This is a genomic window from Streptomyces mayteni (assembly GCF_054783955.1).
Genome location: NZ_BAAGPR010000003.1, coordinates 115,343 through 172,148, shown reverse-complemented (window position 1 = coordinate 172,148; position 56,806 = coordinate 115,343). Strand labels below are relative to the sequence as shown.

At 71.1% G+C, this 56,806-nt stretch carries 51 protein-coding genes, 1 tRNA gene and 4 pseudogenes (1 of these 56 only partly in view); 27 read left to right on the top strand and 29 right to left on the bottom strand.

Features of this window, described 5'->3' with window-relative positions:
* Nucleotides 1–1,472 carry the 3' portion of a hypothetical protein gene (locus ACYVPE_RS02770; RefSeq protein ID WP_461031724.1) on the top strand. It extends 898 nt beyond the left edge of the window, so only the last 1,472 of its 2,370 coding nucleotides appear in the window; its start codon lies off the left edge, out of view; the stop codon is at nt 1,470–1,472.
* Nucleotides 1,473–1,553: 81 nt separating this feature from the next.
* Nucleotides 1,554–2,462 (top strand): LysR substrate-binding domain-containing protein, encoded by a 909-nt coding sequence (locus tag ACYVPE_RS02765; RefSeq protein ID WP_461031723.1) that lies wholly within the window; start codon nt 1,554–1,556, stop codon nt 2,460–2,462.
* Here the strand turns inward: ACYVPE_RS02765 and solA are convergent.
* The 4 genes from solA to ACYVPE_RS02745 all read right to left on the bottom strand — a co-directional run bounded on the left by solA (nt 2,434) and on the right by ACYVPE_RS02745 (nt 6,656).
* Nucleotides 2,434–3,612, bottom strand: coding sequence for an N-methyl-L-tryptophan oxidase (gene solA / locus ACYVPE_RS02760; RefSeq protein ID WP_461031722.1), 1,179 nt, complete (start codon nt 3,610–3,612; stop codon nt 2,434–2,436). The genes ACYVPE_RS02765 and solA overlap by 29 nt on opposite strands.
* A 63-nt stretch (nt 3,613–3,675) precedes the next feature.
* Nucleotides 3,676–5,040, bottom strand: a complete 1,365-nt coding sequence (locus ACYVPE_RS02755) for a sodium/glutamate symporter (RefSeq protein WP_461031721.1) — start codon at nt 5,038–5,040, stop codon at nt 3,676–3,678.
* A 250-nt stretch (nt 5,041–5,290) separates the two neighbouring features.
* Nucleotides 5,291–6,274, bottom strand: coding sequence for a M56 family metallopeptidase (locus tag ACYVPE_RS02750; RefSeq protein WP_461031720.1), 984 nt, complete (start codon nt 6,272–6,274; stop codon nt 5,291–5,293).
* Nucleotide 6,275: 1 nt separating this feature from the next.
* Nucleotides 6,276–6,656, bottom strand: a complete 381-nt coding sequence (locus ACYVPE_RS02745; RefSeq protein WP_461031719.1) for a BlaI/MecI/CopY family transcriptional regulator — start codon at nt 6,654–6,656, stop codon at nt 6,276–6,278.
* Between the two features lie 146 nt (nt 6,657–6,802).
* Here ACYVPE_RS02745 and ACYVPE_RS02740 point away from each other — a divergent pair, with 146 nt between their 5' ends.
* From ACYVPE_RS02740 to ACYVPE_RS02725, 4 genes are all read left to right on the top strand, one after another.
* Nucleotides 6,803–7,621, top strand: coding sequence for a GNAT family N-acetyltransferase (locus ACYVPE_RS02740; protein ID WP_461031718.1), 819 nt, complete (start codon nt 6,803–6,805; stop codon nt 7,619–7,621).
* Nucleotides 7,606–8,412, top strand: a complete 807-nt coding sequence (locus ACYVPE_RS02735) for a M15 family metallopeptidase (protein ID WP_461031717.1) — start codon at nt 7,606–7,608, stop codon at nt 8,410–8,412. Before ACYVPE_RS02740 ends, ACYVPE_RS02735 begins: the two co-directional genes overlap by 16 nt.
* A gap of 73 nt (nt 8,413–8,485) precedes the next feature.
* Nucleotides 8,486–8,842, top strand: coding sequence for an ArsR/SmtB family transcription factor (locus ACYVPE_RS02730; RefSeq protein ID WP_461031716.1), 357 nt, complete (start codon nt 8,486–8,488; stop codon nt 8,840–8,842).
* Between the two features lie 106 nt (nt 8,843–8,948).
* Nucleotides 8,949–10,319, top strand: coding sequence for an MFS transporter (locus tag ACYVPE_RS02725; protein ID WP_461031715.1), 1,371 nt, complete (start codon nt 8,949–8,951; stop codon nt 10,317–10,319).
* Between the two features lie 122 nt (nt 10,320–10,441).
* Here ACYVPE_RS02725 and ACYVPE_RS02720 read toward each other — a convergent pair whose 3' ends face one another.
* The 4 genes from ACYVPE_RS02720 to ACYVPE_RS02705 form a co-directional block, all read right to left on the bottom strand.
* Nucleotides 10,442–10,681, bottom strand: coding sequence for an alpha/beta hydrolase (locus ACYVPE_RS02720; protein WP_461031714.1), 240 nt, complete (start codon nt 10,679–10,681; stop codon nt 10,442–10,444).
* A 74-nt stretch (nt 10,682–10,755) separates the two neighbouring features.
* Nucleotides 10,756–11,508, bottom strand: coding sequence for a sortase domain-containing protein (locus ACYVPE_RS02715; protein ID WP_461031713.1), 753 nt, complete (start codon nt 11,506–11,508; stop codon nt 10,756–10,758).
* A 59-nt stretch (nt 11,509–11,567) separates the two neighbouring features.
* Nucleotides 11,568–12,635, bottom strand: coding sequence for an alpha/beta hydrolase family protein (locus ACYVPE_RS02710; RefSeq protein WP_461031712.1), 1,068 nt, complete (start codon nt 12,633–12,635; stop codon nt 11,568–11,570).
* Between the two features lie 561 nt (nt 12,636–13,196).
* Nucleotides 13,197–13,382, bottom strand: coding sequence for a hypothetical protein (locus tag ACYVPE_RS02705; RefSeq protein WP_461031711.1), 186 nt, complete (start codon nt 13,380–13,382; stop codon nt 13,197–13,199).
* A gap of 174 nt (nt 13,383–13,556) precedes the next feature.
* On the opposite strand from ACYVPE_RS02705, the gene ACYVPE_RS02700 reads away from it, so the two are divergent.
* Nucleotides 13,557–15,548 (top strand): serine/threonine-protein kinase, encoded by a 1,992-nt coding sequence (locus ACYVPE_RS02700; RefSeq protein ID WP_461031710.1) that lies wholly within the window; start codon nt 13,557–13,559, stop codon nt 15,546–15,548.
* Between the two features lie 565 nt (nt 15,549–16,113).
* Here ACYVPE_RS02700 and ACYVPE_RS02695 read toward each other — a convergent pair.
* The 3 genes from ACYVPE_RS02695 to ACYVPE_RS02685 all read right to left on the bottom strand — a co-directional run bounded on the left by ACYVPE_RS02695 (nt 16,114) and on the right by ACYVPE_RS02685 (nt 19,830).
* The gene (locus ACYVPE_RS02695; protein ID WP_461031709.1) at nt 16,114–17,889 is read right to left on the bottom strand and encodes a VanW family protein; all 1,776 of its coding nucleotides are present in this window, start codon (nt 17,887–17,889) and stop codon (nt 16,114–16,116) included.
* A gap of 672 nt (nt 17,890–18,561) precedes the next feature.
* Nucleotides 18,562–18,918, bottom strand: coding sequence for a hypothetical protein (locus tag ACYVPE_RS02690; RefSeq protein WP_461031708.1), 357 nt, complete (start codon nt 18,916–18,918; stop codon nt 18,562–18,564).
* 117 nt (nt 18,919–19,035) lie between these two features.
* On the bottom strand, nt 19,036–19,830 hold the full coding sequence (locus ACYVPE_RS02685; RefSeq protein WP_461031707.1) for a GNAT family N-acetyltransferase: 795 nt from the start codon (nt 19,828–19,830) through the stop codon (nt 19,036–19,038).
* A gap of 298 nt (nt 19,831–20,128) precedes the next feature.
* Between ACYVPE_RS02685 and ACYVPE_RS02680 the strand changes: the two genes are divergently transcribed.
* Entirely contained in the window at nt 20,129–20,527 is a 399-nt protein-coding gene (locus ACYVPE_RS02680; protein WP_461031706.1) for a DUF6153 family protein, read from the top strand.
* 90 nt (nt 20,528–20,617) lie between these two features.
* Nucleotides 20,618–21,277: a DUF305 domain-containing protein gene (locus ACYVPE_RS02675; protein WP_461031705.1), complete on the top strand. Its 660-nt coding sequence runs from the start codon at nt 20,618–20,620 to the stop codon at nt 21,275–21,277.
* Nucleotides 21,278–21,458: 181 nt separating this feature from the next.
* Here the strand turns inward: ACYVPE_RS02675 and ACYVPE_RS02670 are convergent, their stop codons facing one another.
* Nucleotides 21,459–23,849 carry a heavy metal translocating P-type ATPase gene (locus tag ACYVPE_RS02670; protein WP_461031704.1) on the bottom strand — a complete coding sequence of 797 codons (2,391 nt, stop codon included), beginning with the start codon at nt 23,847–23,849 and terminating at the stop codon, nt 21,459–21,461.
* An 82-nt stretch (nt 23,850–23,931) separates the two neighbouring features.
* Nucleotides 23,932–24,285, bottom strand: a complete 354-nt coding sequence (locus ACYVPE_RS02665; RefSeq protein ID WP_461031703.1) for a hypothetical protein — start codon at nt 24,283–24,285, stop codon at nt 23,932–23,934.
* A gap of 161 nt (nt 24,286–24,446) precedes the next feature.
* Here ACYVPE_RS02665 and ACYVPE_RS02660 point away from each other — a divergent pair, with 161 nt between their 5' ends.
* The 5 genes from ACYVPE_RS02660 to ACYVPE_RS02640 all read left to right on the top strand — a co-directional run bounded on the left by ACYVPE_RS02660 (nt 24,447) and on the right by ACYVPE_RS02640 (nt 28,759).
* Nucleotides 24,447–24,824 carry a hypothetical protein gene (locus ACYVPE_RS02660; protein ID WP_461031702.1) on the top strand — a complete coding sequence of 126 codons (378 nt, stop codon included), beginning with the start codon at nt 24,447–24,449 and terminating at the stop codon, nt 24,822–24,824.
* 94 nt (nt 24,825–24,918) lie between these two features.
* A complete protein-coding gene (locus tag ACYVPE_RS02655; RefSeq protein WP_461031701.1) occupies nt 24,919–26,451 on the top strand; it encodes a multicopper oxidase family protein in 1,533 nt (510 codons plus the stop codon).
* Nucleotides 26,452–26,539: 88 nt separating this feature from the next.
* Nucleotides 26,540–27,352, top strand: a complete 813-nt coding sequence (locus tag ACYVPE_RS02650; RefSeq protein WP_461031735.1) for a TVP38/TMEM64 family protein — start codon at nt 26,540–26,542, stop codon at nt 27,350–27,352.
* A 115-nt stretch (nt 27,353–27,467) separates the two neighbouring features.
* Nucleotides 27,468–27,839 carry a BlaI/MecI/CopY family transcriptional regulator gene (locus ACYVPE_RS02645; protein ID WP_461031700.1) on the top strand — a complete coding sequence of 124 codons (372 nt, stop codon included), beginning with the start codon at nt 27,468–27,470 and terminating at the stop codon, nt 27,837–27,839.
* A complete protein-coding gene (locus ACYVPE_RS02640) occupies nt 27,836–28,759 on the top strand; it encodes a M56 family metallopeptidase (protein ID WP_461031699.1) in 924 nt (307 codons plus the stop codon). Before ACYVPE_RS02645 ends, ACYVPE_RS02640 begins: the two co-directional genes overlap by 4 nt.
* A 59-nt stretch (nt 28,760–28,818) precedes the next feature.
* On the opposite strand, the pseudogene ACYVPE_RS02635 reads toward ACYVPE_RS02640, so the two are convergent.
* Nucleotides 28,819–29,867 (bottom strand): annotated as a pseudogene (locus ACYVPE_RS02635) (MFS transporter); the annotation flags it as partial.
* Between ACYVPE_RS02635 and ACYVPE_RS02630 the strand changes: the two are divergent.
* Nucleotides 29,763–30,023 (top strand): annotated as a pseudogene (locus ACYVPE_RS02630) (SCO family protein); the annotation flags it as partial. The pseudogenes ACYVPE_RS02635 and ACYVPE_RS02630 sit on opposite strands and share 105 nt — an antisense overlap.
* 3 nt (nt 30,024–30,026) lie before the next feature.
* Nucleotides 30,027–30,194, top strand: a complete 168-nt coding sequence (locus ACYVPE_RS02625) for a hypothetical protein (protein ID WP_461031736.1) — start codon at nt 30,027–30,029, stop codon at nt 30,192–30,194.
* A gap of 9 nt (nt 30,195–30,203) precedes the next feature.
* On the opposite strand, the gene ACYVPE_RS02620 is transcribed toward ACYVPE_RS02625, so the two are convergent.
* From ACYVPE_RS02620 to ACYVPE_RS02610, 3 genes are all read right to left on the bottom strand, one after another.
* The gene (locus ACYVPE_RS02620) at nt 30,204–30,842 is read right to left on the bottom strand and encodes a class I SAM-dependent methyltransferase (protein WP_461031698.1); all 639 of its coding nucleotides are present in this window, start codon (nt 30,840–30,842) and stop codon (nt 30,204–30,206) included.
* Between the two features lie 145 nt (nt 30,843–30,987).
* A complete protein-coding gene (locus tag ACYVPE_RS02615; RefSeq protein WP_461031697.1) occupies nt 30,988–31,197 on the bottom strand; it encodes a hypothetical protein in 210 nt (69 codons plus the stop codon).
* On the bottom strand, nt 31,194–31,427 hold the full coding sequence (locus ACYVPE_RS02610) for a coiled-coil domain-containing protein (protein ID WP_461031696.1): 234 nt from the start codon (nt 31,425–31,427) through the stop codon (nt 31,194–31,196). The genes ACYVPE_RS02615 and ACYVPE_RS02610 overlap by 4 nt, the downstream gene beginning before the upstream one ends.
* A gap of 181 nt (nt 31,428–31,608) precedes the next feature.
* On the opposite strand from ACYVPE_RS02610, the gene ACYVPE_RS02605 reads away from it, so the two are divergent.
* Nucleotides 31,609–32,385, top strand: a complete 777-nt coding sequence (locus ACYVPE_RS02605) for a cytochrome c biogenesis CcdA family protein (protein WP_461031695.1) — start codon at nt 31,609–31,611, stop codon at nt 32,383–32,385.
* 124 nt (nt 32,386–32,509) lie between these two features.
* Nucleotides 32,510–33,388, top strand: a complete 879-nt coding sequence (locus ACYVPE_RS02600) for a F510_1955 family glycosylhydrolase (protein ID WP_461031694.1) — start codon at nt 32,510–32,512, stop codon at nt 33,386–33,388.
* Nucleotides 33,389–33,404: 16 nt separating this feature from the next.
* Here the strand turns inward: ACYVPE_RS02600 and ACYVPE_RS02595 are convergent, their stop codons facing one another.
* The gene (locus ACYVPE_RS02595) at nt 33,405–33,857 is read right to left on the bottom strand and encodes a hypothetical protein (protein WP_461031693.1); all 453 of its coding nucleotides are present in this window, start codon (nt 33,855–33,857) and stop codon (nt 33,405–33,407) included.
* A 166-nt stretch (nt 33,858–34,023) separates the two neighbouring features.
* Here ACYVPE_RS02595 and ACYVPE_RS02590 point away from each other — a divergent pair.
* The 3 genes and pseudogenes from ACYVPE_RS02590 to ACYVPE_RS02580 form a co-directional block, all read left to right on the top strand.
* Nucleotides 34,024–34,236 (top strand): annotated as a pseudogene (locus tag ACYVPE_RS02590) (NADH-quinone oxidoreductase subunit H); the annotation flags it as partial.
* Nucleotides 34,237–34,471: 235 nt separating this feature from the next.
* Complete coding sequence (locus ACYVPE_RS02585) at nt 34,472–34,942, top strand: barstar family protein (protein ID WP_461031692.1); 471 nt, start codon at nt 34,472–34,474, stop codon at nt 34,940–34,942.
* 137 nt (nt 34,943–35,079) lie between these two features.
* Nucleotides 35,080–35,208 (top strand): hypothetical protein, encoded by a 129-nt coding sequence (locus tag ACYVPE_RS02580; protein ID WP_461031691.1) that lies wholly within the window; start codon nt 35,080–35,082, stop codon nt 35,206–35,208.
* A 174-nt stretch (nt 35,209–35,382) separates the two neighbouring features.
* Here the strand turns inward: ACYVPE_RS02580 and ACYVPE_RS02575 are convergent.
* Nucleotides 35,383–35,461, bottom strand: a tRNA-OTHER gene (locus ACYVPE_RS02575).
* Between the two features lie 301 nt (nt 35,462–35,762).
* On the opposite strand from ACYVPE_RS02575, the gene ACYVPE_RS02570 reads away from it, so the two are divergent.
* The 3 genes from ACYVPE_RS02570 to ACYVPE_RS02560 all read left to right on the top strand — a co-directional run bounded on the left by ACYVPE_RS02570 (nt 35,763) and on the right by ACYVPE_RS02560 (nt 41,853).
* Nucleotides 35,763–38,249: a UvrD-helicase domain-containing protein gene (locus ACYVPE_RS02570; RefSeq protein WP_461031690.1), complete on the top strand. Its 2,487-nt coding sequence runs from the start codon at nt 35,763–35,765 to the stop codon at nt 38,247–38,249.
* A 198-nt stretch (nt 38,250–38,447) separates the two neighbouring features.
* Nucleotides 38,448–40,568 (top strand): McrB family protein, encoded by a 2,121-nt coding sequence (locus ACYVPE_RS02565; protein ID WP_461031689.1) that lies wholly within the window; start codon nt 38,448–38,450, stop codon nt 40,566–40,568.
* The gene (locus ACYVPE_RS02560) at nt 40,561–41,853 is read left to right on the top strand and encodes an McrC family protein (protein ID WP_461031688.1); all 1,293 of its coding nucleotides are present in this window, start codon (nt 40,561–40,563) and stop codon (nt 41,851–41,853) included. Before ACYVPE_RS02565 ends, ACYVPE_RS02560 begins: the two co-directional genes overlap by 8 nt.
* 42 nt (nt 41,854–41,895) lie before the next feature.
* On the opposite strand, the gene ACYVPE_RS02555 is transcribed toward ACYVPE_RS02560, so the two are convergent.
* Nucleotides 41,896–42,489, bottom strand: a complete 594-nt coding sequence (locus ACYVPE_RS02555; protein WP_461031687.1) for a hypothetical protein — start codon at nt 42,487–42,489, stop codon at nt 41,896–41,898.
* A 95-nt stretch (nt 42,490–42,584) separates the two neighbouring features.
* On the opposite strand from ACYVPE_RS02555, the pseudogene ACYVPE_RS02550 reads away from it, so the two are divergent.
* Nucleotides 42,585–42,878, top strand: a pseudogene (locus tag ACYVPE_RS02550) (site-specific integrase); the annotation flags it as partial.
* Between the two features lie 555 nt (nt 42,879–43,433).
* Here ACYVPE_RS02550 and ACYVPE_RS02545 read toward each other — a convergent pair.
* The 9 genes from ACYVPE_RS02545 to ACYVPE_RS02505 form a co-directional block, all read right to left on the bottom strand.
* Nucleotides 43,434–44,207, bottom strand: a complete 774-nt coding sequence (locus ACYVPE_RS02545; protein WP_461031686.1) for an SDR family NAD(P)-dependent oxidoreductase — start codon at nt 44,205–44,207, stop codon at nt 43,434–43,436.
* Between the two features lie 8 nt (nt 44,208–44,215).
* On the bottom strand, nt 44,216–45,163 hold the full coding sequence (locus ACYVPE_RS02540) for a C-terminal binding protein (protein WP_461031685.1): 948 nt from the start codon (nt 45,161–45,163) through the stop codon (nt 44,216–44,218).
* A gap of 145 nt (nt 45,164–45,308) precedes the next feature.
* Complete coding sequence (locus ACYVPE_RS02535; protein ID WP_461031684.1) at nt 45,309–46,787, bottom strand: APC family permease; 1,479 nt, start codon at nt 46,785–46,787, stop codon at nt 45,309–45,311.
* Nucleotides 46,788–46,949: 162 nt separating this feature from the next.
* Nucleotides 46,950–48,794 carry a sigma-54-dependent Fis family transcriptional regulator gene (locus ACYVPE_RS02530; protein WP_461031683.1) on the bottom strand — a complete coding sequence of 615 codons (1,845 nt, stop codon included), beginning with the start codon at nt 48,792–48,794 and terminating at the stop codon, nt 46,950–46,952.
* Between the two features lie 45 nt (nt 48,795–48,839).
* Nucleotides 48,840–50,372: an aldehyde dehydrogenase family protein gene (locus tag ACYVPE_RS02525; RefSeq protein ID WP_461031682.1), complete on the bottom strand. Its 1,533-nt coding sequence runs from the start codon at nt 50,370–50,372 to the stop codon at nt 48,840–48,842.
* Between the two features lie 213 nt (nt 50,373–50,585).
* Nucleotides 50,586–51,707: an LLM class flavin-dependent oxidoreductase gene (locus tag ACYVPE_RS02520; RefSeq protein WP_461031681.1), complete on the bottom strand. Its 1,122-nt coding sequence runs from the start codon at nt 51,705–51,707 to the stop codon at nt 50,586–50,588.
* 69 nt (nt 51,708–51,776) lie between these two features.
* A complete protein-coding gene (locus tag ACYVPE_RS02515) occupies nt 51,777–52,661 on the bottom strand; it encodes a fumarylacetoacetate hydrolase family protein (RefSeq protein ID WP_461031680.1) in 885 nt (294 codons plus the stop codon).
* Nucleotides 52,662–52,696: 35 nt separating this feature from the next.
* On the bottom strand, nt 52,697–53,161 hold the full coding sequence (locus ACYVPE_RS02510) for a flavin reductase family protein (protein WP_461031679.1): 465 nt from the start codon (nt 53,159–53,161) through the stop codon (nt 52,697–52,699).
* 144 nt (nt 53,162–53,305) lie between these two features.
* Nucleotides 53,306–54,574 (bottom strand): aspartate aminotransferase family protein, encoded by a 1,269-nt coding sequence (locus tag ACYVPE_RS02505; protein ID WP_461031678.1) that lies wholly within the window; start codon nt 54,572–54,574, stop codon nt 53,306–53,308.
* A 219-nt stretch (nt 54,575–54,793) separates the two neighbouring features.
* Between ACYVPE_RS02505 and ACYVPE_RS02500 the strand changes: the two genes are divergently transcribed.
* Both ACYVPE_RS02500 and ACYVPE_RS02495 read left to right on the top strand, forming a co-directional pair.
* The gene (locus tag ACYVPE_RS02500; RefSeq protein WP_461031677.1) at nt 54,794–55,543 is read left to right on the top strand and encodes a glucose 1-dehydrogenase; all 750 of its coding nucleotides are present in this window, start codon (nt 54,794–54,796) and stop codon (nt 55,541–55,543) included.
* A gap of 5 nt (nt 55,544–55,548) precedes the next feature.
* Nucleotides 55,549–56,796, top strand: coding sequence for an MFS transporter (locus ACYVPE_RS02495; RefSeq protein ID WP_461031676.1), 1,248 nt, complete (start codon nt 55,549–55,551; stop codon nt 56,794–56,796).
* Nucleotides 56,797–56,806 lie beyond the last annotated feature (10 nt).

The window sequence follows — 56,806 nt, the reverse complement described above, 5'->3', positions numbered from 1 at the left end:
CCGCCACCACGGTGACCGGCAACGTTCCGGCGGCGGGCACCTGGCAGCACACCTTCACCGTGCCCGCGCCGGCCGCCGGCATCGTGTTCGCCGAGGTCGTCGTGCGGTCCGCGGACGACGAGGCGTTCGCCAGGACCAACCTCGCGACCCTGCCGCCCTTCACCTACCGGGCCGGCACGGACAGCATGTTCGGGATCGCCAACTACCCGTGGCTGCTGCGGCCGAATGCCGACGCCCTGCTCGACCTCTGGCAGTTGGCCGGCGTCTCGCTCGTCCGCATCGCCTACGAGGGCGGCCCTGGCCTGCCGCCCTCGGCCTTCGACGCGCGGGGCATGCGCCACAACATCGAACTGCAACCGCGTCTCGACGTGACCGACACCGTGGCCGAGGCCTGGGCGGCCGACAACCTGGCCGTGGCGCAGGGGGCCGGCGCCGAGTACTTCGAGGTCGGCAACGAACTGAACCGGCCGTTCAACACCGGAGACGCCGCCCGGGCCTACCTGAACCTGGCGATGCGCCCGGTCTTCGACCGGCGGGCCGCGACCGGCGCCGCCATCAAGCTGATGAACAACGGACTCGCCGGGATGGACAAGCCCTGGGTGGAGAACTTCGTCGCCGCCGGCGGCTGGGACCTGATCGACGCGTTTGCCTACCACCCAGGTCGCGGCAACTTCACCCCCGACTACATACCGCCGGGCGACGACTGGGGCACAGGCCCCGAGGGCACCTACTGGAACTTCTACGGCGGGCTGAAGCAGCTGAAGACGCTGATGGCGCTCCACGGTGAGAAGGAGATCTGGCTGACCGAGGCCTACGCGCCGACCAGGCCGAACAGTTGGTGGCACGACACCTACCGGCACGCCGCCGAGAACGTCCTGCTCACCCTCGCGCTGGCGAAGGCCGAGGGCGTCACCTGCGTGTGCTGGTACCAGTTCCACGACAGCGTGCTCGGCATGCCGGGGATCGCCGACCCGGAGAACGTCGAGTACCACTACGGGCTGATGAACCGCGACCTCAGCCCCAAGCCGTCGCTCCTGGCCTACGCGAACGCGGCTCGGGTGCTCGACCTGGCCACCTTCCGGGGCTGGCTGACCCTCCCCGACCCGGAGACCTTCGGCCTGTGGTTCGACACCCCGGAAGGACCGGCGGTCGTCCTGTGGAACCGGGCCGACGGCTACCTGCTGAACACCGCGGGCACGCGCACCGACTGGCACTTCCCCGCCCCCGAGGTCTGGGTCGACCCCTGGCCGACCAAGACCCGGCTCACGGTCACCGCGGGCGACGAGGTGCGCGAGCTGGACGCCATCGGCCGCGGCCGGCGGCTGTCACCGGCCCAGGGCCGGGTGACCCTCACGCTCGACGGCGCGCCACGCGTCTTCTACGGCCTGAAGCCACAGGCCAGGTCGGGCACCAACACGCTGGCCGGCAGCCGCGTGCGCACGCCGGGCGACCGGTCGTCGCGGCCGTCCTGACCGTCCCGTCCGTCCCGTCCGTCCGTCCGTCCGGGGATCGTTCCGCGGCGTAGCGGCGCCCCTGCTGAGAGGGTGTACCGCATGGCCGATGTGGTGGAGATCAGACAGCTGCGGTACTTCCTCGCGGTGGCGGAGGAGCTGAGCGTGACGGCGGCGGCCAAGCGCTCCCACATGGCCCAGCCGGCGCTCAGCCAGGCCATCACCAAGCTGGAGCGGCAGCTCGGCGTGGCCCTCTTCGACCGGGCGGGGGGCCGGCTTCGGCTGACCGCGGCCGGCCGGCTGCTGGTTCCCGAGGCCAGGACCCTGGTCGACCGGGCGCGCGAGGTGAGCGAGTTGGTGCCCCGCGCCCAGGGCCCCGAGCCGACGGTGCTGCGCGTCGGCGCCATCACCTCCGCGGTCTCGGGGCTGCTGCCCCGGGTGTTGCCGGCGTTCCTCGCCGCGCATCCCTGGGTGGTGCCCCGGGTGTCCGAGCTGGGGCAGCGGGCGCAGCTCGCGGCGCTGCGGGCTGGCGACATCGACCTGGGCGTCTGCCGGCTGGCCGGCGCCGAGCCCGACCCGGGCGCCGAGGTGCTGCCGCTGGTCGACGAGCCGCTGCGCTGCGCCGTGCCGGCGGATCATCCGCTGGCCGGCGGCGCGTCGCTGTCGCTGGCCGAGCTGGCCGGGCGTGATCTGGTCGGCTTCCCGCGCTCGTTGGCGCCGGTGGCCTACGACACGATCGTCGCGGTGTGCATGCGGGCCGGGTTCTCGCCGCGGTTCGGCCACGAGGTGCACAACGACCAGGCCATCCTCGGCCTGGTCGCGTGCGGCCTCGGGCTCGCCCTGGTTCCCGAGTTGACGACCCGGATGACGATGCCGGGCGTGGTCTACCTGCCGTTCGTGGAGGAGTACGCCGTGACCCCGCTGTCGGTCGTGGTCGGCGCCGCGGGCCCGCCCGAGGCGGCGCTGCTGCTGCGGTCCGCGCTCAGCCGGGCGTTCCCGCCGGGCGGGTGACGTCCGGCCGGGGGACGACCGGGCTCTCGGCGAACCTGGACGCCGCCATGGTGGCGACGTCGAAGCCGGTGCCGCGCTCCAGGGTGAGTTCGGCGGCGATCCGGCCGAACGCCGGGGCCAGCTTGAAGCCGTGGCCCGAGAAGCCGGCCAGCACCACGGCCCGGTCGGTGCCGGGGAGTCGGTCCACGACGGCGGTGCGGTCCCGCGTGTAGGCGTCGAGGTAGACGGCGTACCTGACGGGGTCGGGGTGCAGTCCTGGCAGCAGGCGGCGGACCGCCTCGCCCACCGGGCGCAGCCTGGCCTCGTCGAAGTCCCGGGTGAACGCCTCGGGTCCCGGCAGGTCGCCCCACGCGTCGGCGAAGCCGGTCTTGACCGACATGCCGTCCAGCATCGGCACGCCGAACAGGTGGGTGCCTTCGGTGTCGCGGATGAACGCGGGGAACCGCTCGGGGGCGTAGGGGGCCGGGTCGGTGGGGGCGAACCAGGTCAGGACGATCGGCCGGACGGTGAGGTGCCCGGCCAGGGCGGGGGCGAGCCGCTCGGTCCAGGGTCCCGCGGTGAGGACGACCCGGCCGACGGTGTACTCGGTGCCGCCCGCGGTGATCAGGACCCGGTCGTCCTCGGGGCGCACGCTCTCGACCGGGGTGTGGTCGAGCAGCCGGGCGCCGTGCCGGCGTGCCTGGCCGCAGGCGGCCAGCACGGCGAGTTCGGGGCGGAGCACCCCGCCCATCGTGTCCATGACGCCTATCTCCCCTTCGCGGGGGAGGTGTTGCGGGTACCGGGCGGCGAGCTGCTCGTGGTCGAGGATCTCGTGGTCGAGGCCGTGCTCGTCGACCGACCGCCTGACGTTGCGCATGGGCGGCAGCTCGGGCAGGCCGATGGAGAGGCAGCCGGTGGGCTGGAACAGCGGCAGGCCGCTCGCCTTCGCCAACTCCGTCCACAGTTCCCTGGCGCTCCTGAGCATCGGCACGTAGCCGGCGCCCTCGTGGTAGGCCATGCGGAAGAGCCGGGACTCGCCGGCCGAGGCGCCCCGGTCGTGGGCGAGTCCGTACTGCTCGAAGCCGAGGACCGAGGCTCCCGCGCGGGCGAGCCGCCAGGCCGTCATGGATCCCATGGCTCCCAGGCCGATGACCGCTACGTCGGCGTCCACAGCAGGTTCCCTCCAGTTCGATCGGGGTTGTCGGGTGGTGCGGGATGTCCCGGGCCGCGCGGGTCAGGAGACGGTGTCGCGGGCCGCGGCGTCGGCCGGTCGTCGCCAGGCGCCGCGGGCGAGGAGCAGCGCGGCCACGGTGGTGAGCACTCCGAGGACCGTCCAGCCACCGGCCAGCGCCCATGCCGCGCCGGCGGCGACGATGGTGGGGGTGAGCGTGACGGTCAGCGTCTCGATGGGGGCGAGCGGCAGGTAGGCGAGGCCGAACTCGTCGAGGGTGCGGGACTCCAGCTTCGGGTCGCTCATCCGCAGCAGGGCGATGCCGGTGGAGACGGATCCGGTGGCCCAGCCCCAGGTGAACAGGGCCCGCTCGAACCAGTCGCGCTCGAACACCCGGGGCGCCACGACCAGGAACAGGGTGAGGCAGACGGCGAGGCCGAGGACGAAGAGCAGGAGGAGCGGCGTGACGTAGTCGGCGACGAAGCTCGGCACGATGGAGGCGATGCCGCAGACGATCAGCACGTCGGTGGCGGTGCCGGAGACGCTCCTGATCGTCCGCGGGTCGACGTAGTGCCAGGCCGGGGTGCGGCTGCCGGCCAGCCGGAGCAGCATGCCGACGACGAAGGCCAGCGCGAACACCGGGACCGCGAAGTCGGGGTAGAGGTCGCCGGCCCACTCGGCGAGCCCGTAGGCGGCCGCGGACACGGCGGCCACCAGCGAGAGTTGCAGGGCCAGCGGCTCTATGGAGACGGCCGAGGTGGTGGCGGTGCCGGTCGAGGTGCGGTCGGCGGGTTCCCTGACGAGCCCGGAGCGCAGTTCCTCCGGGAGGCTGCTGAAGGTGCCCACGCCCTTGGCGTGCCCGCGGCGCGCGCCCCAGTTGGTGATCACGATGCCGCCGACGATGCCGACCAGCATGCCGACGGTGGCCGAGGTGAACCCCAGGGAGCTGGCCTGCTGCCAGCCGTCCTCCTCGAAGGCCGAACCGAGCGCGGCGGCCGTGCCGAATCCGCCGGCCCAACCGGCGAACAACAGCGCGCCGAACGCCTCGGGGGTGCCCCATATCGGCCCGAGGAATATCAGGGCGAGCACCATCCCGAGGCCGACCTGGATGGTGTAACTGCCTATCGAGTAGAGCGAGAAAGAGCCGGTCGATTTTCCGAAGGTGCCGAATCCGGAGTCATTCGACAACGCGAGGCAGGCGAACACGACGACGATCAGCACGGAGGCGTAGGTGCCGAGTTGGTCGGAGAACGGCAGGACGTCGAGCGCCTCGGGGCCGAGCAGCAGCCCAAGGCCGCCGGCCAGCACGCTCGACGGCAGCATCAGCCGCTGCACGAACACCAGGTGGGCGCGGAGCAGCGCGCCGACGACGAGCAGCGCCGCCACGAGTCCCGCGTCGCTCAACAACGACCAGGGCGTGTATTCCATCCGTCTACTCCTCCGCCGCGCGTGCCCGCCTTTACCAGGAGGGGCTTAGCCAGGATTTCTATCAGCGGGGCGCGGCGGAGGATAGGCAACGGCCTATACGAACAGCCGGACAAGGCTATACGCGGCGGTTATGGCGGGAAATGCTGACGAGCATGTCACCGGTCGGAAACATGGGTGTGCCAGCCGGCCGACCGGCTCGCGACCGCGACCCGAAGGCGCCGGCGGAGGCGGGGACTCACGGCCTCGGCGTTCAGTCGTGGTGGGTGTCCTCGACGTGCGCGGTGCCGGCGATCGACGCGGCCGGGGCCAGGGAGACGATCGCGGGCAACGCCAGCAGGGCGGCGCCGAGGCCGAGGGCCAGGCTCGGCAGCACGCGGGCACGGTGGCGGCCGGCCGTGACGCCGTCGATCAGGCGGCGGACGCGTTCGGCGAGGTCGGAGCCGCCCATCGGCAGCACGCCGGCGCCCGGTTCGGCGTCGGGTGCCGAGCCGAGTTCCAGGAGCGCGCCGGCCACGGTCCGGTGCCCGTGCCGTCGGGCCGCCAGGTCGTCCGCGGCCATCTCGGTCAGGCGGCGGACCTGCGGCGCGTAGTCGCGGAGCACGCCGGTCCAGCCGGTGGCGGCGGTGACGGTGTCGGCGACCAGGATGGCGTGGTGGTGGCGCATGCGCAGGTGGGCGAGTTCGTGCTCGACGGTCGCCGCGAGCTGTCGGGGGGTGAGCAGGCGGAGGGCCCCGGTGGTGAGCACGATGCGGGCTCGGCCGCCGGATCCGGGGACGCAGAACGCCGTGGGCGTCGCGTGGTCGAGCACCCGCAGCCCCTTGATCCGGCTGCGCCTCGGTTCGCCGAGGGCGTCGGCGACCAGCCGGTGTTCGGCCCGCTGCCGCCGCGCCCTGACGAGGCGGATGGCGGCCTGGCCGGAGAGCGCGCCGACGCCGGTGAGCAGGATCACCAGGGCGACGTCGGCGACGCCGGTCAGGGGTGAGGAGCCGGCGTAGGCGGCGTGCACCTTCGGCTTCTCCGCGTGGAAGACCCACACGACCGCGTGTTCCCACAGGTCGTGGGCGGCCAGCAGCAACACGGCGGTCAGGGATGCGAAGAAGCCGAGGACGCAGGCGTGCCAGAGGCGGAGCGCGGTCCGCGGGTAGCGGACGACCCAGGCGGCGCCGGCCAGCAGGCGGGCGGCCGGCCCGCCGAGCAGGAGCGCGTGGAGGAACAGGACGAGGACGACCAGCACGTCAGTCTCCGTCCGGTTTCGTGGCGCCCGGCTCGTCCCCGGCGAGTGCCGCCCGGAGGGCGGCCGCCTCGGCGGGGTCGAGGTTGCCGGCGAACCGCACCAGGGCGCCCGTGCGGTCGGCGGTGGTGTCCAGGGCCTGGGCCAGCAGCGCGGCGGTGTAGTCGTCGGCGCTGCGGGCGGCGGAGTAGCGGTAGGCGCGGCCGGCCTTCTCCCTGGTCAGCCAGCCCTTGGCGCGCAGTCGGTCCACGATGGTCATGACGGTGGTGTAGGCGAGCGGGCGCCGTTCGTTGAGGGAATCGGTGAGGTTCTGCACGGTCAGTGGCCCGGCGCCGCGCCACACCACGCTCATGACCTCGGCTTCCAGCTCTCCCAGCGCTCGCATCCTCGCCCACCTTCGTCCTCGTACCCGGTTCGGTGCCCCGCGGGGTCACCGCTGCCAGTGTGCCGGGCCTCGGCTCGACCTCGTCGACCGGAGGTCACGAACACCCACCCCCACAAACTCCTACAGAGTGTAGTAGTTTGCGGAGCGTGGACGCCGACCCCCGCGCCTCCGCGCGATCCGACCCCGCCCCGCCCCGCGACCAGACGCCCGCGGGCGGCCCCCGCATCCCCGGGATGCGCGAACGCCTCCCCGACGAGCGGCGCCCGTTCACCCTGCGCCCCATGACGCCCGGCGACCTGCCGTTCGTGGTGGAGGAACACCTCGGGCACTTCCCCGACGGGTTCTTCGCCCGCCTCGGCACCGGCTTCCTGACCGCCTACACGCACACCTACCTCACCGGCCCCGACGCCCGTTCCTACGTGGCCGACACCGGCGGACGCCCGCTGGGATTCCTGGTCGGGGTACTCGACCCGCCGGCCCACCGGCGGCACGTGCTGCGCTCGCACGGGCCGCGCCTCGCCGGACGCGCCCTGCTCGGCCTCGTGGTCCGCCCCCGCCTGGCATGGCACTTCCTCCGCACCCGACTGGGACGCTACCTGCGGAAACTCACCCCCGGCCGGCGGGCGACGAGCCCCACCTCCGCGGCGCGGCCGGGGGCCACGGCCGTGTTGTCACACGTCGTCGTCACCCGTTCCGCGCGCTCGTCCGGCATCGGTGCCGCCCTCCTCCACCGGTTCGTCTCCGACGCGGCCACGGCCGGCTGCGCCCGCGCCAGCCTGGTCACCGCCGTCGGCCCCGACGGCGCCGGGCCCTACTACGAACGGCACGGCTGGGTACTCCGCGGCGAGACCCACACCCCGGACGGCCGCCGCCTGGCCACCTACGACCTCTCCCTCGACCCCCGCCTCCCCCACCTCCCCCACCCCCCGGAAGGACCGGACCGCCGACCATGCGCCGACCGCTGACGGCCGTGCTCACCGCCGCGCTCCTGGCCGCGACCGGGTGCTCCGGAGCCCAGGGTTCCGACGGCGACTCCGCAGCCGACTCCCACCCCGACGTGTCCGACACCCCGAGCCCCACCGAGCCCGAGCAGCCGAGCGCCGACCCCGTCGTCCGGGAGATCTCGCCCGAGCAGTGGAACGAGATGGTGGTGGCCGGCATGTGGCGCGAGGGATGCCCCGCCACCCGCGAGGACCTGCGCCGGGTGGAGATCAACCACGTCGACTTCGAGGGCGAGGTGCGGCGAGGGGTCCTCGTCGTCAACCGGGACATCGCCGACAGCGTCGCCCGCGTCTTCACCCGGCTCTTCGAGGAGGGCTTCCCGATCCGCCGGATGCGGCCCGTCGAGGAGTACGAAGGCGACAACAACGCCAGCATGGCCGACGACAACACCGCCTCCTACAACTGCCGCCGCCCCGACCAGATCAACGCCCCCCAGGACGAGTCGCCACACGCCAACGGCCGCGCCATCGACATCAACCCGCTGGAGAACCCCTGGATGGACCTGCGCTGCGAGTGCTGGTCACCGGGCCCGGAGTTCGCCGAACGCACGGAGGGCCCGGGGAAGATCCTCGAAGGCGGCCTCGTCTGGCAGACCTTCACCGACGAGGGCTGGATCTGGCAGAACATCGACGTGCCCGACTACATGCACTTCGACACCGGCTACCCCTCAGGCCCCTTCGACCCCCTCGACCCCCTCGACCCCGAAGCGGCGCGGGAGAACCAGGAGAGTGAGACGAACGCCCCCGCCCCGTAGGGGGTGCCCGGCCCGGCCTGCCCCGCCGCGATGACCCCCTCGATGAACGGACATTCGGCTCTACGATGTGCGGGTGAGCACGAGCAGCGAGACGGCAGACGCACAGCACTCGCGGCAGCCCGGGGACGACGCCCGCCTGGAGGTCGCCGCCTCCGTCCTGACGCTGCTCGCCGACCGCACCCGCCTGGCGCTGCTGGAGCGACTCGGCCGGGGCGAAGCGGACGTGACCACCCTCACCGAGTTCGCCGGGGCGGCCCGGCCGTCGGTCAGCCAACACCTGGCCAAACTCCGGCTCGCCGGCCTGGTCGCCACCCACAAGGACGGCCGCCGGGTCGTCTACTCCCTGCGCGACGGACACCTGCGGCGCCTCGTCGAGGAGGCACTGAACGTCGCGGATCACCAGATCCGCTCCCTGCCGCCCCACGACTGACCTGGCACGCTCCATGACGGCGCCCCGAAGCCCACCACATGTGCACGTGTACGCACGCATTATCTATGATGAGGAGGTCGCACACCACCGATCCGGGACGGGACCGATGCTGTCCGTACTCCGCAACCGCACCTACCGCCGCCTGTTCACCGCCCAGGTCGTCGCCCTGGTCGGCACCGGCCTGGCGACGGTCGCCCTGTCCCTGCTCGCCTACGACCTCGCCGGCTCCGACGCCTCCGCGGTGCTGGGCACCGCGTTGGCGATCAAGATGGTCGCCTACGTCGCCATCGGACCGCTCGCGGGCGCGCTCGCCGGCCGGCTGTCCGCACGAGCCCTGATGGCGACGATGGACATCGTCCGCGCCGGCGTCGCCATCACCCTTCCGTTCGTCACCCAGGTCTGGCAGATCCACCTCCTGGTCCTCCTGCTCCAGGCCGCCTCCGCCGCGTTCACCCCCACCTTCCAGGCCACCATCCCCGAAGTGCTGCCCGACGAACGCGACTACACCACCGCCCTGTCGATGTCCCGGCTCGCCTACGACCTGGAGTCGCTGTTCAGCCCGGCGCTGGCCGCCTTCCTGCTGACCCTCATCTCGTACAACTGGCTGTTCGCCGGCACCATGGTCGGGTTCCTCGCCTCCGCGACACTGGTCGTCGCGGCGGTCCTCCCCAAGTCGGCCCGCCAGGAGCGCACCGGCGGCGTCTACCGCGACGCCGTCTTCGGCTCGCGGCTCTTCCGGGCCACGCCCCGGCTCCGGGCCCTGCTCGCCCTCAACCTCGCCGTCGCGGCAGGCGGCGCGATGGTCTACGTCAACACCGTGGTCGTCGTCCGCGACCACTTCGAACTACCGGCCGGCGCCCTCTCCCTCGCCCTCGGCGCCTACGGAGCCGGCTCGATGCTCACCGCCCTCCTCCTCCCGCGGATTCTGGGCCGCCGCGGAGACCGCGCGGTGCTGCTCCCGGCCGCCCTCGCCCTCCCCGCCGTCCTGATCGCCATCGCCGGGATCACGGCCGCCCCACCCAACGCCTGGACGTGGACGGCGCTGCTGGGCACCTGGGCGCTGATCGGCGCCGCCAGCTCGGCGGTCATCACCCCCGCCGGCCGGGTCGTCCGCCGCTCGGCGAGCGACGCGGACCTCCCTGCCGCCTACGCCGCCCAGTTCTCCCTCGCCCACGCCTGCTGGCTGGTCACCTACCCACTCGCCGGCTGGCTCGCCGCCGGCATCGGCCTGCCCAGCACCGCCCTCGCCCTCGGCGCCATCTCCCTCACGGCGGCGCTGACCGGCGCACTGCTGTGGCCCAGGCACGACGCCGCCGCGCTGGAACACCAGCACACCAACCTGCCCGCCGACCACCCCCACCTCACCGACGCCCAACCCGACGACACCGGCTTCCGCCACCATCACCACTACGTCATCGACCGACATCACCACACCTGGCCGCCCCCAGCCCGCTCCAACGCCATGGCCGACCGCTGAAGGTGACAGCCGGAACGCACTCGCCAGCTGGCGGTATGCCCAGGTCATGGCTGAGCGCCGCCCGTATCCCGGTGATCTGTCCGATGCCCGTTGGGCGTTGATCGATCCCTGGGTCGAGCGTGTCACAGGCCGCAACGGGCGTCGGTGGGTGGGGGTTCGAGGTCGAGCAGATATGCGTCGACCACGTCGTCGACGCACCCGCTGCGGCCGAGGAGGTAGGCGCCGTGCTGCTTGCCGTCGACGGTGAGCAGGCTTCCGCCGAGAGCCCGCGCCATCGCGATGCCGCCCTCGGGTGGCGTCGCGGGCCACGCCTCGCATTCGCTGTGGTAGTTCCCCGCCGTGAACACGTCGAGGTCGAACATCGGCGCGACCTCCCCGATCTCCCCGATCTCGCGGGCGAGCGCGGTCTGTTCCTCCGGCGTCGGACGGGGCGAGGTCAGGCTGGGGGCGAGCTGATCAGTATCCCGATCTTGTCGATTCGGTGTTCTGGATTGCCCAGGTCGTCGGCCCAGTAGTTCCCGGCGGCGTGGTCCTCCTGGGTGGCGCACGTCGAGAGGGTGATCAGGGCCTGGCTGGGAGTGCGACCCGGATATCCGGGAACGGCGGCTCGCTGCTCTGCCAGGGATCGCTCCGAACGAAACGACGTCTCCCTGGTCTCGATCACCTGGTAGACGTAGGTGCCTTGGTCGGTGGCCACTTCGATCCTCGCGCCGTTCGGGAGGTCGGGGATCGCGAGGAACGGGCCGCCCGCCGAGTTTCGGTGCGCTGTCACCTGGTAGTTCCCGATGCCTCCTGGGCCGACTCCGCCGGACGGGCCGTGTGGGCTGGCCGCGATGCCGCGGTCCTGGATCTCCGTTCCCGGGGCGTCGTCGGTCTGACCCTGATAGGGCTCGACGCGCAGGTTCCGGATGTCGAGTTCCGGGATGGTCAGATGGGCGACCTGCGGGCGGCCGTCGCTGGTGAGGGGCGGTTCCAGCTCGGGGCTCGGGTCCTGGCTGGGAGCCGGCGTCTGGTCGGAGACCTCGCTGGCGCCCTGTCGGTCTTCCGGCGCGGGAGGTGCCTCGGGCGTGCTCGACGTGCAGCCGCTGACGGCGAGGAGCGTGGTCAGCCCGGCGACGAGGAGCGCGGTCCGGTTGCGCGGACGCGTCGCGACGGGCGGCGGTGCGGGGGGTATGTGTCGTGTCCACATGGTGTCGGCACCTCGGGTCCGGGTCGTCACGGGACGACGGGCCTGTCAGGAGGGCGGGTTCAGGTCAGGTGACGTTGGAGGAATGCGACGGTGTCCTCCATGGACTGGGTGAATCGGGGCCCGAAGGCGTGAGAGTCGTCGTACCAGTTGAGCTGGACGTCGACGTCTGCCTGAGCGAGCGCGGTGTGGGTCGCACGAGCCCACTCGGGCGGGCATTGCTCGTCGCGGGTGCCGTGGATCATCAGGACGGGTTCGGTGATGCGGTCGACATAGGGGCGGGTTGACATGTCTTGCCAGGCCGCCGGGTTCTCGTCGGGTGTGCCGTGGCGGCTCGCGTACTCCGCGCCATAGCCGTCGACCGGACGCTCGCCCCATTGCCGGTAGTTGTCCGACTCGAGCGAGGACTGCGCCGAGTAGACGATGCCGGCGTCGACAAGTCCTGGCGCCATCTCGAGTGCTTGGAGCACCACGCTGCCGCCCATGGAACGCCCCATCAGGCCGATCCGCTCGTCGTCGACGGGCAGCTCGGACGCCCGGAGCGCGGCGACGCCGCCGAGTACGTCGACGGCGTACCCGCGGTACAGCTGGCCCAACAGCTCAGGATCGTCGTCCGAACCGGCGTGTGCGCGGTAGTCGACGTGCAGCGCGACGTATCCGTTCTCGGACAGGTGACCGCGCTCGCGGGTCATGCCCTGCCCGGTGACGTAGGTGTCGCGGTCGATCCACCCATGGGCGAGCACGACCGCGGGGAACGGGCCGCTACCGGTGGGAACGTTGAGCACGCCGGTGAGGCGGAGCCCGTCACTGCGGTAGCCGACGTCGTAGGAGGTGTAGGCCGCTGTCTGCTCGCGGACTCTTCCGAGCTCGATCGGTGAGGCATCGGGCAACTGGTCGAAGTAGTCCGTGAGCGACGAGTGTTGGGCCGAATCCTCGGCCGGGGTCGTGGGCGCCTCGGTCGGCCGGCCGCCGGCCTCGGATCCAGCGGTCGCGGACTCGGAGGTCTCGGCGGGCGTCGAAGGCGCGGGCTGCTGGTCACGGTCGGTGTCGCTCCCGGATGTCGAGCAGCCGGTGACCGTGAGCGCGCAGACCGACAGGAGTGCGGCAACCAGGAGTCGTCGTGGGTTCACGCCGCACTCTCCACCCTCGACGAGACGGCGGCCGCGCGGCCCGGGCCCTGTGCCCCCCGCGGGCGCGACACGCGCCTGACCAGCAGGCAGGCGACGGCTCCGACTTTCCCGGTGTCGGACAACGGCCCGTCCTTCGTCCCCATGGCTCCACAGTAGACGCGCGTCGCCGGCGTTGGGAGGCCCTGCCAGAACCCCCTGACGGCGGTTCGGCGATGTCGACGGCCCTCGCCAAGAGGGGCTGTCGAGAGCCACCCGGGACGGTTCCGACGCCGTGATCTCACCCCTGACCAGCAGTCGCGGGACACCTTCAGCAGGGCGTCTTCGTGCGGCTCCACCTGTTCCCTGGGGTCCGGCAAATCGCCCGGCAGGCAGCGGTCACCTGATGATCACCAGGTGACATTTCTCTGCCCTTGCTCTTCTCCTGGCTCAGACCGCCAGGGACAGGCTGAGGTCCTGCCGTCAGCGGGCCGGTGGCCTTGGCCCCACGGGTGAAGGCGTCGTGCGGCTGTTGCCGTCGCCGAGGCTGATCAGCAGCGGAGCGGCGTACGGTACGAGGCCGGCTCAGGCGGCTTGGCCGAGGTCGGCGGCAGTCGGGTCCTGCCGGTGGAGCGGGGTGAAGTCCACGATCAGCTTCGGGTCGTACGCGCCGGGCTGGATGCCGAGCTCGTGGGTGGAGTACTCGCGGAACCGGTTGATGTGCTCGGTCAGGTACGGCGAGATGCGGGCCACCCCCTTGCCGGCGGCCACGAGAATCTCGCGCTCCCGTCGGTGAGGGCCTTCGGCCTCGCTTCCTGAACCGCGGCATCGACGGGTCGCGGAACGTGCTGGGCGTACTCGTCCAGGAGGCGGCGGGTGAGTGCGGGAGCGATCACGGTGACGCCGGACGTCGGGCGGAACCGCTTCAGGCCCCACGCACGTCCCGTGATACTGATCGGTAAAGACGAAGAAACCTTAGGGCTGACGACGAGGGCCGGGGGCACGTTGAAACCACTGGAGCCGGGCGACCCGCGGACACTGGGTCAGTACCGGCTGTTGCGGACGCTGGGCGCCGGTGGCATGGGAAAGGTCTTCCTCGGGCGTTCGGCCCAGGGGCGGACCGTGGCGGTGAAGCTCATCCACCCGCAGCTCGCCCTGGACCCGGACTTCAGGAGCCGCTTCCAACGGGAGATCGCCGCCGCGCGGCGGGTGGGCGGCGAGTGGACCGCGCCCGTGCTCGACTCCGACACCGAGGGGGAGATCCCGTGGGTCGCCACGGGATACATCGCGGGCCCGGCGCTGCACGACGTCGTGACCCGGTTCGGCGTCCTGCCGGAGCACACGCTGTGGCGGCTGGCCGAGGGACTGGCCCACGCCCTGACGGCCATTCACGACAGCGGCCTCGTGCACCGCGACCTCAAGCCGTCGAACGTGTTGGCCACGGTGGACGGTCCCCGCGTCATCGACTTCGGCATCGCACGCGCCGTCGGCGGCAGCGTCCTCACCAGGACGGGAACGGTGATCGGCTCGCCCGGCTACATGTCCCCCGAGCAGGTCAGAGGCGACACGCTGGGCCCCGCGAGCGACGTCTTCAGCCTGGGCGCGACGCTGACCCACGCCGCCACCGGCGCCGGCCCCTACGACACCGAGGACGGCGCGGCCCACGCGCTCATGTACCGCGTCATCAACGAGCCGCCCAACCTCCGCCACCTCGCAGGACCGCTGCGGGAGTTGGTGACCGCCTGCCTGGCCAAGAACCCGGGAGAACGCCCGGCGCCCCGCGAGATCGCCGCGGTGGCGCGCGCCCACCGCACCAGCGGCCCCTGGCTCCCCGCGAAGCTGATGGACCAGCTGCTCCGGGACACGGTGCAACTGCTCTCCATCGAGGAGCCCGCGCGGGACCCGGCAACCGACACACCGCCGCCGGCGCCGTCCGGCGCCCCGTCCACCGCATCGGACACGATGCGGCTGCGCGCCGTCACGGAGCCCGTGCGGGAGCGGCCGCCCGGCACGCCGCCACCGGTACCGACCGTCGACGCGCCACCCGCCGGCACCACGGACACCGTGCACCTGCGCGCCATCAGGCACCCGGCGCACGACCAGTCGGCCGGCACTCCACCGAAGAGACGGTCCCGCGCCGTGATCGCGGCGATCACGGCGATCACGGTGGTGGGGACGGTGGTCGCGCTGACCCTCGGCCTGCTGGACGGCGACGGCCGGGACACCGAGGCAGGCGCGGACGCCTCGCCCTCCGCGGGCACGTCCGACAACGGCCCAGGAGACGACGCGCCGGGACAACAGGACGAGGGCTCGGGCGGGGACCTGGACAAGCGGCCGTCCGGCGGCTCGTCCGGCGACCCGACCGACGGCTCCCCAACCGATGACCCGTCCGGCGACCCGACCGACGACTCCTCGGGCGACGAATCCGCCGACGATCAGGGCGACAACACGTCAGGAGAGTCCTCCGATGGCGGGTCTTCGGGCAGCGGCTCGGGCGAGAGCACGTCGGGCGGAGGCGGGGCGGACGGCGGATCGACCGGGGGCACGTCGGACGGCTCCTCGGGCGGGGGCTCCTCGGGCGGGGGCACGTCGGGCGGCGGCTCCTCGGGGGGCGCCTCCTCGGGGGGCGGCGGGGGCGGGGAGCCTCCAGACGACGGACTGAACGGGCAGGTCAGCGGCGACATGGTGGGCACGTGGGATGCGAGCCCCGACTACATCACCTATGACGGCAGCCGCTTCACGGGACACATCCTCGGGTGCTCCTACGACTTCCAGCTGGACAGCGTCGGTGACGGCGGACGCTCCGTGCACCTCTCCGGCTCGAACGGCTGCGCCGAGATCGACGTCAACCTCTGGCTGGAGAGCGCGGACACTGCGGGAATGAACGCGTTCGACTCCACCGACAGCTCGATGAGCGCGACGATGTACCGGGTGTGATACCCGCCGCCCCGCGGCTGCCTGCCTCAGGGGCTGCCGGGCGTCGGCCGTCGGGACCGCGCTGGCGGCCACGTCCCGCCGCGCGCACGTGCAGGATCAAGCCATGCGGATACGACGGATTTGGCGCGACCGTACCCACGGCGGTGCCAGCACGACGAGCACGGAGCCAACGACGGCGAACGACCGCCGCCCACGGCCAAGGAGTTGGAGGCCGAGGCTCGAGCGCGGTTCGAGCATGACTGGCAGGCGGCGCAGGCAGCGGAGGCGCAACGCCTGTAGCGGTTGGCGGAACACCAGCGGGTCGGAGAACCTCATGGTGACTGCGGGCATCGCAACACAGCACGGTCGCAGCCGGGTTGTCACGCCGACCGGGAGCCGGGTTGGATCTCCGCGTCTGGTTGGGGTTCGACAAAATTTCCGGGGCCGTTACCAGCTCACGCTGGGGCAGCAGGCTGTCCACACCCTCGAGAGGCTGACCGGACGAGGGGCCAGAGGCCAGGGGCCAATCAGCTGTCTGGTAAATGGAGGCGCTGGCAACCACCCGGCTCGGGCTGAGGCGCTCGCGTCAGTCGGTGGCGGCGGTGCAGATGACCTCGTCCCTGGGGACGTAGGTGGTCTCGTACGTCTCCCGGCCGACCTCTTCGCCGCTGTTGACGAAGACGCGGTCGACCGCCACGTCGAAGCCTTCGAGTGGGGGCTGCGGCACGCAGTCCTCCTCGTCGTTTCTGATCGTTCGCGGCTCCGTGACGTTCTCGCGCGGGCCGGTGTCCGAGCGAACCTCGTCGTACGTCTTCGTGCCGAGGAGGGTGATGGTGACGGAGGAGTCCGTTGAGTTGGCCAGGACGTAGAGGGCGTTGCCGGAGTCGTTGAGAAAACGCAGGTCCAGGCTGCCCCAGGCGACCGTGGCCTCGCGGCCCTCGGGGTAGCGCTCGATGTAGAAGGAGTGTGCCCCGTACTCCACGAGGTCGGCTCCGGCGAAGAACGCGGCGTTGAACATCGTGGTGGCGACCGCGGAGACACCGCCACCCTGGGCGGTCTGGTATCGGTCGTCGAGGATGATGGTGCCCTCCACGAAGCCGTTCTCCTCCGTGCGCTCGCCCACGGTCTCGTTGAAGCTCCATTCGTCCTCGGGCATGACGACGGAGCCGTTGATGAGCTCTGCGGCGCGGCCGATGTTGGTGATCCGATAGGGCGCGGACGGGAACTCGACCGTGAAGGTGGACACCACCTCGGTGATCCCGAGGTCCCGATAGTTGTCGCCGGTGAGCTCCGGCTCGATGGGCTCGGTCTCCACCGCGGCGGTGCGGGCGGCGCCGGTCTCGGCGAGCAGCGGCCACACCGCGTCGCTGATTGCGGCGGTCACCACGCGGCTGCCGGCCCGGCCGTCCTCGGCCACCACGATCTGGTCGCCGTCCAGTCGCAGACCGATCTCGGTGGGCGGCACGGTCGCCGCGTCGATCGGGCCGGCCAGCCGCTCGTCCTCGGCGAGCCCTTCGCCGTCCAACTCGGGAACGAGCGTGCCCTCGTCGTCCGGCGTCAGGGTGAGGTGGTCGCCGATGACCGCAGGGAGGATGGAGATTCGCGCACTGCCGGCGGTGAGGACGACGGGCCCCGACATGGCGGGCTCGGCGAACTCCGCCAGCGCTCGGTCGACCTCCGCCGCGTCGGTGCGGGGCGCGGCCTCCCGGACCGGCAGCCGCACGGGGTCGTCGCCCTCGGCCAGGAAGCCCTCCCGCAACGGGTCGAGCGAGTCCGCCAGGTCGAGCGCGAGGCCGGAGCGCGGCTCGGTGGCGTGGGGAACGCCGTCGACGAAGGTGATGGCGCCTTCCCTGACGGTGGTACCGGCCCGCTCGGTCAGCGCGGTCAGCTCGGCTCGGGCCTGGTCCTCCGCCAGCCGGACGACGGGCGCCAGCTCCCCGCCCTCCACGCCGAAGAGGCGGCCCAGCAGTCCGGGGCGTTCCGCCTGGTCGACGGTGGCGGCGAGGTCGACACTGAGCCCGGCGGCGGCGGGGTCCACCTCGTGGACCTCCTCCGCGTCACCGAGCCGCACCCGGACGGGGGCGGCCTGCGCCGCGGCGAGTTCGCTGTCCAGCTTCTCCCGCGCCGCCTGCGGGGACAGGCCGCCGATGTCCACGCCGTACACCCTGGTGCCCGGAGCGATCTGGGCGTCGACGAGCAACTCGCCGGTGAGGTACAGGCCGCCGATCCCGAGCGCTAAGGCACTGCCGACGAGCGCGGGCCTGGGCAGTCGCGCGACGCGCTGTCCCCACTGCTTGGCACGCTGTCGGAAGGCGGGTCTGGGAGTGCGCGGCGGCTCGGCCGACGGCGATATGAGGGACACGGGTCTCCTTTGATGACGCACAGAAACCTGCGGATGTGGCAGGGCCTACCGAGAGAACGACTGTCTTACGGGCATCTGGCAGTTCCTCCCGGCTCGGGGCAGGAGGCCGCACGGCCATCCACCCGTCCGCTCGGGCAGGCGCTCTGCGGCGAGCCGAGCCACCGCGTCGAGCTCCGCCAGGATCGATTCGCCCGCGTCAGGCCCATCGACGAGCACCGACGCGGCTGGCGACCGGCCAGGGCCGCGATCGATACCGGGAGGCACGAGACTCGGCCCCCGCCGAAGGCGTGCCGCATGCCGCGGCGGTCTTGTGACCGCTTCCGGACGGGTGCTGCGTCCACCGGATCCCCTCTGCCGCACGAGAAGAACTAAGTCGTTTAGTCGAAAACAGTATGCAACACGCCGTCCAAGCAGGCGGACACGGGCTTGACCGACAACGACTGACGCCGCGGTTGCCGGTCGTGGCGAGCAAGGGGGCGACGGGTTACCGAATCCGGCGAGGGCGAGGCTTCTTCGGAGCCAAGCCGGCTAGTACATCGCGGCCCGCGATCCGACACCTCGGCGATCGTGAGCGATGCGATGCCCCGAGTCCGAACGAGCGCGGGAGCACCGGGTCGCCATCGCCGCGGAGGGAGCGGCGAGAGCACGGATCACGCCGCGAGGGCGGGGGTCTTACGAGGGGACCGGGCACGCGTCCGGCGTGCGCGGTCGACGGAACAGCGCGTGCGCGAGGAGCCCGATGGACGCCAGGGCGAGCACCGGCTGGGCGGGCGCCCGGTACGACAACGCGCCACTGACCCCGAGGGCGAGGACCACGAGCTTGTTGCGGATCGGGCAGCCGACCGCGAAGGCCGACAGGACACCGGCGACGACGGCCCGCAGGGTCCTGGGGCGCGGCGCGGGCGTTCCGACGTTCGAACCGGGAACGGGGTCGCCCGCGCGGAGACAGGTGGCGACGAGGAGTCCTTCAAGCACGGAGGTGGCGACGACGGCGGCGACGATCCATCGACGAGCGGGCCAGGTGCGCATGGGCGTGCTCCACGGGGCAGAGGCGACCGTCGGCCGACCCACACCAGACGGGGGTGAGTGGTCCGTGTCGGCCGACGGCGCTGGGCATGCCACGCCGGAAGTCCTCCCCTTCCTGAGTCACCGGGGGTCGGCGTTGGAGGACTTCCGGCGCGACGCGCCCCACCGCAGGCGGGAATCGCGAGGGTGGACACGAGCAGGGCCGAGAGCAGGAGCCGGTGGCTGTTCACTCGGGATGCCCTTCGGGGCTGACGTCGGTAGCGCGGGGCTGCGGGGGGCGGGCCCGGAGGACGCGCCCCGCAGCGGGAGGAAGTAGGCGGCCAGCACGCGCCCGTCCGGGGTCCGGCTCTCGCCCTGAGCGCGCCAGCCGAGCCGCTCGTAGTAGCGGCCGGCGCCCTCGGGACCCGCCGCGGTCACCAGGCTGACCCGAGCGCAGCCGCGGTAGGCGGCGTCGGCGACGAACCGGTCTATCAGCGCCGTGCCTATGCCCAGCGACCGGGCCTCGGCGGCCACCGCCACATGGGCCAGCACTGCCGTGACACCTTCGGTCGGCGGGACCCCGGAGCCGGGACCGCTCCGGCGAACGAGCAACTTGCGGCCGTACCGCGTCAGGCGGGTCCGCAGGAAGTGCAGGGCGAGACGTGGCCGCAGCGCGAGCCCCCAGACGGCCCGCAGGGCCAGTCGGACACCGTGCCCGCGCAGCACGTGGCGACGATGGGCGGCGGGATCGGTCACACCGACGAGGAACCCCACCGGCGCCCCGCTCAGCTCCGCGAGGTACGCGCGCCCGTCAGGACCGGACACGTAGGTCCCGGTGTAGGTCCTCAGGAACGCGGGCCCCAAACGGGCGAAGAATCCATCCGGGAAGTGGTGACGGTGCTCCCGCACCACGAAGGGCAGATCGTCGGCCCTCATCCGCCGGATCGCGAGTCGCCGGTCGGCACCCGGCGCGCTCTCGCGCCGCGCGGGAGTGCCATGGCCAGCGCCTGAGCCACGCGAGGAGGGCACGGCAGGGCTCGGTCGCGCCGAAGCGCCGGGGTCGACGTCCACGCCCGTAAGCTACTACACAACTAAGAAGACTAGGAGTGAAGTCGGCGGGCATACCCCAACGGTCCTCGCCGAGGCTCTTGCGCCGGTGGAGGGCGGAGCCGAGGGGCAGCCGGCGCGACGGGACCACGAACGTCTCGGACCGGCCTTCCGTACGATGGGCGCCATGGCATCCAAGCACTCATCGGCCACCCCGCCCACGCGGGCGTCGGCCGGGTGGGTGCTGCTGGTGCTCGGTGTCCTCGTCGGCCTCGTCGCCATGCACGGGCTGTCCCCCGGGACGGCCACCCCGATCGCCGCGCCCGATTCGGGGCAGATGGCAGCCTCCGCGATGGGTGCCCAGGGCGGCGAGCACGCGCATGCGGGGATGAACGGGCACGCGGAACACGCCGACGCCACGTGTGCGGCCGGTGGCGTGAGCGGCGGCCAGCCCCTCGCCGTACCGCCGTGGACCCCCCTTCCGCTCGATGTCGCCAGCCCGTCGGCGCCCCGGCCTCCGGGGACCCAGCCGACCGGCGGCCGAGCCCCGCCGTCACTGAGCGAACTGCAACTCCTGCGCATATAGGCACGCCCCGCGTCAACGGCCGACATCCGACCGGTGACGCGCACCGGCATGCCCATCACCGTGTCTTCACACACAGAGAGTTGCATCACCATGATCACGAATTACTCCCGGCGATCCACCGTGCGCCGAGCCGCCGCCGCGGTGGGCTCCGTCGCCGCCGCGCTCGTGCTGTCCGCCTGCGGCGGTGGCGGGCACGACGGCATGGACATGGGCGACAGCGGGAACACCACCGCGCCCAGCGAGTCCGCTCCGTCCTCGGAATCCACCGATGAACACAACGACGCGGACGTCACGTTCGCCCAGCGGATGATCCCGCACCACCAGCAGGCCGTGGAGATGGCCGACCTCGCTCTGGACCAGGCCTCCTCGGAGGAGGTGCGGACGCTCGCGGAGCAGATCCGGGCCGCGCAGGCCCCGGAGATCGAGGCCCTGTCCGGCTGGCTCGAGGAGTGGGGCGAGGAGGTTCCCGACGGCGGGATGGATCACTCCGGCATGGACATGAGCGAAGGCATGGACATGGGCGGAATGATGTCCGAGGAGGACATGGCGGAGCTGGAGAACGCCTCGGGCGCGGACTTCGACACCGCCTTCCTGGAGATGATGACCGAGCACCACCAGGGCGCGGTGGAGATGGCCGAGACCGAACAGGCCAACGGCGCCTACCAGCCGGCGCTGGACATGGCGGAGGACATCACCACCTCCCAGACCGCCGAGATCGACCAGATGAACCAACTGCTCGGCGAGAGCTGATGTGCCCCGGGGGTGGAGCGGCGCCGCCGCTCCACCCCCGGCCAGGCGGGGCCCCGAGTCGGCGTCGAGCGCTCAGCCGCGGCCGCCGACGTGGTGCGGGCGTGGCCGTCTCCGAGCCCGGCCAGGCCCGGCATGGTGTCGCCGTGGACCTGGGCAGGATCACGGCGGTTGGGGCCGCGGCTCAGGCGGATGGTGGGGTCCCCCCGGGCAGGCGCAGACGTTTGAGGGCGAGGGCGTTGACGGCCACGATGATGCTGGACCCGGACATGGTCAGGGCGGCGATCTCCGGGCGGAGCACCAGGCCGGTGGCGGGTTCGAAGACCCCGGCGGCGATGGGGAGGGCGATGGCGTTGTAGCCGATGGCCCAGCCGAGGTTCTGCCGCATCTTGCGTACGGTGCCACGGCCGACGCGCAGTGCGGTGGGGACGTCGAGGGGGTCGGAGCGCATGAGGACCACGTCGGCCGTCTCGATGGCGACGTCGGTGCCGGCGCCGATGGCGATGCCGAGGTCTGCCTGGGCGAGGGCGGGGGCGTCGTTGACGCCGTCGCCGACCATGGCGACCCGGCGGCCGTCGCGTTGCAGTTCGGTGATCTTGGCCGCCTTGTCCTGGGGGAGGACCTCGGCGATGACGGTGTCGATGCCGAGACGGTCGGCGATCCGCTGGGCGGTGGCCTTGTTGTCGCCGGTGAGCATGACCACCTCCACCCCCAGGTTGTGCAGCTCGGTCACCGCGGCGGCCGAGGTGTCGCGGGGCGCGTCGGCGATGCCGATGAGCCCCGCCTCCTGTCCGTCGGCGGTGGCGATGACGACGGTGTGGCCGGTGGCGGCCAGTTCCTCGCGGGCGGCTGTCAGCGCGGCCAGTTCGGCGCCCTCGCGCTCGGCCAGGCGACGGTTGCCCACCGCGACCCGCCGACCTTCCACGACACCGGTGGCGCCATGACCTGGCACGTTCGTGAAGTCCCGGGCGCTCGCCCGATCCGTGGCGCGCTGCTCCGCGTAGCGGACAACGGCTTCGGCCAGCGGATGCTCGGACTCGCGTTCCACCGCCGCGACCAGCCGCAGCAGTTCCGCCTCGTCCATGCCCGGTGCGGTGATCACGTCGGTGACCTCGGGCTCGCCCTTGGTGAGGGTGCCGGTCTTGTCCATGACGACGGTCTGGATGGTGGCGGAGGTCTCCAGGGCGGCGGCGTTCTTGAACAGCACGCCCCGCCCGGCGCCGAGACCTGTGCCGACCATGATCGCGGTGGGGGTGGCCAGGCCCAGGGCGTCGGGGCAGGTGATGACGACGACCGTGATGGCGAAGAGCATCGCGGTACCAAGACCTCGGTTGGCGAACAGCAGCCACACGGCCAGCGTCGCGACCCCGCCGACCAGGGCGACGAGGACCAGCCAGAACGCCGCCCGGTCCGCCAGCCGTTGCCCCGGGGCCTTGGAGTTCTGCGCCTCCTGGACCAGTTTGACGATCTGGGCGAGCGCGGTGTCGGCGCCGACTTTGGTGGCGCGCACCCGCAGGGTCCCGTTGGCGTTGATGGTGGCGCCGGTGACCTGTGCGCCGGGGGCCTTGTGCACGGGCAGGCTCTCCCCGGTCACCATCGACTCGTCGACCTCGCTCTCCCCCTCCTCCACCTCACCGTCCACGGCGATCTTGGCGCCGGGGCGCACCAGGAGCAGGTCACCGGCGGCGATCTGGGAGGTGGGGACCTCGACGGGTTCGCCGTCGCGCAGCACGAACGCCCTGGGCGGGGCGAGGTCGAGCAGGGTGCGGATGGCGTCGTTCGCCCCGCCGCGAGCCCGCATCTCGAACCAGTGGCCGAGCAGCACGAACGTGGCCAGCACGGTGGCCGCCTCGTAGAAGACGTCGCCGCCTCCGGTGAGTGTCACGATCAGCGAGTACAGCCAGCCCGAGCCGACCGCGACGGCGACCAGCACCATCATGTCGAGCGTGCGGGCGCGCAGCGCGCGGACGGCGCCGGCGAAGAAGACCGTGCAGGAGTAGAAGATCACCGGGAGGCTCAGCAGCAGCGCCCACACGTCCTGCCGCAGCCCGAACGGCACCGGCACGTGCAGGCCGAAGACGTCCTCACCGATCGGCGACCAGATGACGATGGGAACGGAGAAGACCAGCGCGACGAGGAAGCGGTCGCGCATGTGCCGCACCATCGCCTCCATCGACATCCCGGCGTGCTCGTCACGCGCGGGGCGCTCGCCTTCCGCGGCTGTCGGTGCGGGTTCGGGCGGTGCGGGTTCGGGCGGTGCGGCGGTCGCCGCCGGGTGCGGAACGGGTTCGATCAGCGGGTCGCAGACGTGCGAGGGCACGACCTGGCCCGCGCAGTGGTAGCCGCACTCCGCCACCCAGCGGCGCAGCTCGGCGACCGATGTGCGCCGGGGATCGAAGTCGACCGTCGCCGACTGGGCGACCGGGTTGGCGGCCACGTGCAGGACGCCCGGTCGCCGCCCCAGCACGGCGACGACCGTGCTCTGCTGCGAGGCCCAGGCCAGGCCGCTCACGTCCAGGACCACGGTGAAACGCTCCCCACCAGGTCCCATGTGACGTTCGGCGTGATGACGCACCGTTCCGCTCCTTCCCCGACGCGGACGAGTGTGGGACCGCTCGCGGCGTCGGGCGACGCGGACTCGCGGGGCGCGCGCTCTTTCACCCTCCGGATTGTGGCCGCATGGCGGCAGCAGCGTCCTGGACAGCACGTCCGGGACGTCGTCGGCCGCCAGCCGGCCGGCCGGCTTGGACTTCGGCGGCTGCGGTGTGGATGAGGCTGTAGTAGACGCTCACCAGCCACTCGGCGGGGAGGCCGGCGCGGATGGTGCCCCGCTCCTGCCCGCGGAGCAGCAGGTGCCGCAGGGGAACGAGCACGCGTTCGTGTCCCTGGCGCATCTGAGCCGGGGTCAGGGTCGTGGAGACCACGGTGAACAGACCCAGGTGGCGGTCGAGGATCCGCCAGGAGGAGCTGGCCAGGGCGATCAGGGCCTCGTCGGCGGGCAGCGCCAGCATCACCCCGTACCCCCTACGGGTATAGTGGCCAGGCGACTGACGACACTGGCGGAGAGGCGATGACGGCAGACCCGATGGCCCGTCGGCCCAATCCTCGCGGGAGGGGTCGCGCCGGTCCGCGCCGTGTTCTCGTCGTCCTGTTCGCCGCGCTCGTGGTGCTCGTGCACCACCAGACCGCCGGCGCGGCGGGCGCCTCGTCGGCCCCGTCCGTCGCGCGGGACATGCCGGGCATGGTGCACGCCGCTTCCGCCATGGCCACCCCCATGGCGGGGCACCTGCCTTCCAGCCCGGGGGCCACGACCACGGACCTTCCGACGAACGCCGCGACGCAAGGGCACCACGGCGGCCCGGCCTGCTCCGACGTGAGCGTGCGGCACTGCTCGACCGCCAGCGTCGACGCGGTCAAGCTCGCGCTGCCGCCCGGCTCCTTCGCCCCGCGCGCCGCCGACTCCCACGCGGCCGTCTCCGCACTCGTCGTCGCCGGCACACCGACGCGCGCCCCGCCCGATCTGTCCCTCCTGTCTCGACTGCTCATCTAGGCCGTCCGGACGGCGCCCTCGCCTCTTGTGACGCGAGGTTCCGCGCCCTGCCCGCAGACGACCTCATGGCATATCGAGCAAAGGACACCCCTTCGTGAACAGCATCAGCCGCCGCTCCGTCCTGCTGGCCGGACTCGGCGCGGCGGGCGCGGGCGCGCTCGCCGCCTGCACCAACTCCTCCGGCACCTCCGCCGCACCCGACCTCGTCAGCCCATCCGGTGCCCCGGTCCGCCGCGCGGAGGACGGCCGTCCCGGCAGCGGCCGGGTGCGGGAGGTGGCCCTCGTCGCCGCGCCCGCGACGCTCGACCTGGGCGCCGGTGTGACAGCCGCGACCTGGGCCTTCGACGGCCGGGCGCCCGGCCGGGAGATCCGCATCGCGGCCGGGGACACCCTGGCCGCCGAGCTGTCCAACCAGCTGCCCGACTCCACCACGACCTCCATCCACTGGCACGGCCTGGCCCTGCGCAACGACATGGACGGCGTGCCACCCGCCACCCAGCGGGCGGTGGCGGCCGGGGGCACGTTCACCTACCGTTTCATCGCCGACGCCCCCGGCACCTACTTCTTCCACCCGCACGTCGGCGTCCAGCTCGACCGCGGCCTCCACGCCCCGCTGATCGTGGAGGACCCCCGGGAGCCGCTGTCCTACGACGACGAGTGGGTCGTCGTCCTGGACGACTGGCTCGACGGCGTCACCGGCACGCCCGACGAGGCGTTCGCCGAGCTCGGCCAGGGCATGGGCGACATGGACCACGGCGACATGTCCGGCATGGACACGGGCGGCTCGGGGTCGTTCATGCTCATGGGCGCCATGAGCGAACTCCTCGGCGGCGACGCGGGGGACGTCGACCACCCGCACCACCTGATCAACGGCAGGGTCGCGGAAGACCCGGACGTCTACTCGGGCCGCCCGGGTCGGCGCGTGCGGCTGCGGATCGTCAACGCCGGCGGCGACACGGCCTACCGGGTCGCGCTCGGCGGCCACCGGTTGACGATCACGCACACCGACGGCTTCCCCGTCGAGCACCAGGAGGTCGACGCCCTGCTCGTCGGCATGGGCGAACGGTACGACGTCCTGGTCACCCTGGGCGACGGCGTCTTCCCCCTGGTCGCGCTCGCCGAGGGCAAGGACGCCACCGGGCTCGCGCTGGTGCGCACCGGCTCGGGTGCCACGCCGTCTCCCACCGTCCGGCCCGACGAGCTCGACCGCCGGATCGCGACCGCGGCCCAGCTGCGCGCCGCCGAGGAGCTCCGGCTGCCCGCCGGGCGTGCGGACCAGACGCACCGCGTCGAGCTGACCGGCTCCATGGCCGGCTATGACTGGGCCATCAACGGGACGCCGTTCGACATGGCGGACCCGACCGCGAATCCGCTGCTGCTCGAGGAGGGCCAACGCGTTCGGCTGGACTTCGTCAACGACACGGAGATGTGGCATCCCATGCACCTGCACGGCCACACCTTCCAACTCGGCGACACGGGGCCCCGAAAGGACACCGCCATCGTGCTGCCGGGCGAGACGCTGTCGGTGTCCTTCGACGCCGACAACCCCGGCCAGTGGATGCTGCACTGCCACAACGCCTACCACGGCGAGGCCGGGATGATGACCATGGTCGCCTACCGGGTCTGACCCTCCCCCGACGCCGCCCAGCGGCCCGCCCGCCGTCGACCACGGCGACGGGCGGGCCGCACCCGAGGAAGGACGACGATTGAGCGAGGTGACGAGGCCGCGTCCCGACGAGACCAGTGCGGACGACAGGGCATCCGGTGCGCATCCAGGAGAGCTGACGGCCGTCGGGCCGGCGCACACCATGCCGCCGGGCAACGCCATGGGTGCGGATCGCCAGATGCCGCGGCTCACCGCCCGGGTCGTGGCGTCGCCATGGGTGCGGCTGGCGTCGCTTGCCCTGTTCCTGGCCGGTGCCGCCTGCGCGGCGATCGTGATCGGTCCTGACCAGCTGCTCGGCCGGCTCACGGGCGGGGCCGCTCCAGGACCCTGGGCCGGCCCGCTCTTCGTGGTGGTCTACGCGCTCGGCACGCTGGTGTTCGTGCCCAAGCCGGCGCTCAGCGCTGTCGCGGGTGGGATCTTCGGAATCGGCTATGGCCTTCTTCTGGCAGCCGTGGGCACCACGCTGGGCGCACTGCTCGGCTTCTCGGCAGGGCGTCTCCTCGGACGTGACGCCCTGCGGCCGGTACTCGGTTCGGGAGTGGTGGCCACGCTTGAGCGGCGCCTGTCGGACCGTGCCTTCGCCAGCGTCCTCATGCTGCGGCTGCTGCCGGTCGTCCCGTTCGCCCTGGTCAATCTGGGCGCGGCCTTCTCACGCATGCGGTGGTTGCCCTTCGCCGCCGGCACCCTGCTGGGCACGCTCCCTGGCAACGCGACCTACGTCCTGGCCGGCGCGTCGGCGACCGCACCGTCCTCGTCCTGGCTCTGGGTATCCGCCGCCGCAGGTGTCGCCCTCCTGGGCGGCGTGGCACTCGGGCGAGTCGTACTGCGCCGAGAGAGAGCACGCCACCCGTCCGATCGGTGATCCGCCGTGGGCTCACGGCTCGGACCGCCGTCGGCGGACGGTCCGACGGAAGGGTAGGGATCGGCGCCGGCCCTTCTACCATGGACCGCGAAGCGATGTGTGAAGGGACTCGACCGTGCGGCCACTCGGGGAGCTTGAGGCGGAGATCATGGACCGGCTGTGGAGGTGGCGGCGGCCGGCCACCGTGCGTGAGGTCGTCAACGACATCAACAGGACGCGTCCGGTCGCCTACACCACGGTGATGACCGTGGCGAACATCCTCCACGGAAAGGGCTGGCTGCTCCGCGAGAAGAAGGAGGGCCGGGCCTGGCTGTACGAGCCGGTCCGCAGCCGTGAGGAGTATTCGGCGGCGCTCATGGAGGAGGCGCTGGGCGCCAGCGACGACCGGTCGACCGCCTTGATCCACTTCGTCGGCAACATGTCCCCCGACGAGGTCTCCGCACTGCGCAGGGCGTTGCGCTCCACGGGCAGGCGCGAGGAGTCATGAACGTCGCCGGCGCGCTCCTCGCCTACGCGACCCTGATCGGCCTGGCCGCGCCACGACTGCTGCTGCGCGGTACCTGGTCGTACCGGACCCCCGCCCTCGCCATCGCCGCCTGGCTCGCGTCGCTGCTGTCGTTCACCTTCGCGGTGGCGCTCGCCGCCTTCCACCTGGCCGCGCCGACCGAGCACCTGCACGCCGGTCTGGTGAGCCTGCTGCACTCGTGCGGCCTCGCCCCCGCGGCCGGAAACCCCGACCCGGGGATCAAGGACAAACTGGCGGTCGCCCTGCCGGCCTTCGTGGTGCTTCTGTTGCTGGGCCTGTTCATCGCCGAGGTGCTGCGCGGCCGGCGACTCCGCTCACGTCACCGCTACATCCTGGACGCGGTGGGCCGGCACTCGGAGCGATGGCGCGCCACCATCCTCGAACACGACCAGCCCGCCGTGTACTGCCTACCCGGGCGTCGCTCGCGCGTGGTCGTGAGCGACGGGGCGCTGCGGCAGCTCTCCACCGAACAGCTCGCCGCCGTGTTGGAGCATGAGCGGGCGCACATCGCCGGTCGTCACCACCTCGTGCTCGCCATCGCCCAGGCGTTCGCCCGGGCGTTCCCGTGGCTGCCGCTGGCCCGGCACGCCAGGGAGCAGACCGCGCTGCTCCTGGAGATGATCGCGGACGACCGGGCGCTGCGCCGCCACTCGCACGACGTCCTGGCGACCGCCATGTACGAGATGGCGGCGGGTGGCCCCCCGCAGGGGGCGTTCGGCGTCGGCGGTTCCGGCGCCCTGATCCGGCTGCGGCGCGTGCTGGCCCGGCAGCCGGAACCGCACCCGGCCCTGTCGGCGTCCATGGCCGTGGCGAGCGCGGCCCTGCCGCTTGTTCCTCTCGTGGTCGGCTGCGCGCTCAGCCTGGGCTCCCTGCCCCGCTGAATCAAGGCGGCGAGAGGGGCGGATCGCCTTGACCCCCCGCCCCTCCGCCGGCATACCGGTCAGGCCACGACGGCGCGTTCCTCACGGACGCTTGGCGGCGCCAGGCGTCCGGAGCGGCGGAGTCCGTGCAGGGCGGCGGCGCACGCCGCTCCGAGGGTGAGCAGCGCCGTCCAGGGCAGCGCGGCGTCGCGCGCCGCGTCGAGGACCGCGCCGGTGCCCAGGTTCCCCAGCGTGATGCCGACTCCACAGATGGTGTTGTAGAGGCCGTAGTGCGTGGCCACCTGGCGGTCGCCGGAGAGGCGGACGATGGTGTCCATCTCGAACGGGTAGGCGATCATGGTGCCGACTGCGAGCAGCAGGGCGGCCAGTGTCGGGGGCACGGCGGCCAGCAGCCATCGCGCCACACCACCTTCAGGTACCGGCCCGGCGCCATCCTCGCCTTGCACCAGGCGGTCACCCGGGTCTGGCCCAGGATGGTGTTGAGCCCGGAGACCGCGAAGAGCAGCGCGACCGCCGCCGTGCCGCCCTCACCCTCGCCACCGAGGCGGCGTACTTCCAGGGGCAGTGCGAGGTAGACCTGGAACGACAGCACGTAGGAGCCGATCATCGCCACGGAGAAGAGCAGGAAGGGGCGGTTGGCGACGACCGTGCGCCACCGCGCGAGCACGCTGTCCCGCTCGCCCTTCCCGTGGTCATCGGCGTCGTCGGCCCGCCGGGCGGGCAGGGCGCGGATCTGGACGACGCTCAGCACGGCGAAGATCGCCGCGGACACCAGGCAGGTGACGCGGAAGTCGATGCCGGTCAGCGCCATGCCGACCAGCGGGCCGAGCAGGATGCCGGCCTGGTAGAAGACGTTGAACAGCGCGAACGCCTCCACCCGGCGTTCCCCCGCGTCCGCCGCCAGGTAGGCGCGCACGGCCGGGTTGAACAGGGCGCAGCCGGCGACGATGAGCGGCTTGTAGCCGTACCGGTCGGCGAGCGTGCCGTCGACCAGGAACATGCCCTGCTGGCTGAAGTCGCGCACTCCGAGGACCAGCCCGACCAGCCATCCGGCGAGGCCGAGCGGCCCGGCCAGATACGCCGCCAGGTAGGGCATGAGCATCAGGAACGCACCCGGGTCGTCTTCGTCACCACCGACCCGGAGCGTGACACCCCCGAGGAACTCGGCGCGTGGCTGCCCGCCGCCGGCGCCCCGGACTTCATCGGGCTCAGCGGCGACTTCGAGACGGTTCGGGCCGCGGCGCGCGGCGTCGGCGTCGGCGTGGAGGTGCCGGAGGAGGACACCGAGGGGAACGTGGTGGCGACGCACGGCATGACGGTGCTGGCCTTCTCGCCGGTGGACGATCTGGCACACGTGATCTACACGCGCGGGGACGGCACCGCCGAGGAGTACGCGGCGGACCTGCCGACGCTCCTGGAGGGCCGGGCCCCGTAGTCCCGCCGGCTACGGGCGGGTCGCCGTGCCCAGGATGTGCGCGGTACGCGGCACGAGCGGAGAGAAGGCGAAGCCGAAGCGGTCGATCCGCTCGACGGTGAATCCGGCGGACCGGATGGCGGCCTCGGTGTCCCGATTGACATGACAGCCGCCGGCCGCCCGGCGCCACAGCGGGGTGATCGCGTCCTCGAGCGTCGCGGCGAGGCGGCGCGGGGAGCGGACGTGCTCGTAGAAGCGGAGCTCGCCGCCGGGACGCAGCACGCGGGCCGCCTCGGCCAGGGCGGCGGGCGGGTCGCCGACCGAGCACAACACCAGGGAGAAGACGACGGCGTCGAACGTGCCGTCCGCGCCCGGGAGTTGGCCGGCGTGACCGGCATCTACCAGCACCGGGGCCGGAGCGCTCGTGGCGGCGTACGCGGCGGTGGCCCGCAGGGTCTCCTCCGGTTCGACGGCGACGACCTCGTCCACCTCGGGAGGATAGTGCGGAAAGTTGCGACCCTGACCCGCACCGACCTCGATGACCCGCCCCCGCAGCCCGGCCAGCAGCCGACGCCGGTGCTCCGCCCCGCCTCGGCGATCGGACCGCTCCGCGATCCGCAGGTAGGCGCGGGCGAAGCGAGGGTGCTGGAACGTCTCTCGGCTGGTCATCGCGGGCTCCTGTCCTCGGCGGCGATGTCTTCGATGGTGGGAGGGAAGTCTCGGTAGGTGAGGGTGCCGAGAGCCGGCGTCAGCAGGCCGGCGACGGTCCCTCGCCGTGAGGGCCTGCTGGCGCGGCGCGGAATTCCCTGGGGGCTCAGCGTGCCTCGCCCTTCTGTGACCGTGAGGTGTGGCGCAGCCACCGGACTTCCTCCCGCGGCTGCCAGAACTCCGCGGTCTCCTGACGAGACTGGCGCGATGTGCGGTGGCAGCCGACGTGACCTCGGCCCAGGAGGCGGACGCAGAAGAGGTGGGAGGCGGTGACGGCGGCCACCGCGAGCACCGGCGGCAGGATTGTCCCGTTCACCGCGTCACCCGCTCGGCCGGTGCGGGGAGATCGTTGGCGACCCGGGTGCGCAGATCGGCGATCTCCTGGCGCAGGGCCTCGACTTCCCGCTCGCGTGCCTCCGGGCCGGGGTCAGGGATGATGCCGGGCGCGCCGTCCACCTGCTGGCCGCCGCGCATCATGAACCACATCATGGCGCCCATGCCGATGGGGCAGGCCAGAAGGACCAGCGCGTAGAAGACGTCACTCACCGGAATTCTCCTTCACCAACGGGTGCGGGAACAGGGCAACGCCGCCCCGGGCTCGGCTTCCCCGACACCCTAGCTCCTATGCAACTTAGTTCCTAAGTTTGATAGGAGCTAGGGTTTGTCCCGACCCACCGCCGCGTGCTGGACCGCGTCGCCGGTCCGCAGTCCCTGGAAAGGCACTCCCTTGTCCGTCGACGTCAGTCAGGTGGTCGGCTCCGGCTCCCTGCTCCTGGCCGCCCCCATCGCCCTGACCGCGGGCGCGATCACCGTCGCCTCGCCCTGCTGCCTGCCCCTGGTCCCCGGCTACCTCTCGTACACCACGGGCATGACGGCAGCCGACGCCCACGAGGCACACACCGCCCAGGGGCATCGGGGCAGGCGACGAGCCCTGCTGGGCACCGCCCTGTTCGTCCTCGGATTCGCCGCCGTCTTCACCGCCTACGGCGCGTTCTTCGGCTCCCTCAGCACGGTCCTGTTCAGAAACCAGGACGTGGTGATCCGGGTGCTGGGAGTGCTCACGATCATCCTTGGCCTGGTGTTCATGGGCGTCCTGGAACGGCTCCCCCTGGTCTCCCGCACCTTCCGGCCCCGCTTCACCCCGCGCGCCGGCCTGGCGGGCGCGCCCCTGCTCGGGGTGATGTTCGGCATTGGCTGGACGCCGTGCATCGGCCCCACCCTCGCCGCGGTCCTCTCCCTGTCCATGACCACCGGTTCCGCCGGGCGAGGCGCGTTCCTGGCCTTCCTGTACGCCGTGGGCGTCGGCATCCCGTTCCTGCTGTTCACCCTGGCCCTGGGGAAGTCCCTGCGCGCCGTCTCCTTCGCGCGACGCAACGCCCGGCACATGATGACCCTGGGCGGCGCGCTCCTGGTGGCCGTCGGCGTGGCCCAGCTCACCGGCGTGTGGGCCAGGCTGATCTACGAGATGCAGGTCTGGGCCAGCAACTACCAGCTCCCCCTGTGAGACCCTCCCAGCCGCCACCGGCCGGCAGATCTCCTAAGTGGGTTAGGTTATAGCAGGCCCGTTCACGGTCAGCCCGACCCCACCAGGACACCTCCTCGTCCTCCGCATCAAGGATTCCGCCCCGATGAAAACCCGCGCCTCCATCACCGCCACCGCCGGCGTCGGCCTGCTCGCGGCCGCACTGACCGCCTGCACGAGTGGCGGTGACACCGACTCCTCCGCAGCGGACTCGTCGCACGACGAGGGACCGGCCGTCAGCCACATCCACGGGCTCGGTATCGACCCGGCCGACGGCGCGCTCTACGTCGCCACCCACGAGGGCGTCGTCACGGTGGACGACGAGGGCGCGGCGCGGCGGGTCAGCGACCAGGCCGACTACATGGGCTTCACCGTCGCCGGCCCCGGAACCTTCCTCGGCAGCGGCCACCCGGCCCCGGACAGCGACGAACCTGCCAACCGCGGCCTGATCCGGTCCACCGACGCGGGACAGAGCTGGGAGACGCTCTCCCTCGCCGGCGAGGTCGACTTCCACGCCCTCGAATACACGGGCGACACCATCTACGGCTACGACAGCACCAACGGCCTCCTGCGCGTCAGCACGGACGGCGGTACAGAATGGGACGACCGCGCCCAACTCGCCGCCGCGGACATCACCGTCAACCCCGACGAGCCCGACGTCGTGCTGGCCACCACCGAGAACGGCATCGCCACCAGTACCGACGGAGGCGAGACCTTCGACACCACCCCGACCGACGCCCTGATCGCCCACGTGTCCTGGGCCGCCCCCGACGCCCTCTACGGGATTGATCTCGACGGCGTCCTGCTGCGCAGCGCGGACGACGGAGCCACCTGGGAGGAAACCGGCACCGTTCCCGGCGGTCAGCCCCAGGCCCTCACCGCTCTCGACGCCGACCACGTCCTCGCCGCCACCATGGACGGCGTCTACGAATCCCAGGACGGCGGCGCGACATTCACCCAGCGCCTGCCCCTCACGGCCACCTGACGCCGAACGCCCGGCATCACCGGCCCGCCCGGGTCCCGACCACCCCGGCGGGCCGGAAGCGCGTTGGCCTCGGCGTCAGCCGTCCCGCACGGCCCTCCGGGGCAACGCACCGTCGCGCACCGGACATGCGGCCCCGGGCACTGCCTGCGGCGTTGGGCACGCTCAGCACCGAGCGGCGGCTCCGAGCGGCGCTCAAGGCAAGGATGCGCAGGCCGTCCTGGCCCGACCAGGTCAGAGCCGTTAGGGGGTGGGTTTGGTGCTTCTCCGCCAGTTGGCGGCGTTCCTCTCGTACCGACTGGAGTGCGCTGACGGTTTCGGCCTTCACGCGCTTCAGTTCGTTCTCCAGGTGGGTCGATCGAGCATCCTGGTTCTCGAGGAAGGTGTCCTCGTCGGCGACGACCTCTTCGATGTGGAGCGCGAAGGCCCTGACGCGCCCTTCGTCGTGTTCGCTGGTGGGGAAGGGCAGCACGGTCAGCTTGCCTCCCGGTGACCTGAGGTACAGGTAGCACGTGCCGGGGGCGTGGCCTTCGAGACTGGTCTGTAGGCCGTGGAGAGGGATCGGTTCGCCCGGCTCGTCGTCTCGCGACACCACCAGGGCGTGCTCGTGCAGGACCAGCGGGCCCAGGCTGTCGAGCCGCTTCGCGCTCTTCCTCCTCGCCGAGTACGCCGGCATCGTCGTCGTATCGGCGCTCACCGCCGTGCTGTTCCTCGGCGGTTGGCACGGGCCGATGTCCGACCAACTCGGTTGGCTGTGGATGCTGTTGAAGACCGGCGCGCTGAGCTTCCTCGTCATCTGGGCCCGCGTCGCCTGGCCCCGGCTGCGCGCCGACCAGATCCAGAAGTTCGCCCACAACTCAGAGGACCGTCAATTCCCCAGCGCTTCGAAAACCACGGCCGCGGCGGAGGATACCAACTCCCACAATTCGACAACGCGGGACAGGACATCAGGGACACCGAGTGGGGCACGGTACAATCCGCCGACAACCCGAACTGGGGCGGCGAGCGCATCGTGACCGGCTCGGACGGGTCGGCCTACTACTCTCCGACCCACTACCAGACCTGGATCGTGATAGAGGCCGGGCGATGACGAACGACTCCTGGTGGACCCCACACCCTCCCCGACTGCACGTCGCGAGCGCCGAGGACCCGATACAGGTCACCCACTCACTCCCACCAAGCGGGACCACCTACGTGGCACGACTCAACGGACAGTCCATGCCCGACGTCGACGACGTCTTCACCCAATTCTGGGAGCACTTCAAGCTCCCCAGTTACTTCGGCTGGAACTGGGACGCCCTGAGCGATTGTCTGCGAGATCTCCAATGGTTGCAGGCGGAACGCTATCTGGTGGTGATCGAACAGACAGAGCAGGTGCTCTCCAGGACCCCAGAGGAACGGGGAATCCTTTTCCGCGTGCTGACGAGGGCTACCGAGCATTGGGCCAACGCGCCGGCGAAAGACGGCGTCGGCATTCCCTTCAACGTCATCCTGCTCACCGCCGCAGAACACGCATCCGCGCTCCGCCACGAGGTCTCCGCCCCTACCTCGCCATAGGAACGCCGCCCCTACGGCCGCGACCGAACGCGATCCGATACGCGTGCCGGGCACGTCCGACTGGTCGTCGACACGGCGGCTGTGTCACGAGGCCCACATCGATCCACACCGGTGGCGCGCCGCCTGGCAGCGGCGGCATGGCCCCACAGACCGCGACCGAGCGCGCCGGCCACAACGTCACGGTGCTGCTCCGCGTCTACACCAAATACGTCAAGGACACCGACGACGCCGAAAACGCCAAGATCGCCTTCCGACTCGCGGTCTGACACCGAGCGATCCCGGCCCGTTTCTGTCCACACATCCCCCACACGCACCGGTCAGCACGCGGAATCGGGTGAGACAGAACGAAACAGAAGGCGCAATCCACACAGTGGGGCCGCCGAAGCAAGAAGAACGACCCCTGACCGCGTTGCCGCAGGTCAGAGGCCGTATCGCTGGGGTGGCGGCGCCAGGGTTCGAACCTGGGTAGGCTGAGCCGGCAGATTTACAGTGGGCTCAGCCTCACTCAGCCACACCGCCTCTGACCTGTGTCTTTCCCGCCTCGAACGGCCAAGCCCGCATCTTGGGGAACACCTGGGGGACGAATTGCGATCGCCCCCTGGGGAGGCTCCAACTCATCGCCTCCCAGCTCCCCTCCCTGTTTCCCGCCCGGTTGGCCCATACCGACAGCAACTCCGCCGAGTGGGCACATGAGCCCGGCTGTGCACTTTCGCTCCCGGGCCGCACATTGCGGAGGAGTCACGCCGGGTTGACCTTTGGTAACCCAGCAGGCAGCCTCTGAGCTGCGGCACACGAAGCCGCGCCCAGGGGGAGGTATCGCTTGGCCTTCAAGCCGACGGATGAACAGCAGGCAGCACGGGAGGTGTTCGCCGCCGGCCGGGACTTGGCGCTCGTGGCTGGAGCAGGAACCGGCAAGACATCCACCCTCATGCTGATGGGAGCCTCCACCAGGAAGCGTGGCCTGTATGTGGCCTTCAACCGGGCCATCGCCGACGACGCTCGCAGCCGCTTCGGCTCCAACGTCGACTGCCGAACCGCCCACTCCCTCGCGTTCACCACGGTCGGGCACAGCTACCGGGAGCGCCTGAATGCCTCGGCCCGCATCCCCGCCAAGGAGACCGCGCGGCTGCTCGGCATAGTCCGAGATCTCGACGTGGACTCCCGCCGCATCACCCGCACTCACCAGGCACGGCTGGTGATGGACATGATCCGCCGGTTCTGTCACAACACCGACCGCGAGGTTGTGGCCCGACACCTGGATCGGGTCAACGGTCTTGACTACCAGGCGCAGGAGTACGTCGCCCGCACACTGCTGCCGTACGCGGCCAGGGCATGGCAGGACATCCGGTCCCTCGACGGCAGGCTCCGCTTCGAGCACGACCACTACATGAAGATGTGGGCGCTGACGGAACCCGACCTGCAGGCAGACTTCGTACTCCTCGACGAGGCCCAGGACACCAACCCGGTACTGGAGGAGGTCTTCCTCGCCCAGGACGCGCAGCGCGTCTGCGTAGGCGACCCGGCCCAGCAGATCTACGCGTGGCGATCGGCCCGCGACGTGATGACGGGCTTCCCCGCCGAGCACCTCCATCTGACGCAGTCCTTCCGATTCGGTCCGGGGATCGCGCAGGTCGCCAACCGGTGGCTGGGCCACGCCGACTCGGAGATGCGGCTGACTGGATGCGGTCCGACCGGCTCCCGCGTCGGCCCCTCCCAGGACTTCGACGCGGTGCTGTGCCGGGGCAACGCCGACGCGATGCAGGAGATCCTCGCCTACCTCGAGCAGGGCACCCCCGTGGCCCTCACTGGCGGGGGCACCGCGTTAGAACGCATAGCCAAGGCCGCGCAGGAGCTGAAGGCCGGGAAGCGCACCAGCCACCGCGAGCTGTTCCTGTTCACCTCCTGGGGAGAGGTGCAGGAGTACGTCGAACAGGACAAGGCCGGCCAGGACCTGAAGTCCATCGTAAAGCTGGTGGACAAGTACAGCCCCGACACCATCATCCACGCGGTAAGCCGCCTGACGGACGAGGAAAAGGCGAAGGTCACCGTGTCCACCGCCCACAAGGCCAAAGGACGTGAGTGGGAACGTGTGCGCATCGGCGAGGGCTTCGCGTCACCGTCCGTGGATGACGAAGGTATGCAGCGGCCACTTCACGTCGCGGAAGCCCGCCTGATCTACGTGGCGGTCACGCGAGCCCAGCGGCTACTCGATCCCCAGGGCGTCGCCTGGATCGACGCGTACGAGAAGGCCAAGACCCGGGCGGCGAACGAGGGAACAGCGGCCGGACGTCCGATGACCGAGCTGAGTCTGACCCGCCAGCTGCGGTATACCGGCTCACCGATGTCGACCTTCCTGGCGGAACACCTCCCCCACAGCCAGACACTGGTCCGTGACTACCAACGGCGCATCGCCGGACTCCCCCACCCCGTCCAGCCCATCGACGCACAGCACCCCAACTGGTCCGCCCTCGGACACGCCATCGACTTCCGGCTCAGGCTCTCACTCGGCTGCCGGCTGGGCCAGGCCGTGACACACGGTGTGCACGCCCTCGGTCACGCCACGCCCCTCCCAGGGGTACCGCGACCGGAGGCCAGAGCCGCGCTCCACACGGCCGGCCGGGAACTGCTGGCCACCGTAGACGCCCACCTGGTTGGCTCCCGGTCCCTGGCTGAGGAGGACCTGGGCAGGCTGTGCTTCGTCGCCGCCTTCTACGAGGACATCTACCGCACGGGCGAAGTCCGCCGGTTCAGCATGCTTGCCGACGCCACGCCCACCACGAGCCTCGACGAGCTCACCGCAAGCGTCCCCGTCTACGCCGTCGACGACATCGGCCAGCAGATGGAACTCGCGGAAGATCCCTTCGCTGGCTTCCGCGCGCTCCCGCCCCAAGACCGGATCTGCGGACCGGTGTTCACCGGAAGCCAGGACCTCGGCGGCGCCGACGCGGACTTCATCCTCGGTGGCCTGCTGCTGGACTGCAAAGCGACCACCCGACCACGCCGCCTGGGCACCGAGGAGATCTACCAGCTCGCCGGCTACCTCCTCCTCGACTACGACGACCGATTCGGCATCAACCAGGTGGGCCTGTACCTCTCACGGCAGGGCTCGCTGATCACCTGGCATGTCCAGGAGTTCCTGCAACGCCTCGGAGCGGCCCGTCCGCTCACCGAGCTGCGTGCAAGGCTCAGAGGTCACCTGCGCCACGCGCAGGCACAGCAAGCCGAGCAACCCGACCGAGCGTTCGTCCCTCTGTCGCCGATGAAGAGCATCGACGCCGCTACACAAGCAGGATGGCGGAGACCGTGATCCACCTGAGCCCGTCAAGCGAAAGCGCACGATGAACGCTGTCGTCGTGGAAGGCAGCGAGCCGAAACCGGTGTACTCCGCTGCCGGAGACAACAGTTGCCGCGGTGCCACGGCACGCCCATCCCAGCGGCGCCCGAAAGCCCGGAGTTCTCCTCCTTCGCCCATGAGTCTGACGGGACTGGTGTAAGCATGCGTGGTATGGACGACAGGACTGACCTGGACAAGAAGATCGAGGCGTTCGACCGGCTGGCCTTACGCGAGGCTGTAGCCGCGGCAGAGCACGACCGGCAGCGGGTGCTCACCGAGTTCCCGCGCCAGGACTGGCCCGAGCTCCCCTTGGAGCGCTATGCCTTGGGCTTGGACCAAGTCGACGGCGTCGGCCGCCCGTTCTGCTGGCTCTTGGAGTTCGGCACGCAAGCTATCGGCAGCATCCGTGGCGGCAGCGCGGCCAAGCACATCATCTACCTCCACCACAGTGGAGAGTGGCGGCTCCCCAGGCCGTTACGTGCCACCAACCCGCGGGATGCCTGGCACAGGGTCAGGCGCGACTTCGTGGAGGCCTTCGAGGCCGTCGAGGCAGGCGACTTCCGTCGCATCGACGACCTCGACACCCTGGTCTACGGGCAGGCGCTCGTCACCAAGACGCTGGCGACCTACTTCCCGGCCGCCTTCCTGCCGATCTTCTCCGCCGAGCACGTCCGGCACTTCACCGAGCTGCTTGGCGGCGACTCCTACCGAACCTATGGCGGAGTGCGCACCTGGCAGGCGAATCGTCAACTGTTCGACCTGGTCAGGCAGCGTCCGGCGTTTGCCGGCTGGCAGCCGCACGAGGTGATGCGGTTTCTCTACCAGAACTACAACCCACGCCCGCGGCAGCGCGCGGTCTGGAAGATCGCCCCGGGGGAACGCGGTCGCTTGTGGGAGGAGTGCCGCGATCAGCAGTTCATCCGCGTCGGGTGGGACGAGGTCGGCGACCTGAGCCAGTACGAGAGCGACGCGGAGCTCAAGTCGACACTGGACGTCCACTCGCCGGGCTCGAAAGGAGGCAACCTACGACTCGCTCGCCAACTGCTGGCCTTCCGGGATCTCACGGACGGCGACCTCGTCGTCGCCAACCGAGGCAAGTCCGAAGTACTCGCGCTCGGGACCGTCACCGGCGGCTACGCCTACGACGAGACGCTGGCCGAGTACCGGCACACGGTCGGCGTCAGCTGGGACGAGTCCTACGCGCAGACCTTCGCAGCCCCGGAGAACGCTTGGCAGCAGACCTTCGCGCGGGTTCCCGAGAAGCTGCTCCGTCGTATCCAGGAGGGACGCACACAGGCGTCGCCGGCCGTAGGTGAGCCCGTGGTCCAGCTCCCCGCTCCCGTGCAGCACGCCATCGACCTGTTGGAGCGCAAGGGGCAGATCATCCTGCACGGCCCACCCGGCACCGGGAAGACACGGTTGGCGCTCAGCATCGCCCTCGCGCTGACCGGCCGCGCCGCCGCGATCGAAGCGCCCGCGCCGGAGCGCGCGGCAGCCGTGGCCGATCTCCTCAACGCCCCGGAAGAGCAGCAGGGTGTACCACCGGTCACCATGGTGACATTCCACCCCTCCTACGGCTACGAGGACTTCGTCGAGGGCTTCAAGCCCGCCCCGGCGGCGGAGGGCCCCGGGCTGAACCTCCTGCTACAGAACGGCATCTTCGTCCGGATCTGCGAGGCCGCGGCCAAGGAACCGGACACCACCTTCCTGTTGCTCGTCGACGAGATCAACCGTGGCGACCTGGCCAGGATCTTCGGCGAGCTGGTCACGGTGCTGGAAATCGACAAGCGTGGCCTCCCCATCCGGTTGCCGATCAGCGGGAAGCAACTCGTGGCGCCGCCCAACGTGCGACTGATCGGCACCATGAACACCGCCGACCGCAGCATCGGCCATCTCGACGCGGCGATCAGGCGCCGCTTCGGGTTCATCGAGGTCCCACCCGACCTCGACGCGGTGGACGGCCTGGTCGGGGCCCTCGACCTGGCCGCGTTCCTCTCGGTGCTGAACACGAGGCTGGTCGCCGAGTTCGGTCCCGACCATCGCATCGGCCACGCGTGTCTGATGCGGGACGACCAGCCCCTGGGCACGGAGGAGGAGGTGGCGGCAGTCTTCTACCACGAGATCGTGCCGCAGATCGAGGACTACGCGGCCGGCCGCGTCGAGCCAATGTGCTCCGTGCTCGGCGGGCTCGCCGATCCTGAGTCGGGCCAGGTCGCCCGCATGAGCCCGGCAGACCTCAGCAAGAAGCTCGCCGACGAGTTCGCCGCCTCCAACGAGGTCCTCGATGACTGACACGACCACTCCGGGCAGGCGACCACAGCGGGAAGCCATCGTCGTACCGGAGCACCAGTCGGCGCATGTGGACCGTGGCCAGGTCACCACCGCCGACATCGAACGGCTGCGGCGGCTACGGGACCAACGCCGCATCGGGCTGCAGAAGACCACCTCGGGCTGGACGATCTCGGCTCGCGCCACCATCGGCGTCCTCGTGCTCGACCGGGTGCGGCTGGTCCTGGAGCCCAAGGTCGAGATTCCCGGTGAGCAGCTCATCACCTGGCTCTGCTACGCGACCAGCACGCCGGTACCGCACGAACCGACGCTCCGGAGATGGCTGATCGGCGCCGCCGGCTATGCCTCCATCGGGGTGGCCGCCCTGTTGGCCGAGTGTCAGAAACTCCTCCGTGAGGGGCTGCGTCTCGACTACCGCCCGGTGACACGGGTCGAGCCGCACCTACGCGGCAAACTCGACGTCCGGGCCCAGGTGACCCGCGGCTACGGAAAGGTGCACGAGCTGCACCTGCGGACCTTCGAACGAACCCCCCGCATCTGGGAGAACCTCATCTGCGCTGCCGCGCTGGACGCGGCCCTCAAGCGCACCGATGACAAGAAACTGGCCGACATGCTGGCAGGCACAGCGAAGTACTTCCCCCCGCCACCCCCGGCGGGCGACGCGCTCCGGATGCTTGCTGGTGCCCGCTACAACCGTCTGAACCACCGCTACCGCGTCGCCCACACCTGGGCTCGGCTGACCCTGAACGAGGGAGGCGTCACCAACCTGCTCACCGAGCGCGGACTGGCCGCCGACAGCATGCTGCTCAACATGAACGTGCTGTGGGAACGGGTGGTCCGGCAGATGGCACACGACACGGCCGCCGAGTTCGGCGGCGCCTGCGTGGGAACGAAAACCGAGCCCGGCATCAGGACCTCGGGTGACATCGGCACGCCGGACAAGCCGTTCGTCCCCGATGTTCTGGTACGCCTGCCCGGCGCGCCACCCCTCTTCCTGCCCATCGACGCGAAGTACAAGAAGTACGCCGGAGAGCGGGTAAGTGCCACCGACCGGCATCAGCTCCTCACCTATATCGCCGGATACACCGCTCCGGACTCACCGCTCGCAGCCGTCGTCCATCCCGCTCCCGAAGGAGAGACCGGACGCACGCTCACCATCACCGGTCCCCGCGGCATCCGACTCGGGCGAATCGAACTCCTTGGTCTTGACACCCGTCTGCCGCCCCGCCAGGCAGCGGAGCCGTTGCGCACGCTCATGTCCCACCTGGCCACGGACGCCGCCTCCTGAGGGGACGCGACGCCGAGGCGCGGACGCGGCACAGCCGGGGTTTCAGCTCCTGGCGAGCGAGACCCAGCGGACGGACTGCGCGAGGACCTTCGTGGCGTTCTCCTCGTCCGCACCACGCGCGGCAAGCGTGGCCACCGCCAGCCGCGGCGGCAGGGCGTCGCCGAACTTGAGGCCGTGGACGGCGCGTTCGTCGACCTCGGGTAGGCAAAGACCCGCCCGGGCGTCGGTGAGCGCGGCCTTCCAGTCCTCGACGGTGAGATCGTCACGGAGCCGGATCCACTGGTCGTCGACACGCCGGTGCGGGATCACTACGGACGGCAACGAGGCTGCCAGGGTGGCGTTGGCCCGGTGACCCGCCCACGTCCACCAGCGGACGTCCCCGCCGGTGACGCGGGTGACCACCGTCCCGGCCGGATGGACGGTGCCCAGGAGCCTGTCGCGCGCCTCGGCCAGTCTGGCCGTGGCCCGCCCGGTCAGCCGGCCCGGCGGCTTCTCGCCCAGCAGCACGTCCCGGACAGCGCTGGCGAGGATGAAAGAACGCACACGCTCCGCGCCGAACCCGCTCCAGCGGGCACGGCCGCCGTCGTCGGCCGGCTCCACGAAGCAACGCCTGCGGCTCCAGTCGATGTAGGTCACCAGCCAGCTACGCCCCGCGAGCAACAGTTTGCGCGGCCCGGCAATCTCCTCGGTGAGCAGGTCAGGGTCGGTGCGACCGACCTCGGTGCGCCCTCGGTGGGCTGCTCCAGGAGAGCGGCTACGGCGAGGCCTGGGCCAATGCTCGCGAGGCCACGCTGAGCAAGGAGGAAGCCGCGTCCCCGCTCGCGCGCAGGCCCTACGACCTGCGTCATGCCGGGGTCTCCTTCTGGCTGAGTTCCGGCGTCGATCCCGCGGAGTGCGCGCGGAGGGCGGGGCACAGCCTCGCGGTGCTGTTCCGTGTCTACGCCAAGGTCCTCGCGCAGAACGAGGAGCGTTCCAACCGGCGCATCGAAGCCGCGATGCGCGAGTGGGACGAGGCCGAGGAGTAGCCTCAGCGCCCCTTCCCCTGGGGAACACCTGGGGAAGAGAAACTGACTAGGGGTGGGAAAGGCCAGAGACAGAGCGCGCCATAAGCCGCGTTTCGATTCTCGTTCGATGGCGGCGTTTTGGGGCAACGAAACAGCCCCCCGCCCAGCGTTTTGGCTGGTCAGAGGGCCGTTGTTGCGCTGTGGCGGCGCCAGGGTTCGAACCTGGGTAGGCTGAGCCGGCAGATTTACAGTCTCCCCGGTACAAGCCTCTGACCAGGCACTTTCCGGATCCTGGTGCTCGCTACCCCACAAATGCCCCACAGCTGCCCGGAGACCGGCCGCCACCACTACCATCCGCGTTGATGACGGCCCCGCGAACGAACTCCTGCGAGCCGGCCATCGGATCAAGTCGCGAGTGTCCAAGCGGGTCAAGTCACGCCTCGCAGCGGCTTCGTGCTCACGGCGTGTGGGGTCGCTTCAGGCAGACGGTCCCTTGAGGACACGACGTTCGCACGCCGCCGCAGACCGGAGAATTTCGGCAAGATCAGCGAACGCCGGCAAGTCGGCGGCTCCGCCCTACAGGGCCGTGTAGCCGCCGTCGACGACCACGGCTGAGCCGGTCATGAGGCGTGACTCGTCGGAGGCGAGGAAGACCGCCACGTCCGCGACCTGCTCCGGTGTGCCCAGGCCGAGTGGCTGGTACCTGCGCTGTGCCTCGTCGTCCTCGAAGAATCCCTCGTCGAAGAAGCCCTCGACCATGGGGGTGCGCACCGCCCCGGGACAGATGCAGTTCGCGCGGATGTTGTCCTTGGCGAACTCGACCGCGACCGACTTCGTGATCATCAGCACCGCACCCTTGGTGGCGGTGTACGCGGCGATCCCCTCCTCGGCGACCAGGGAGTTGACCGACCCCCAGTTGACGATGGAGCCCCCACCGCTGCGCCGCATGGCCGGCACCGCGAACCGGCACCCGTGGAAGACGCCCTTGAGGTTGACGTCGATCATGCTGTCGAGCATCTCCTCCGTCGTCTCCAGGAACGGGGCGGCGCGGAGGTAGCCGGCGCAGTTGAGCATGACGTGGAGTGCGCCGAACCGCTCCTCCGTGGAGGCGATCAGCGCCGCCACCTCGTCCGCACGGCTCACGTCGCAGCGCCGGACGACAATCTCCTCCCTTGTGGAGGCGAGTTCGGCGAGGCCGGCCTCGTTCACGTCCGCCGCCACCACGCGAGCGCCCTCGGCGGCCAGCGCGAGCGCCGCCGCCCGGCCCTGTCCCGATCCGCCTCCGGTGACGATCGCTACTTTTCCAGCGAGTCGGTCCACGTCTTCCTCCTGCTCGGACAAGATGGCCACTTCGGTCTTCATACGACGTCGACGAGCAGATCGCCCGCGAGCGCCAGCCGTGCACGGGCGACGGCTCCCTCCTGCAGTGCTCCGAGCGATGTCGTCGACCGCCAGGCGATGTGCGGGGTGAGGATGGCGTTGGGCGCGTTCCGCAGGGCGTGGCCCGCGGGCAGCGGCTCCTGCGCGAAGACGTCGAGCGCCGCGCCCGCGATGTGCCCCGAGTACAGTGCCTGGGCGAGCGCGGTCTCGTCGACGAGCCCGCCCCGTGAGACGTTCACGACGACGGCGCCGGGGCGCATCCGCCCCAGCACCTCGCCGGAGATCAGGTGGCGGGTCTGGTCGGTGAGGGGGAGGTGGAGGGAGACGACGTCCGACTCCTCGATCACCTGGGCCAGCGACACGGCGGGGACCTGTGCGAAGGATGCGACGGGGTCGTGGGCGCGCACCCGCGCGCCGATGGCGGCCCACGAGGTGGCGACCATGCGGCCGATCCTCCCCATACCGACGACGCCCACCTGGAGATCGGTCAGTTTCGGGGTGTCGTACGCGATGCGACCCGCCCAGCCGCCGTCGCGGATGACCGCCTGCCCCTGCGGGAGACGGCGGCTCAGCGCGAGTCCCATCGCGAGGGCGTGTGTGGCCACCTCCTCGGTCGACGCGTCAGGGACGATCGAGACCGGGACGCCGGCCGCCGCCGCGGCGTCGACGTCGATGTTGTCGTAGCCCATGCCGTAGCGCACGACCGCCTTGCACCCGCGCATCGCGGCGACATCGCCGGCCGTGACCTTCGCGTACGGGGTGACCATGACGACCTCGGCGTTCGCCATCGCCCCGCTGAAGGTGGCCTGGTCGGTGCCGGCGACGAGTTCGAGCCCGAACTCCTCCGCGAGCGCGCGCTCCCGGTCGAGGTGGGGGAACTGGTGGGGCGCGACCAGGAGGACTCCTGAGCGATGGGCGTGGATCATCGAGTGCTCCTCCGAGGTCTTCGGGTACGGCTCTGCCGCCCTGGATCGCCCCGAGCGTAGGTAGCCGGGCGGCACCGGGAATGTGCCAAAGAGACACACCGGCGGGGCGCGTACCACCGGCGCACGCCCCGCCCACCCGCCGCGACTACGCCGCCCGTCGGCCGATGCGCTCGTAGATCGGCGATCCGAGACGGCGAAGCACCAGCGCGACCACCACGCCGGCGACGATCGCGACGTACCCGATCGTGAGGAGGCCCGCCACGACCCCGGGAGGCGCGACGATCAGGAGGTCCATGTTCAGCGACGCCGTCAGCAGCGCGAAGCCGATGGCCACCGTGGCGATCGCGGGGGCGACGAGCGTCTTCCACCGTGAGGCGTCGCCACGGTCGCGTCGAAAGTAGACGAGTACGGCGACGGAGGTGAGGAACAGGAGCATCAGCATCCCGTAGAAGGCCACGCCCGCTGCCGCGCCGTAGAGGTCGAACTCGGAAGCGCCCGAGAGGATCAAAGCGAACAGGCTCACCAGGAGCACGGCGCCCACCGCGACGGCCGCCGCGTACGGCGAGCCGTGCCGTGGGTGCACGGCGGCCAGCCGGCGCGGCAGGACGCCGTCCACGCTGAGCGAGTGCGTGTAGCGGGAGAGGATGTTCTGCAGCGACAGCGTCGAGGCGAACATGCTCGTCACCAGCAGAACCGCGATCACCTGGTTCGCGAACGTGCCGAAGTAGGTCAGCAGAGCGTGCGGCATCATCTCGGCCGCGTTCGTCTCCGCGTCCGCGACGGCCCGCGAGGCGCCGGCGGAGAGGATCAGCGCGTACGACGAGATCGCGTAGAACACTCCGAGGAAGACGATGGTGAGGTAAGTGGCGCGGGGGATCGTCACCGCAGGGTCGCGGACCTCGTCGCGGTAGATCGCCGTGGCCTCGAACCCGTTGAAGACACCCACGCTGAACAGCAACAGGAGCCCGATCGACGAGGTGGCCAGGTTGGCGGGGTTCCAGGGCTCGAAGGAGTGGCCCTCCGGCCCTCCGTTGGCGATCACGACGACGTCGAAGACGATGATGGCGAGCACCTCGACGACCAGCACCGTCGAGAGCACCTTGGCCGAGAACTCCACGTTGAAGTAGCTCAGGACCCACACCAGGCCCAACATGCCCAGGGACCAGACCCACCACGGCACCGGGGTGGAGTCGGCGAAGCTGGTGACCAGATTGTTGACGCCGATCCCGGAGAAGACGATCGCGGCGATGATGTTGAAGCCGTAGGTGGAGAGCGCCAGGAAGGAACTCCCGAGTCCCATGGGGCGGCCCAGTCCCTCGCCGATGTAGGTGTAGAAGGCGCCGGGGCGCGGGATCCGCCGCGTCATGCTGGTGAAGCCGAGCGCGAAGAGCGTCATCAGCGCCATGACGCCCAGGAAGGCGATCGGCACCGCGATCCCGAAACTGATGTTGACCGACAGGAACCCGAAGACCACGCCGAGGGGCGCGGTGAACGCGAGGACGGTGAAGAGCAGGCCGAACGTGCCCATGTTGCCCTTCAGGGCGAACGTCGAGGCCGCCTCCGTCGCGTCGGCGGGAGCTGGGTGTTCGGAAGAACGCTGGAGCACGGGAGAGTGGGATTCCATGAGAGGGCCTTCCTTACGGACACGGCTGCATGAATCCTGCGCGTCCACTGGGTGGCTGATTAGCGACCCAGAATGCTGACTCCACCGGCCGGCTACTGTCCCACTTTGACGCAGTGTGCCCGACGTGGCCGCCCGACGGAAGCGGTGCCTGGTCCGCCGGGCTCACTCGTTCGGCTGGAGCTCCAGCTCGAACCCGCGACCGGTGTACATGTCGATCTTCCGGTACAGCGTGGACCGGCCGATGCCGAGGATCGCCGCCGCGCGCAGGCGGTTCCCGCCAGCCTCGACGAGCGCCTCACGGATCTGGTAAAGCTCGGCCTCCTCGAGGCGGGTGAGCCTGCTCCGCGCGAGACCGCGGCGGTGTGTCTCCGCCAGATCGTCCACCCGCAGTTCGGAGGCTGTGGACCGCGCGGCCGTGGTCTCGACCACGGCCCGCAGCTGACGGACGTTTTCCGGCCAGTCCGCCGCCACCAGAGCGTCGAGCAACCGTGGGGACATCCGTTTCGCCGTGCCCTCGTGCTGGGCGAGGAAGTGCGACACGAGGGGCGGGATGTCCTCGCGCCGCATGCGCAGGGAGGGCATCGCGACCTCGACGCCCCGGAGCGCGCCGACGAGCGGCAGCAGCTCGTCGTCGAGTCCGCGCGTCGTGAGCAGCACCCGCGGCTGCTCGAGAACCCGGAGCAGATCGGTGAGCCGCTCGCGCAGCGGCTGGTCGCAGGCGTCCACGTGGAGCAGCACGACCGCCGAGCCACCCGCGAGTTCCGCGTCGATCTCGTCGATGCCGGCGGGCCGGTCAGGGGCTCCCGCCCGGCAGTCGAAGACGGTGAGGCGGTCCGCGAGCCGCGCCGCCATGGCCACGGCCAGGTGCCGCTTGCCGGTGCCCGGCTCACCGACGAGGTACGCGGGGTTCCGCCGGGCGCACGCGGTGCCGGCCACCTCCAGGGCGCGCCGCAGTGCCAGGCTGTCGCCCACGATCTCGTCGAAGTCCCTCCGCCGTGGTGCCGCGCCGACGCCGCTCGCGGGCGGCACCCCGGGCGACTCGGCCCGGCGCAGCCGTAGCACCGTTCCCCCGGTGACGTCGTCGCCGAGGGCGACGGGGCGCGCGTGGAACCTGAGCACCCGGTCGGGGCCGATGGTCAGCTCGTGCTCCACCGCCTGGTCGTGTCGCTCCGCCTCGCGGCCGTAGGCGGCGAGCACGGCGTAGTCGCTCTGCTCGAGGAGGTTGAGCGCACCGCGGCTGGCGATCGTGGTGCGGTCGTCCATCGCGACGACCGCGTCGGCGCCGCGCTTGCGCACCTCGCGGAGGTACTCCGCCATCAGCGCCTGCTCCCGGGCGGCGAGCCGGGCGGCCAGCGCTCTGGTCACCTCGGCGGCGGCGCCCTGGACGATCAGCAGGATCGACCGCGCGTCGGCCGCGTGGGCAACGTGCTCCGGCAGCATCAGGCTGAGCACACCGCGGATGGAGCGGCGCAGGGGGTCGCGGATCGGCACCGAGGTGCAGCAGCTGCCCTGGAGCCCGTCGGCGAAGTGCTCGCCGCCCCACACCTGCACCGCGGTGCCCTCCTCGAGCGCGGTGCCGTCGGAGTTGGTGCCGATCAGGTCCTCCGACATGCGGCCGCCATAGGTCGGGAAGGCTCGATCCGCCCAGCGCACGACACCCGCCTCGCCGCGGAAGACCATGAGGGTGCCCTGGGAGTCCGTGAGGCTCACGGAACCCTGGGTGTCCGCGCAGATGCGTTCCAGTTCGGTGAGCACCGGCTCCGCGCAGGCCAGGAGCTGCTCGTCGACCTGCGGATCGGTGATCTCGTCAAAGACGGTCGCCCCCGGGCGCACCCGGCACGCCAGACTGCGCCGCCATGACCTCGCGATCACGGGGCGCAGCCGGCCCAGGTCAGTGCCTGCGGGATCGGCGACGAAACGCTCGCGGAGCGAGTACAGCTCGGCGTTGGTCGTCGCCCCCACTCTCGACGGCTGGGCGGGGGACGCCCCCTCGAAAGCTGCGGTCATCGGGCCTCCTCCGTCCGCCGCGGCGGCGATGCCCCGTCGCGGGAGTCAGTAGGTCAGCAGGTGCTCGAGCTCCCTGGCGACCTTACGGGCCTGCTGACGGGCGAACTGCTGCCAGTACCACTTGCCCAGGGTATGCCTGCCGGTCGAGCCGCTGGCCTTCCAGCCACCGAAGGTCTGTGGTCCTGGCCACCAGCCCGTGGTGGCGTGCCCTGGCACGTTCACGTCGACGCAGCCGGCCTCGATACCGTGCAGGAAGGCGTCGGCCTCGTCGAGGTCGCCGGTGTAGAGGCCGGCGGTCAGGCCCATGGGGGTCGCGTTCGCCGCCCGGAGGGCCTCCTCGAACGAGGCGAGGCGGCTGATGGTGAGGAACGGCAGGAAGTGCTCGGTGGTGGACAGCTCGTGGTCCGCGGGCAGCGACGACACGACCGCGGGGCGAACGAAGTAGCCCTCGCCGTCGAGTCGTGCGCCGCCGTGGACGGTGAAGCCCGCATCACGGGCCGCGCCGTCGATCCGCTCGAACCGGGCGAGCGCGTCGGGGGTGACCAGGGGGCCGGCGAACGCGTCGAGGGCCGCGGGGTCGCTCACGACGACGCTGGCCGCCCGTTCGGCGACCAGTTCGACCAGCCGGTCGTGTGCCCCGGGGGTGACGAGTACGCGGGACAGCGCGCTGCACTTCTGGCCGGCGAGATCGAAAGCCGAGAACACGATCCCGTCGGCCGCCCGCTCCAGGTCGGCGGTGTCGGTCACGACCACCGGGTTCTTGCCACCCAGCTCGGCAATGACGGGGCGCGCGTAGGGGCCGTCCGCGAAGGCGCGGATGATCGACCTGCCGACCGCCACGGAGCCGGTGAAGGAGATGCCGTCGACATCGGAGGACACGAGTGCCCTTCCTGGTTCGTCGGCACCGTGGACGAGGTTCACGAGCCCGGTGGGAAGGTCCATCGCGGCGCACATCTCGTGAACGGCCTGTCCCGACCAGGGGGCGTGGTGGGAGGTCTTGACGACCACGCCGTTGCCCGCCAGCAGCGCGGCGATCGTGGGCCCGGCCGCCTGCACGATCGGGTAGTTGAAGGGCGTGATGACGCCGAAGACCCCGTAAGGACGTAGCACCGAGTCGTTGGCGAGCCCGGCCGGATCGGCCGACCGCTCGTCCTCGAAGGCGCCGGGCCGCTCCGCGTACTCCACGTAGTGGCGCAGGATCTCCAGCACCTCGAGCGCCTCGGCGCGCGCCGCGCCGTGGGGCTTGCCGATCTCCAGGGCCACGCGCACGGCCCAGTCGTCGATCGCCCCGGCGACGTGGTCGACGGCCCGGCGCACGTGCCCGATGCGGGCGAGCAGGGACAGCCGGGCCCAGTCACGCTGGGCGGCGCGGCTGGTCTCGACGGCGAGTCGTACCAGCTCGGCGGGCGCGTCGTGGCAGCCGCTGACCGTCACGGACGGCGCGCCGGGGTCCTCGCGGCTGATCAGCTCGCCGTCGAAGCGTTCCCGCCCGCCGACGACGTGCGGTACGACGACCGGCACCCCGGCTCGGCGCCTGACGAGGTCGGTCGCGAAGGCGGCGTGGTCAACGGCGGTCATCTGGGCTCCCTCATCGGTTCTTCTGGACGGTCACACCTCGGCGGTCACGGCACGGTGACGGCGTCTTGTTCGAGGCTAGGAACGGGCAGGCCGGAACTACTGTGTCAACGTGGGACAGAGCGCCCGCGGCCCGAAAGGCGACGAGCCCCACCCCCTGATCGGCCGCTGGGGAATCGGGGGATGACGCTCCTCGACCGTTTCCGCCTCGCTCTCTCAGTCCTCGACGCCTGCGGGCCGCTCGAGTTCGGCCAACGGCTCGGTGTGGTGGGTTATCTCCTTGATCCGCGGAATGACCTCCGTGCCGAGCAGCTCGAAGTGGCGCCGGTAGCGCTCCGGCTGGTCGAGGTAGTCGAAGGTGAAGCTGATGATCTTCCCGAATCCGCCGGACGCGTCCAGGTCACGCTGAAGCTTCTTGATGACGGTGTCGGGGGAGCCGACGAGCCACTTCTCCTCCGCGAGGTATTCGATCGGCACGTCGTCGGGGTCCGTCACGCCCAGCTCGGGCACCATGATCGGCAGCATGCCGCCGCGGGCGTATCCGGGCAGCATCCACTCACGGTAGGTCCTGCCCATGGCGCCGTTCACGGCGAGATCCATCGCCTCCTCGTCCGTGTCGGCGACGAGGATGTTGTGCGCCACGCGCCATTGGTTACGGTCCGCGGCGAATCCGACGCTCTCGGCTCCCTGCATGTAGCGGTACCAGTGGCCGGCGAGGTATTCGCGGCCCACGTTGAAGCTCATCGGCAGGTATCCCAGCTTGCCGGCCCGCGTGAGCGTGCGGGACGCGGGGCTGAGGCCGGCCATGAGCAGCGGCGGGTGCGGCTTCTGCAGCGGCTCCATGAAAGGGCCCTGCTGGATCTCGTCATAGGCGGGGATCTCGAACGACCAGTACTTCCCCTCGTACTGGAAAGGCCCCTTCCGCTCCCAGACGGCCCGCATGATCTCGACGGCCTCGGCCATCCGCTCGGCCGGGTTCGTGTTGCCGTGGATGAGGTGGTCCGTCGGGTACGCGCCGGCGCCGAGGCCGATCATCAGACGGCCGTTCGACATGTGGTCGAGCTGCATCAGGCGATGTGCCAGAGCCATCGGGTTGTGGTTGCCCGGCACATTGGCGCCGGTGCCGAAGGCGATCCGCTCGGTCTGCTGCAGCGCTGCGGCGATGTACAGCTCGGGGCTACAGACCGGCTCCCACCGCATCGTGCTGTGCTCGGCGACCCAGACCTCCGACAGACCGAACTCGTCGGCCCAGCGGATGACCTGCATGTCCCACTGGAATCCTTCGTGGAGTCCGGTCTCCGGGGTGCGGAACGGTACGAGAAACAGGCCGATGTCCATGCTTTCCTCCAGGGTGTGCGCCGCCGTGTGCGCGGCGTTCCGATATGGGTTGCTCCGCGGTCCGAGGCCTCAGCGCACGACGTTGCGCAGCGTGCCGACGCGTTCGATCTCCACCTCGACGCTGTCGCCCGGCCTGAGCCAGAGCGGCGGGTTCTGCTTGGCGCCGATGCCCTCCGGCGTGCCGGTGGAGACGACGTCTCCGGGCGAGAGGGTCAGGAAGCGGGAGACGTAGGAGATCAGCTCGGCGATCGGGAAGATCATGTGCTTCGTGTTCGATGCCTGTACCCGCTCGCCGTTCACCCGGGTCGTGAGCTCCAGGTGCTGCGGATCGCCCACCTCGTCGAGCGTCACCAGGGCCGGCCCACAGGGCGTCGATCCGTCGACCGCCTTCCCGGCCAGCCACTGGGTCCCTCGGTACTGGAGATCCCGGGCGGTGACGTCGTTGAGCACCATCACGCCGGCCACCAGGTCCAATGCCGTCTCCGGTGGCACGTCGCGTCCCTCACGGCCGATGACGACCGCGAGTTCGCCCTCGAAGTCGAGGTTGTCGGTGACGCCCGAGCAGCGGATCTCGTCGTGCGGCCCGATCAGGGAGCTGGCGAACTTCGCGAACAGATCGGGGTGTGCGGGCAGCGCGCGACCGGTCTCGGCGACGTGGTCGTCGTAGTTCAGGCCGACGCACAGCACCTTTCCCGGATCGGTGATCGGAGGGCCGAGACGGAGCTCGCTCACGTCGCCGACGCGGGCGGCCGGCTGCGCCGCCGCGCGCCGCACGATATCCGCGACCTCGCCGAGCGCGTGGCCGTGCCGGCGTAGGAGTTCCCGCGTCGTCGCCCGCCGCGCCAGTCCTGGCGTTCCGCTCCTCGACAGCGCGACATCGACGTCGTACACCGTCGAGTCCAGCACGGCGCCCGCGCGCCATTCGCCGTCCGACCGGTACGAGACCAGTCTCATGTGCTTCCCCTTCTCAGACCGTCGTGGTGGGTGCGTCAGACCGCGAGCAGGCGCCCGCCGTCGAAGAAACCGCCCGCGGCATACACCAGCGGCGGCCGGTCGCTCGTTTCGACGCCGACGACGCGCCCGAAGAAGACCGAGTGCGTCCCGGCCTCCACCCGCGAGACGACCTCGACCTCGAAGGCCGCGGACGCCTGGTCCAGCACGGGCGCGCCGTGCGGGCCCCGGTGCCAGGCGATGCCGCCGAACTTGTCCCCGCCCGAGGTGGCGAACGTCGCCGCGACCGCCGACTGGGCGTGACTCAGGATGCTGATGCCGAGGTGCCGGGCGTCGCAGAGCGAGGCGTGCGACCGCGACGAGGAGTTGACGCAGGCCAACACCATCGGCGGATCCATCGAGACGCTGCTGAAGGCGTTGACCGCGAGCCCGACGGGACGTCCGTCGAACAGGGCCGTCACGACCGTCACGCCCGAGGGGAACGAACGGTGCGCCTGCTTCACCCGCTGCACAAGATCGACCGATGTCGGAGCGTCTCCGGTCGGCGCCAAGGGCCTTGTGTGTGTCTTCATTCCCCTACGTTCCTGCTTGGGAGCCGGGGCGGATCGTGCCAATCTGGGACAACCCACCGGCCGGACGTCGCGAGATCAGTCGGCCGTCTCGACGACCGAGGTGACGGCGTCGGCCAGCCGGTCGGCGAGGTCCGCCACCACCTCGGCCGTCATGGGCGTCGACAGCGCCGCGAGGTTCGCCGAGGAGAGCAGCAGACCGCGGTCGTACGCGGCCCACCAGAGCCGGTGCTGGGTGCGCTCGTCGACGCTGGTCGCACCCGCCGGGAACACGCGCAGCAGGGACCCGAGTCCGCGCACCTCCCAACCGAGGGGTGCGACGCGTTCCGACAGGACGCGTCGGGCGTCGTCGCCGAGCCGGTTCAGTCGGGAGACGGCCTCCGCCGAGAGCAGTCGCAGGGACTCGGCCCCGGCGGCCATGCTGACGGGGTTCCCCGAGAACGTTCCCGAGTGCGGGATGCTCCCGGGCCGCTTCGGGTCGAGCACCCGCATGACCTCCTCGCGCCCGGCGACCGCGCCGACGGGGAAACCGCCGCCGATGAGCTTCCCCGCGGTCAGCAGGTCGGGCATCACCCCGTACTCCCCGCTCAGCCCGTGCGCGCCGAGGCGGAGACTGATCACCTCGTCGATGACCAGGAGGATGCCGTGCCGGTCGGCGAGCTCGCGGGCGGTCCGCAGGAACTCCTCACTGACCGGGACGAGCCCGGCCCGGTTCGGCAACAGGTCGACGACGATCGCCGCAGGGCGCCCCGGCCGCTCCTCGACCATCCGGCGCAGCGCGTCGACGTCGTTGAGCGGCACCAGTGAGACGTCACGTGCCACGGACTCCGGGACGCCGCGCGCCGCCCGCGCGCCGCCGGCACACAGCGCCACGTCGGAGGAGCCGTGGTAGCCGTCACGGGTCATCACGACGCCGTCCCGACCGGTGACGACGCGTGCGATCCGGATCGCCGACATCACGGCCTCGGTGCCCGAGTTCGTGAACCGCACCTGGTCGAGGCCCGGCAGCCGCGCCAACAGCAGCTCGGCAAGCTCCCACTCGTCGGGATTCGGAATTCCCCAGCAGGAGCCGGCGTCCATCGCGCGCCGCGCCGCCTCGACCAGGGCCGGGTGCGCGTTGCCGTGTACGAGGGTGGTGAAGTTGTTGTTCGCGTCGATGAGCTCGCGCCCGCGGTCGTCCCAGAGCCGGTACCCCGCGCCGCGCAGCGCGTAGGTCGGCGCCGCGCCCGTGTGATACGCCGAGCGGCCGTATCCGCCGGGCAGCAGCGGAAAACCGCGCGGCCCCCGGCGAACCCGCGGATCCTCGTTCGTCGTGATCGACCTGTCGGTCTTCTCTTCGGTATCCATCGACGTCCAACGTCCTTCCGAGCACACCGTGTTCTCGCGGTTCTCGCGGTTCTCGCTCGGAAGCTATGCGCGGGGGGACGCCGGCTACTGTCCTGAACTGGCACAACGCCCCGGACGACTGTCCCGATGTGAGACAGATTCGTGGCCGACGCGTTTCTACGCTTTGCGGAGATCGAGCGGCATATCCCGTGCCGCCGTTGCCAAGAGCGAGGTGGACGAATGAATCGGGTGCGCGGCAAGGTCACGATCATCACGGGCGCGGCCCGCGGCCAGGGCGAGGCGCACAGCAGGCTGTTCGCCGCCGAGGGCGCCAGGGTGCTCATGACCGACGTCCTCGACGACGCGGGTGAGGCCGTGGCCGAGGAACTGCGCGAAGCCGGACACGACGTGCGGTACCGGCACATGGACGTCACCTCGGAGTCCGACTGGCTGGCGGTGGTCGACGACGCGGAGCGGCACTGGGGGCGGGTCGACATCCTCCTCAACAACGCCGGCATCGTGGGCTCGATGAAGGCCGCCGACGAGGAGGACCTCCAGGCCTGGACGAAGATCACCGCCATCAACCAGCGGGGGGTGTTCCTCGGTACCAAGCACGTCGTGCCGGCGATGCGCCGCGCGGGCGGCGGAGCGATCGTCAACACCTGTTCGATCAACGGCTCCGTGGGCGCGGCCGGCTCCTTCTCCTACCAGGCGTCCAAGGGCGCCGTGCGCATGATGACGCGTGCCGCCGCCCTCGAGTACGTGGGGGACGACATCCGCGTCAACTCGGTGTCGCCCGGACTCGTGATGACGCCGATGGCCGAGGAGGAGGGAGCGGAGTCGAACCGGGCGTTCGCCGCCGCGACACCGATGGGACGTGGCGCCCGCCCCGAGGAGGTCAGCTACGGCGTGCTGTTCCTCGCCAGCGACGAGGCCAGCTACATCACCGGCACGGACCTGTTCATCGACGGTGGCTACACGGCACAGTGAACTCATTGGACCTCGCCACGCGTCGACGACGGCGGTCGCTGTTCGCCTTCTTCTTCGTGCCGGGCGTCGCCCTGTCCTCCTGGGTGACCCGAACGCCGGACGTCCGGGACCAGTTGGGTGCTGACACCTCCGAGATGGGCCTCGTGCTGTTCGGCCTCTCGATCGGCTCCATGCTCGGCATCCTCTCCTCGGGGCGGCTGGTCTCCCGCTTCGGCACCAGGCCCGTTATCGGCCTCGGCACCTCCCTGGTGATCGCCAGCACGGCGGTCATCGCGGCAGGCAGCGCCCTGTCCTCGGCCGCCGTCGTCGCCACCGGCCTCTGCACGCTCGGCGCCGGCATGGGCTCGGGCGAGGTCGCCGTCAACATCGACGCGGCGGACGTCGAACGGATCACCCGCGCCACCGTGCTGCCGGCGCTGCACGGCTTCTTCAGCCTCGGCACCGTTGTCGGCGCGCTCGCCGGCATGGCCGCCACCGCGGGAGGCCTCCCGATCCACTGGCATCTCGCGGTGACCACGGTCGGGTCCGCCGTGGCGTTCGCACTCGCCTTCCGCGCCGTGCCCACGGGCATCGGGCGCCGCACGGCCGCCGTCTCCGAACGCTCTGCGGGCGCGTCCGCCACCCCGCTGTGGCGGGAGACCAGGCTGCTGCTGATCGGCGTCATCATCCTGGCCATGGCCCTCGCGGAAGGCGCGGCCAACGACTGGCTGCCGCTGCTGATGGTCGACGGGCACGAGCTCGACCCGGCACTCGGCTCCCTCGTCTTCGCCGGGTTCGCGGCGGCTATGACCGTGGGGCGGTTCTGCGGCGCCGTCTTCGTCGACCGCTTCGGCCGCGGACCCATCGTCCGGGTCAGCGCCGTCTCCGCCGCCCTCGGACTCGTCCTGGTGATCTTCTCGGACAACGCCGTGCTCGCGGGAACGGCCGTACTCCTGTGGGGACTCGGCGCCTCGCTCGGATTCCCCCTGGCCCTGTCCGCCGCCGGGGACTCCGGACCCGACCAGACGGCGCGGGTGAGTCTGGTGGCGACGGTTGGCTACACAGCCTTCCTTGCCGGCCCGCCGAGCCTCGGCTTCCTTGGTGACCACTACGGTCTGCGCAACGCCATGATCGCCGTGCTGGCCTGCACGGTGATCGCCGTCCTCATCGCCCCGGCCGTCGAGACGCCTCACCGTGCAGGCGACGGCGACGAGCACGGCCGTGCGCGGGTCGACCTGCTCACCGAAGAAGCCGAGCCCCGGCAGCCCACATAGACCCCGTGCT

What these genes read in the sequence shown, in the direction of transcription:
- ACYVPE_RS02765 (WP_461031723.1), top strand. Translation starts at nt 1,554, where the DNA reads ATGGCCGATGTGGTGGAGATCAGACAGCTGCGGTACTTCCTCGCGGTG.
- ACYVPE_RS02755 (WP_461031721.1), bottom strand. Translation starts at nt 5,040, where the DNA reads ATGGAATACACGCCCTGGTCGTTGTTGAGCGACGCGGGACTCGTGGCG.
- ACYVPE_RS02745 (WP_461031719.1), bottom strand. Translation starts at nt 6,656, where the DNA reads ATGCGAGCGCTGGGAGAGCTGGAAGCCGAGGTCATGAGCGTGGTGTGG.
- ACYVPE_RS02735 (WP_461031717.1), top strand. Translation starts at nt 7,606, where the DNA reads ATGCGCCGACCGCTGACGGCCGTGCTCACCGCCGCGCTCCTGGCCGCG.
- ACYVPE_RS02725 (WP_461031715.1), top strand. Translation starts at nt 8,949, where the DNA reads ATGCTGTCCGTACTCCGCAACCGCACCTACCGCCGCCTGTTCACCGCC.
- ACYVPE_RS02720 (WP_461031714.1), bottom strand. Translation starts at nt 10,681, where the DNA reads ATGTTCGACCTCGACGTGTTCACGGCGGGGAACTACCACAGCGAATGC.
- ACYVPE_RS02715 (WP_461031713.1), bottom strand. Translation starts at nt 11,508, where the DNA reads ATGTGGACACGACACATACCCCCCGCACCGCCGCCCGTCGCGACGCGT.
- ACYVPE_RS02690 (WP_461031708.1), bottom strand. Translation starts at nt 18,918, where the DNA reads ATGCGCACCTGGCCCGCTCGTCGATGGATCGTCGCCGCCGTCGTCGCC.
- ACYVPE_RS02685 (WP_461031707.1), bottom strand. Translation starts at nt 19,830, where the DNA reads ATGAGGGCCGACGATCTGCCCTTCGTGGTGCGGGAGCACCGTCACCAC.
- ACYVPE_RS02680 (WP_461031706.1), top strand. Translation starts at nt 20,129, where the DNA reads ATGGCATCCAAGCACTCATCGGCCACCCCGCCCACGCGGGCGTCGGCC.
- ACYVPE_RS02675 (WP_461031705.1), top strand. Translation starts at nt 20,618, where the DNA reads ATGATCACGAATTACTCCCGGCGATCCACCGTGCGCCGAGCCGCCGCC.
- ACYVPE_RS02665 (WP_461031703.1), bottom strand. Translation starts at nt 24,285, where the DNA reads ATGCTGGCGCTGCCCGCCGACGAGGCCCTGATCGCCCTGGCCAGCTCC.
- ACYVPE_RS02640 (WP_461031699.1), top strand. Translation starts at nt 27,836, where the DNA reads ATGAACGTCGCCGGCGCGCTCCTCGCCTACGCGACCCTGATCGGCCTG.
- ACYVPE_RS02620 (WP_461031698.1), bottom strand. Translation starts at nt 30,842, where the DNA reads ATGACCAGCCGAGAGACGTTCCAGCACCCTCGCTTCGCCCGCGCCTAC.
- ACYVPE_RS02600 (WP_461031694.1), top strand. Translation starts at nt 32,510, where the DNA reads ATGAAAACCCGCGCCTCCATCACCGCCACCGCCGGCGTCGGCCTGCTC.
- ACYVPE_RS02585 (WP_461031692.1), top strand. Translation starts at nt 34,472, where the DNA reads ATGACGAACGACTCCTGGTGGACCCCACACCCTCCCCGACTGCACGTC.
- ACYVPE_RS02580 (WP_461031691.1), top strand. Translation starts at nt 35,080, where the DNA reads ATGGCCCCACAGACCGCGACCGAGCGCGCCGGCCACAACGTCACGGTG.
- ACYVPE_RS02565 (WP_461031689.1), top strand. Translation starts at nt 38,448, where the DNA reads ATGGACGACAGGACTGACCTGGACAAGAAGATCGAGGCGTTCGACCGG.
- ACYVPE_RS02560 (WP_461031688.1), top strand. Translation starts at nt 40,561, where the DNA reads ATGACTGACACGACCACTCCGGGCAGGCGACCACAGCGGGAAGCCATC.
- ACYVPE_RS02540 (WP_461031685.1), bottom strand. Translation starts at nt 45,163, where the DNA reads ATGATCCACGCCCATCGCTCAGGAGTCCTCCTGGTCGCGCCCCACCAG.
- ACYVPE_RS02535 (WP_461031684.1), bottom strand. Translation starts at nt 46,787, where the DNA reads ATGGAATCCCACTCTCCCGTGCTCCAGCGTTCTTCCGAACACCCAGCT.
- ACYVPE_RS02530 (WP_461031683.1), bottom strand. Translation starts at nt 48,794, where the DNA reads ATGACCGCAGCTTTCGAGGGGGCGTCCCCCGCCCAGCCGTCGAGAGTG.
- ACYVPE_RS02525 (WP_461031682.1), bottom strand. Translation starts at nt 50,372, where the DNA reads ATGACCGCCGTTGACCACGCCGCCTTCGCGACCGACCTCGTCAGGCGC.
- ACYVPE_RS02520 (WP_461031681.1), bottom strand. Translation starts at nt 51,707, where the DNA reads ATGGACATCGGCCTGTTTCTCGTACCGTTCCGCACCCCGGAGACCGGA.
- ACYVPE_RS02515 (WP_461031680.1), bottom strand. Translation starts at nt 52,661, where the DNA reads ATGAGACTGGTCTCGTACCGGTCGGACGGCGAATGGCGCGCGGGCGCC.
- ACYVPE_RS02505 (WP_461031678.1), bottom strand. Translation starts at nt 54,574, where the DNA reads ATGGATACCGAAGAGAAGACCGACAGGTCGATCACGACGAACGAGGAT.
- ACYVPE_RS02500 (WP_461031677.1), top strand. Translation starts at nt 54,794, where the DNA reads ATGAATCGGGTGCGCGGCAAGGTCACGATCATCACGGGCGCGGCCCGC.